A 57,671-nucleotide genomic window follows, 5' to 3' on the forward strand; every position below is an offset into this window, starting at 1 on the left:
GAAATGGGCATTCTCCCTGATGACAAATCAAAGAATCTGTATTTTCCGGAACCATTGGCCATCATCTGATCTCCAACCTCAACGGTAAAAAAGCCCTGCTCAGGAATTCTGAGAAAAACTTCTGCATATCCGTAGTTTCTGTTCCACTGATAATTTGGATTATTATTTCTGTTTCTCTGAGGAATAGTATTATTTCCAGGTCTCATCCCATCAGGGCTTTTGTTTCTTTCATTTAAGATTTTGGGAGATCTCATTTCTGTAGCTGAAGCTTCATTTTTTAATAATTCTCCTGCCTTCCCCGCTTGCTGAGCAAATGAACTCATTCCTGCCAAAAGCATCCCACTGATAAAAATCTTTTTCATACATGAAATTTTCAAAAACCATCTCCATTTTTATGCCAAACCCATATAAAAAAGGCTGTATCAAAAAGAAACAGCCTTTAATTTTTAAATATTTAAATGATTAAATCTTTTAATCAAATATTACATATGAATTGGCCTTTTTGCCGTAGCATCCAACGCAGCTTCTTTAATCGCTTCTGCATAAGTTGGGTGAGCATGAGAACTTCTTGCGATATCTTCAGCGCTTGCACGGAATTCCATAGCAATTACTCCTTCTGCAATAAGGTCAGCAGCTCTTGCTCCTATGATGTGCATTCCTAAAACCTCGTCTGTTTTTTCGTCTGCAATAATCTTAACAAGACCATCGATATCACCGCTTGCACGGCTTCTACCTAATGCTCTCATTGGGAAAGATCCAACTTTGTAAGCTACTCCTTCCTCTTTCAGCTGCTCTTCAGTTTTACCAACTCCTGCAACTTCCGGCCATGTATAAACAACACCAGGAATAAGGTTATAGTTGATGTGAGGTTTTTGTCCAGCTAATGTTTCAGCTACAAAAACACCTTCTTCTTCAGCTTTGTGAGCAAGCATTGCCCCTTTGATAACGTCACCAATAGCATAGATATTCGCAACATTCGTTTGTAGGTGGTCGTTTACTTTTACTCTTCCTCTTTCGTCAAGTTCTACTCCTGCTTTCTCAAGGCCAAGACCATCTGTGTAAGGTTTTCTTCCCACAGAAACTAAACAGTAATCTCCTTCTACTACTACTTCTTCTCCTTTTTTATCTTTAGCCGTGATCTTTACTGTATCTCCGTTTCTTTCAACCGCAGAAACCGCAGTAGAAAGCATAAACTTCATTCCTTGTTTTTTAAGAACTTTAGTCAATTCTTTGCTTAAAGCTCCATCCATTCCAGGGATGATTTTATCCATAAATTCAACAACCGTTACCTGAGCTCCCAATCTTAGGTATACAGAACCTAGTTCAAGACCGATAACTCCACCTCCGATTACTACCAGATGCTTAGGAATTTCTTTAAGGTTTAAAGCTTCCGTAGAAGTAATCACTCTTTCTTTGTCTAAAGAGATGAAAGGCAGTGCAGATGGCTTAGAACCCGTTGCAATGATTGTATATTTAGATTCGATGGTTTCAGAAGAACCGTCGTTTTTCGTCACTTTAATCTGAGTAGCAGATTCGAAGCTTCCTACTCCTTCAAAAACAGTAATCTGGTTTTTGTTCATCAGGTAGCTGATTCCGTCAGTGTTTTGTTTGATCACTTCGTTCTTACGCTCGATCATTCTTGCGATATCTGCCTGAGGCTCGTTGATGATAATTCCGTGACCTGCAAAATTGTGTTTTGCATTTTCGAAATGTTCAGAGCTGTCAAGAAGCGCTTTTGACGGAATACATCCAACGTTAAGACAAGTTCCGCCTAAAGTTGAATATTTTTCAATAATTGCTGTTTTGAAACCTAATTGTGCTGCACGAATAGCAGCCACATAACCACCGGGACCAGAACCTATTACGGTAACATCGAATTGACTCATGTTATTGTATGAATTTGTTTATTATTATCTATCTTAATTCTCACAAATTTACATATAAATTACCAAGCACCAAAGTGAGTTTTATCAATTTTAAAAATGATAATTATATGCTTTAGTTTTATGAAAAATATTATTTTATGAACTTTATATTTTCTTCATTCCCTTCCTTCAGGTAAATTGCGGTGAAGACCAGGGGTTTTTCAGCTGATGCATTATCAAAATGAAGAATTTTCACGTTTTTAGGTTCGTAAAAAGCATCTCCTGCATGAAGCACCACTTTTTGTTGTCCTTCAATCTGAAAAAAGGCTTCGCCAGAATTTATAATTCCTAAAACGGGACAGGGATGCAAATGTTCGGGAGCTCCTTGTCCTGCAGCCATTGTTATTTCCTGAATTTCTGTAGATTTAACATTCTGATCAAGAGCCGTTTTTAATAATTCTTTTCTGGAGATGGTCTTCTGCTGAGCTGCTAAAACAACAGAGTTCAGCATCAAAATAACAATTATAAATGGCTTCATTGATTAGATATTTAATGTATTGAATCAGTATATAATATTAGATATTCAGTTTTCCTTGTCCAAATGTACCTGTGCTTTCAAAAAAAGAACCACCATATACATACCAGTCAAGGCTTTCCAGATATTCCACTGCATTTTCCGGAGTAATCTGTGAACGCTCTTTTTTCGAAACAATTCCTTTGTACCATCTTGCTGATTTGGAAAAACTTTCATATTCAACAAAATAATGAATCCATATTCTTTGGCACAGCTTGCACTGTTGAATCGTTACTTCTCCATATCTTCCGTCTGTATGATCTATACCTAATTCCGAACTTCTGAATTCAGTATAATTGAAGTCAGGTTTTTCACAGGCACATCCTAATTTTTGGATTTTATTCATTGATATTGATTTAATAAAGCCCCAAATCTAAGAAAATAAACCTCCATAAGGCAAATAATATGATGAGACTACTTCATTAAATCCAGCAAAACTTTCTCATATTTATCCAAAATAATATTCTTAGAAAAACGTGATTTAATCGAGTTTTTTATAGCATCTCTGTTGTAATTGTTCTGCAATACGGTTACAATCTGCTGGGCAAAACCATCATAATTTTCAATATTGGCAATTTCACCATTTATATTGTGCTGGATAATTTCATTAATTCCCCCGGGACAGTTATTGGCTAAAGAATAAGTTCCGCAGGCTCCTGCTTCCAGAAGAACATTCGGAAAACCTTCATATCTTGAAGAAAGAATGAATAGATCAGCATATTTCAAGTACTGATAAGGATTCTCCTGTCTGCCATGGAAGATCACTTTTTTCAGTCCTAAAAGTTCTTTTGTCTGAACCAGAATGTCTTTATCTTTTCCATCTCCCAAAATATGAAGCATAATATTCTGATTTTTCAGTCTCGAAAAAACTTTCAGTAAGTTGTCAAATCCTTTTCTGGAAGATAAATTACCAATGGCAACCACATTTTTATAATTGTATTTGAAGCATTCTGGTTTTAAAGATATTGCCATTTTATCTTCAATGAAATCAAAGTCTACAGGATTATTGATCTTGACAATTTTTTTCTTTTTAATATTAAAATTATCCACCAGATCTTTCATCATATCATCACTCTGAGCAATGATTCTCTGATAATTATTGTAAAAATTATAGAAGAATTTAATCTCTTTGCGGGTTACATGCTGGGTAACCACATTGGTTTCCCTGGCAATGAATTTCGTTCTTGGAAAGAGTTTTATAAATAGAGATAAATAGGCATTTACCTCTCCGAAACCTGAGAAAACAATATCCGGTTTTCTTCTGTAGATTTCTCCTAAAATAGGCCTTAATGAGTGTCTTATTCTTTCGGTATTGATATCGATGATTTCGACATCTTTTTTCAGAAAATTCAAATATCCGCCTTGTTTACGTAACAGCAAAATCTTGGGTTCAAACCGATCTCTGGAAAGATGATTCGCTATAGTAGTAACAATCCTTTCTGCTCCCCCGGTTTCTAAGTCCGGCAGAATAAATATGACAGATATCTTTTTCATCAGTGTAAAGTTAGTAAAAAGTTTGATTAAAAGTCAAATATAGGAAGGGTGAAGATTGTTGTTTTGATGGTAATTAACAGAAATTAACTAAGCTTTAAAATCTGATTTGATTTTACTATTTACTGTAGACGTAACACGCTATAAAAATAAAGTAAGCCTTTCTGAGGAAAAGCTTACTTTATTTAATTAATATTCTAAAAAATATTGATTTTTTTAATTCGCTACGTCACTGATAAATTTAATCCTCAGCATCCTTACTTCTTCATCAGACAATTCATCCCCGAATTCATCCAGTAGTACCTTCATACTGTCACTTTCAGATTCGTTCATAAATTCCATAAAACCGTCTACAATATCTTCATCAAAATTATCTTCAATATAATAGTCGATATTCAGCTTTGTTCCCTGATATACAATCCTTTCCATTTCTTTCAGAAGTTCATCCATAGAAAGGTTCTTGGCTCTTGCTATATCTTCAAGATCAATCTTTTTATCCGTACTCTGGATAATGAAAACTTTGTGGCTGGATTTATTGGCTACCTGTTTCAATACCATATCCTGGGTACGTTCTATATTATTCTCTTCAACGTACGTTTTAATATAGTCTGCGAATTCTTTACCATACTTTTTGGCTTTTCCTTCACCTACTCCATAGATTTTGGTAATTTCATCAACTGTGATGGGATACTGAACCGTCATATCCTCCAAACTCGGATCCATAAATACGGTATAAGGTGGAATTCCGTGTTTTTTGGCCACTTTCTTTCTCAGTTCTTTCAACAGGTTGAAAAGGTTCTGATCCAGGCCTCCACCCGCCTGCTGCTGTACCTGGTCGCTTTCTGCTTTTGCCTGATTAAGATCAAATTCCCTGTCTTCAGCAATCAAAAAGATATTTTTAGATTTACCATTCAGGACATTTTTCCCTTTTTCTGTAATTTTTAAAACCCCATAGGTTTCAATATCCTTCTGTAAAAAATTCTGAACAGTAGCCTGTCTTAGAATCGTTTTCCAGTAGTTATCTTTTTCTTCTTTTCCAAAACCAAAATGAGAACTTTGTTCCAGTTTATAAGATTTCGTCACGGCATTTTCTTTTCCTACGATGACAGAAATCAAATCTTTAGACTTGAATTTTTCTCCAGTGTTACTGATCAGTTCCAGCGATTTTTCCAAGTCTGCAGTGGCATCCTTTAATTTTGGCGGATCGGATGAATTATCACACATGATTGCTCCGTCTCCGTCTACCGGATCAAAACTTTCTCCAAAATAGTATAAGATATATTGTCTTCTGCTCATTGAAGTTTCAGCGTAGCCTACCACTTCATTTAAGAGCTGCAGCCCGATTTCTCTTTCAGAAACAGGTTTCTGTGCCAGGAATTTCTCCAGTTTTTCAATATCTTTTGGATCATAGAATGCCAGACAGTGACCTTCACCTCCGTCTCTTCCTGCCCTGCCGGTTTCCTGATAATAGCTTTCCAGTGATTTCGGAAAGTCGTAATGGATGACAAAACGGACATCCGGTTTATCAATTCCCATCCCGAAAGCGATTGTTGCTACGATCACATCCACTTCTTCCATCAGGAATTTATCCTGATTCGCTACTCTAACCTTCTGATCAAGACCTGCGTGGTAAGGAAGTGCATTGATTCCGTTGACCTGCAGAAGCTGGGCAAATTCTTCAACTTTTCTTCGGCTCAGGCAATATACAATTCCTGATTTCCCTTTACGCTGATTGATAAATTTAACGATTTCCTTATCTACATTAATTTTAGGACATACTTCATAGTATAGATTAGGACGGTTGAAACTTTCTTTGAACACCAATGCATTCGTCATTCCTAAAGTTTTCTGGATATCATCCTGAACCTTAGGAGTAGCAGTAGCCGTCAAAGCAATCACCGGTACATTGGCGATTTTGTCTATAATCTGTTTCAGATTCCTGTATTCCGGTCTGAAATCATGTCCCCACTCTGAAATACAGTGAGCCTCGTCGATAGCAAAGAAAGAAATTTTCACTTCTTTCAAAAAATCCAGGTAATCATCTTTAATCAATGATTCAGGAGCTACATACAGAAGTTTGGTTTTGCCGCTTTTGATATCGTCAAAAACCTGCTTGGTCTGCGTTTTGTTTAATGATGAATTCAGTACGTGGGCTACCCCATCTTCCGAAGAAAGGCCGTTCACGGCATCTACCTGATTTTTCATCAACGCTATTAAGGGCGAAACTACTATTGCTGTTCCTTCCGAAATAAGAGCCGGAAGCTGATAACATAATGATTTTCCGCCACCTGTAGGCATTAAAACAAATATATCCTTCCCATTCAATAGGTTATCTATAATTTGTTCCTGCTGGCCCTTAAATGTAGAAAACCCAAAATACTTTTTCAATTCGCCTGATAAATTGGCTTTTTTTGCGCTCATCTAATTTTCTATTGCTAAATTTGCATCTCACCCAAAGTTATAAAAATTCTGCTTAAAATAAAAGCGAACGAATTTATAAAAAATAAAATTTATATTAAATATTCTTTTTAAAATATAACGTTTTTTAGGAACTTTTTTGTATACCTTATCATCATAAAATGGATAGAACCAACATTATATCAATTGCAAAAAGCACTTTAGAAATAGAAATTTCTGAACTCGAAAAATTAAAAAACAGAATTGATGACCAATTTGCCCATGCCGTAGAGATCATTCACTCAGCAAAAGGGAAGCTCATTGTGGTAGGAATAGGGAAATCTGCCCATGTTGGTAATAAAATTGTGGCTACATTAAATTCTACTGGTACTCCTTCTCAGTTTTTACATGCTTCGGAAGCTATTCATGGCGACCTTGGAGTTATTCAGAAGCAGGATGTTGTTTTATGCATCTCGAATTCCGGAAATTCTCCAGAAATTGCCAATCTGGTTCCTTATTTAAAGGATTATTCTTCTGCTCTGATCGGAATGACAGGAAATAAGAAGAGTAAACTCGCTGAGTTTTCTGAGGTTATTTTAGATACTCATGTGGACGTTGAAGCTTGTCCTAATAAATTGGCACCTACCAGTTCTACCACCATTCAGATGGCATTGGGAGATGCTTTGGCTGTGGCATTAATGGAATTGAATGATTTCAAGGCTAATGATTTTGCGAAATTCCATCCGGGAGGAAGCTTAGGAAAAAACCTGACTTCTAAAGTAGAGCAGTTCCTTTCTTCACAAAAGCCTCAGGTCTCTGAAGATGCATCCATAAGAGATGTAATTATCTCAATCAGTGGTTCAAGCCACGGAATCACAGTGGTAACGAATGAAGACCAGATTATTGGTGTTATCACAGATGGAGATCTGAGAAGAATGCTGATGAAAGGAGAAGATATCAGTAAGGTATCCGCTAAAGATATTATGTCTGCCCATCCAAGAACCATTGAAAAAGATGCTTTGGCCAAAGAAGCTATGAAAATTCTGAAAGGAAATAATATCGGCCAGCTTGTTGTAACGGAAAACGGAAAATATTTCGGGATTATAGACCTGCATAAACTGCTGGACGAGGGAATTAATTAGAAGGTAAAAATTCAGAAGTTGGAGGTTAATAAATAAAAGATAATAGGCAGATTAAAAGTAAAATTTAACTAATAACCTGCAGACTCTTACTTCTGTCATTTTTTTCATAAATTTGCGCTTTAAAAATTGTATTCTGTGAGTGATGGTAAAGACATGTCCTTCCTTGGACATATAGGAGAATTAAGAGGGCATCTGATCCGTTCGATTATTGCTATCATAATTGCTGCTTTTGTGGTTGGTTTTAATATCAACTGGATTATGGACCATATCTTTTTTGGGCCCACCAGGAATGATTTCCCAACCTTCAGAGTTGTTAATCATTTTTCCAGAATGATTTTGGGAGAAGACAGTATTCATCTCCCAAAGGACTTCCCTGTTCGTGTACAGAGATTGTATCAGCAGTTCAATGTGATGATGGCTGTTTCTGTTTTTGGAGGAATGGTAGCTGCATTTCCTTATATTGTATGGGAATTATGGCGTTTTATCGGTCCTGCTTTGCATCCAAGAGAGAGAAAGAATTCTATCTATATTATTAATGCGGTATGGATACTTTTCATGACCGGAGTATTATGCGGGTACTTCTTAATCCTTCCGTTTGCGGTTAATTTCGGGGTTATCTTTAAGATTTCAGACATTATTGTTCCGCTTTATGACTTAAGTGATTATACCACTTTATTTTTACAGGTAGTTTTGGGTATGGGTGTTATTTTCTTATTCCCTATTCTTATCTATTTCCTTACGAGCATCGGAATTCTTACGCCTATGTTTATGAAAACGTACCGTCGTCACGCTATTGTTTTGATTATGGTTGTCGCTGCAATTATTACTCCTGCAGACGTTTTAAGTATGCTGATGGCTGCATTCCCGCTGCTTATTTTATACGAGTTCAGTATTATGATGTGTACATTCACTTATAAAAAAGTACAGAAGAGCAACGGAAATCTTCCGGCAGTACAGAAATAAACAGTATTTTTTACTAATAAAAGCTTAAGCGCTACTATTCAATTGAATCGTAGCGCTTTTTTTATTTGAAAAAATTAACATTAATTATATTTATTCTTAATATAATTAAAAATAACGATGAAATTCAACTAAAATTATAAAGTTGTGAGCAATTAACAATGTATCACTAACAAAAGATTTAAAAAAATAAACTATCTTTAAAACTTTAATAACAATCAATAAAAAAATATGAAAAAGAAAATTATTTTCGTCTGTGCATTGGCATTAAGTCTGAGCGGTTTACAGGCACAACGCTGGGAACCGGTCTCGGAGAAGATCACGCCAGTAAGAAAAGAAGTAAAAGTAGAATACGCCTACAAATTTGATCTTTCTGCATTGAGAAATCAACTCAAGAATGCTCCTGAAGCAGGAAAAGGAGGAAACCCGGTAATTGTTTCTCTTCCTACAGCAGACGGAAGAGTTGAAAGATTCTCCGTGTACAGCTCTCCGGTAGTAGAAAAAGCGATGGCGGAAAGGTATGAATTAGGTGCCTATTCAGGTATAGGACTGGATAATCCTCATAAACAAATCAGATTCAGTACTGCTCCGAACGACTTCCAATCTATGGTATTCAATGCCGATACCGGAAAATACGAATTTATAGAACCCATCAACAAAGAAAAGGATGTATATGGAGTCTTTTTCAAATCTAACAAATCTCACGAAGATCCTTTCGAATGCCGAACTTCTGAACCTGAGAAGGTAAAAAAGGAGATGAATAAGCTGCTTAAAACAAAAAATGTTTTGAAAGGGCTAGGCAACTCTAATAAAAGTAATGAGCAAAAATACAGAACCTATAGAATTGCCATCTCCGTAAACGGTGAATATACCCAACTTGCCGGAGGTGTTCCTCAGGCTGCAGCCCGTATTAATGCCACAATGAACCGTGTAAATGGTGTTTTTGAAAAGGATTTTGGAATCCATATGATTGTACAGGATCTTCCACAGCTTATATTTGCAGATCCCACGACGGATCCTTATTCGAATGTAGTAGTAAATCCAAACGGTACATATAGCGCTCCCGGTGCATGGAACCTCCAGCTTCAGCAAACCCTTACCAACACTGCCGGTGTAGGTAACGCTGCCTATGATATTGGACATTTCTTTGGCCACAGAGGCGGCGGCGGAAGTGCAGGAGATGTAGGAAATGTCTGCAGAAATCCTGCAAGTAACAATGATGCTACTTCTAAAGGAGCAGGAATTACTTCACCTTCTACTCCGGACCAGCCTTTTGGAGACAATTATGACATCGATTTCGTAGCTCATGAAATTGGCCACCAGTTCGGTGCAGCACATACCATGTCTATTGCTTTGCATGGCGCTCATATGGAGCCGGGATCCGGATCTACGATTATGGGATATGCCGGAATTACCAACTATAATGTTCAGATGCACTCTGATGCCTATTTTCATACCAAAAATATTGAAGAAGTAGGAGCTTATGTCAATTCTCAAGACTGTGGAACGATTACAGCGGTAGCCAATACCCCTCCTTCAATACAGCCAATGGCTAATAAAATGATCCCTAAAGGAACAGCTTTTGTGTTAACAGCTTCAGCAGCAGATACACAAAATGACCCGATGACTTATACCTGGGAGCAATATGACCTGACTACTTCTGCTTTTGGCCCGGTAAGTGCAACCAGAAATAATGGGGCAAATTTCAGATCTATAATGCCTACAAATTCTCCTACACGTTATTTCCCTAAATTGTCAAATGTTCTTAATGGAACCCTTACCAGTGCTGTAGACTGGGAAACGGTATCCAATATTCCAAGAACAATGAATTTCAAGGTAATGGTAAGAGACAATAATCCGGATGCTGCACAACAGCAGACACAGAGCGGCCTGATGAAAGTAGATATAGGAAATGAAGGCCCTTTCAAAGTAACTTCAACTACAGTTTACAATAATACACCAGGAGCTGTTACCTGGGATGTGGTAAACACGAATAATGCTCCATATAATGTACAAAACGTTAAAATAGATTATACTACAGACAATGGAAGCACATGGACGGTTATTACTCCATCTACAGCAAATGACGGATCCGAACCATTTTCATTCTCTTCTCTGGCAACAGGGGCCAGTGTAAAAATAAGAGTAAGTGCCATTGATAATGTATTCTACGCCGTTGGAAATGCTACTGTTTCTGCATCTGCAAGTGCCTGTACAACATCTGCTCCGGCAGGTATTACGGTAACAGGTATTACAAGAACTTCAGCATCCGTAAACTGGACAGCGTTAGTAGGAGCAACGTATTCTGTGATGTATAGAAAAGTAGGAACAGCTACATGGACTACTGTTCCTGTTTCAACAAATTCTTATAATATTTCAGGACTTACTGAAGCTACTCAATATGAAGTACAGATAGCGAATGTTTGCGGTGCATCCGTTGGAACATATTCAGCATCCACAAACTTTACAACATCTTCATTTGCTAAATGTTCAGTAACAGGAACAAATGCTGCTGATGAGTATATTTCCAATGTTACAGTAACTGGTGCCGGAATGAGCCCTGTTTCAAACAGCAGTAGTAATACTCCTTACACAGACTATACTACAGATCCTTCCAAACTAATTACGCTTATGTCCGGATCTACAGGAAATAATGTAAGTATAACCAAAGGATGGACAGGTGCTCAGTATAATGATGGAGTAACAGCCTGGATAGACTTCAACAGAGACGGAGTATTCTCCTCTTCTGAAGTCATCTACACCAGCGCAGCTAGTACCATATCACCTGTTTCCGGAACATTCTCCGTACCGGCAGATGCTTATACCGGAGGAAACGTAATTATGAGAGTTGTATTAGGATATGAAAGCCAGCCCAACAGTGGCTGCAGCAACCAGCAGTATGGCGAAGTTGAGGATTATCCGGTATTGATTCAGCAACAGCTTTCTACCAGTGAGACCTTGAAAGACAAGAGCGCCATCCAGATCTACCCTAACCCGGCAAGTGATGTATTGAATGTAACTCAGATTTCATCAAAAGCTCAGTTTATCATTACCAATATGGCAGGTCAGAAAGTAATGAATGGCCAGATTAATGATAATAAAATCTCTGTTTCAAAATTAAATACAGGAGCTTATATTATTTCAATTGAAGATAAAGGAACGACTACAAATCTGAAATTTATCAAAAAATAAAACCTCACCCATTTTTTTACAGCCCGGCAATGACCGGGCTTTTTTTATGCCTTTTTAAAATCTTGTATTTAATTTGATTTCCGGCATCGGGCTATTAATTTAATTTTATACTTTTGAAAAGATTTAATAATAAAAGTTTAAATGAAAAAATTGTCATATACACTCTTATTTGCATCAGGACTGGTTTTCGGACAGTTCTTTGAGAAGGGTAAGGTTTTCACCAAACAGGATACATTAAAGGGTTCCAATACCGAATTCAGAAATTTTTGGGATGTCAAAAAATATGATCTTTCCGTAGAGCCTGATTTTGAACAGAAAAGCATTAAAGGAAATAATAAAATCAGTTTTGAGATCATCAAAGATGTTACTAATCCTGTTTTCCAGATTGACCTTCAGCAACCGATGAAAGCTGATAAAATTGAAGGAAGCTTTCCTATTGCCAATTATAAGCAGGATGGAGACTTTATTTTCATTACCACCAATAAAAAATTCAAAAAAGGCGAAAAATACACCATTACTGTCACCTATTCAGGGAATCCTACCATTGCTAAAAAAGCACCTTGGGATGGCGGATGGGTTTTCACTAAAGATGAAAAAGGAAATCCATGGATGACTGCTGCTGACGAAGGAATAGGAGCTTCTATATGGCTTCCTACCAAAGATATCTGGAGCGATGAACCTGATAACGGAATCATTATGAAAATTGTAACGCCTAATGATCTGGTAGGTGTGGGTAACGGCAGGCTAACTGATAAAAAAACAACGGGCAGTAAAACTACTTATACCTGGGAGGTTAAGAATCCCATCAATGCCTACTCCATTATCCCGAGTATAGGAAAATATGTGAATTTTAAAGATGTATTTGAGGGTGAAAAAGGAAAACTGGACCTGGATTATTGGGTAATTGACTATAATCTAGACAAGGCAAAAAAACAATTTCAACAGGTAAAACCTATGCTTTCAGCATTTGAATACTGGTTTGGTCCGTATCCGTTTTATGAAGATTCATACAAACTTGTAGAGTCTCCTCACCTTGGTATGGAACATCAGAGTAATGTAGCCTATGGAAATAAATATCAGAACGGCTATCTTGGAAGAGATCTTTCAGGGACAGGAGTTGGATTAAACTGGGATTTCATTATTATTCATGAAAGCGGCCACGAATGGTTCGCCAATAATATTACCGCAAAAGATCAGGCGGATATGTGGATCCATGAAAGTTTCACCAACTATTCTGAGACTCTTTTCACGGAAAAATATATGGACAAAAAATCTGCTGAAATCTATGTTCAGGGGATCAGGAAAGGGATAGACAACGACGTTCCTATTATTGGCCAGTATGGCGTAAGAAATGAAGGCAGCGGAGATATGTATCCGAAAGGAGCCAACATGATTCATACGATAAGACAGGTAATCAATAATGATGACAAATTCAGACAGATTTTAAGAGGTTTGAATAAAGATTTTTATCATCAGACCGTTACTACCCAGCAGATTGAAAATTATATCTCCTCAAAATCGGGAATTGATTTCTCAACTGTTTTTGATCAGTATCTGAGAACGATAAAAATCCCAACTCTTGAGTATGCTCAAAATGGGGATACTTTAAAGTTCCGTTATACTGATGTGGTAAAAAATCTGAAATTACCTATCATCATCAATGGTGATCAGACCATAAATCCAACAGAAGAATGGCAAACCGTAAAGCTTAAGAAAAGTACTCCGGTGGAGCTAAACCCTAATTATTATATTAATTATTCTAATACTAAATAAATAAAAAAGGCAAATTTGCACACCCGCAGATTTGCCTTTTCGCTTTTTCACAGTAAAAATTTAAGAAAAGTTTAATACTTTCTCCGTAACAAAACGATAAAAAAAGCAACTATTTAACTATTAATGTAAACCTAATGAGAAAAACAGTACTTAGCCTTGGTATTTTTGCTGCTTTTTTAGCAAATGCTCAGTCTATAAAAACAACTATTGACCTTGTCAATGTAAAAGATGATAAAGTAACCGTTACCATGGAATTCCCGAAAATGAAATCCGGGGATATTAAATTTCACTTCCCAAAAACAGTTCCGGGTACTTATTCTGTAGACGACTATGGAAGATTCATCGAAGGAATCAAATTTTACGATAATAAAGGAAAAGAGCTTACTTATACCAAAGTAAATGACAATACGTATTCACTGAAAAACGCTCAGGCACTTTCCAAAATCTCTTATCTTGTGAATGACAGCTTTGATGATGAATTGGATACATCAAAGCATAAAGCCGTATTTTCACCTTCAGGAACAGATATTGAGGCTGGAAAAGTATATATGATCAATACCCACGGATTTATCGGATATATTGAAAATATGCAGGATGTTCCTTATCAGCTTGTCGTTCAGAAACCTACTGATTTCTACGGAACAACAGCTTTGGTAGATCAGGACAAATCTGAATCTACAGATACTTATACTCTTGCCAATTATGCTAAGGTGACAGATTCTCCGCTGATGTATACAAAGCCTGATTATATTACCTTCAATGCCGGAGGAATGGATCTTGTATTAGGCGTATATTCTCCAACAGGAAAATATAAAGCAGCAGATTTTAAAGATAATCTCGAAAAGATGGTTGTTGCCCAGAAGAAATTCCTTGGAGACATGAATACCAATAAGAAATATGCCATCATGCTTTATCTTTCCGGTGGTGATGGACCTAAAGTGAAGGGATTCGGAGCATTGGAACACCACGAATCTACAAGTGTAGTGCTTCCGGAAGCAATGCCGAAAGATGCTATTGACAACACCATTACAGATGTGGTTTCCCACGAATTTTTCCATACTGTAAATCCTCTGAAGACGCATTCTGAAGAAATTCACTATTTCGATTATGCAGATCCGAAAATGTCTCAGCACTTATGGATGTACGAAGGCGGAACGGAATATTTTGCCAATCTTTTCCAGATTCAGGAAGGTCTGATCAATAAAGATCAGTTCCTTGAAAGAATGGGAGAGAAAATTGCCAACTCCAAGAGCTATGATGATACCATGCCATTTACGGTAATGAGTAAAAATGTATTGGTAGAGCCTTACAAAGATCAATATCGAAACGTTTACGAAAAAGGAGCTCTTCTGGCAATGTGTCTGGATATCGAGCTTAGAAAACTTTCCAACGGAGAAATGGGATATCGTGATATGATCAGAAAACTGTCTCAGAGATTTGGTGAAAACAAACCGTTCAAAGATGATAAACTGATTGACGAACTGGTAACGGTAACCGGATATCCACAGGTAAAAGAATTCTACAACAAATATATTGCAGGAAACCAGCCAACCCCTTATGCACAATACCTGAGCATGGTAGGCGTAGATATTAAAAAACAGGAAAGCCAGCCTCTGTTCTGGTTTATCAAAGATCCGAATCAGACAGGTTTTGATGAAAAGACCAATGCTTTTGCTTTTGATGATCATTCTGCATTGTCTCCATTTGCAAAAAGTATCGGATTTAAAATCACCGACCAGGTACTTGCTCTGGATGGAAGAACGGTAGATATCAAAAAAGTACAGGATTTTATCGGCTATACAAGAACCATCAAAGACGGACAGGAAGTTACGGTAACTATTCTAAGAGATAATGCCGGTAAGAAAGAGAAAATGACATTGAAAGGAAAAGCTATTCTGGATAAAATGACTATGGAAACGCTTACATTCAAGGCTAATCCAACTCCGGAAGAACTAAAATTACAAACACAGTGGCTCACTGGTAAAAAATAAAGAGAAAAGCGGGGAAATTTCCCCGCTTTTTATTTTCATAGTTGGCAAGTTCAAACTTGTCATTCTTTTTTAATCGTTATTCTAAAGGTACTCCCTTTTCCTACCTCAGTCTGGGAAATTTTAATATCTCCGTTGTGGTATTCATGAATGACTCTTCTTGCTAATGACAACCCTAGTCCCCAACCCCTTTTTTTGGTAGAATAACCGGGATTAAAGGCATTTCTTGCCTGTTGCTTTGTCATGCCACTTCCATTGTCTTTTACCTCAACCAGAATATTTTTGTTTCTTTCAAAAACTGACATGGTAATAGCACCCTCGCCTTTCATGGCATCCACAGCATTCTTCACCAGATTCTCAATCACCCAGCTCATCAGGATTTTATTATGAGGTACCAAAACCGTGTAAGTAGGAAGATTCAACGTAAAGTTAATTTTTCTGGAAATCCTGGTCTTTAAATAGTCATAATTCTCCTGAATCGTTTCATTGAAATTTCTGTCGTTCAGTTCGGGAATAGAACCTATTTTTGAGAATCGTTCTGAAATTGTTCTGAGTCTTTCAATATCTCTTTCTATCTCATGTACGCCTTCTGATTCAGGATTATCCAGCTTCATAATTTCTATCCACCCAATCATGGAAGATAAAGGTGTCCCGATCTGATGAGCCGTTTCTTTAGCCAGACCTGCCCAAAGGTAACCTTCATCTGTCTTTTTAATTGTCCTGAAAAACCAGAAAGAAAAACCGAAATACAACAGAATAAACAGTCCTAAAATATAAGGAGAATACCGGAGATTATTAAGCAGACGCGAGTTGTCGTAGTATACAAACTGATTGTTTCCATCCGGTACTTTGATCTCAATAGGAGCATAATTCTTCTCCATATTCCGGATCAGATCCTGAAGTTCTTCAGGATTCTTTATGGTAGTTTCAGGGATATTCCTGTAATATCCAAGATCAAGAATAGGGTTTTTGTATTTATCTGTTACAATAAACGGAATAGTATTGTTGATATTAAGGATATCCGGAAGCAGATCCAGAACATCCGTATCAGGCGTTTTTACTTCCTGTTGTATTCTTATGGCTTTGGAAAGAAGGCTGATCCTTTTAATCTCCTCTTTTCTGAGAAAATTAATAAGCGATGTTGAAGCCACTACAATGGCAATCACCAAAGTAGTCATCACCACAAAAATGATCCAGTTATTCAGCCTTGTAAGTATGGATTTTCTCAAAGTTATTTTATTTTAAAACATTCAGAATTTTCTGCAGCTCTGCATTCCCACTTCCCTGATAGTTGTTGATAATAATCGAAAATACATATTTTTTCCCATCTTTTGCCGTGTGATATCCCGCAAAAGATTTGGTATCTCTCATGGTTCCGCTCTTCATCTTCATTCCATTATCCTGAACCGGGAAACCATCGTAATAGGCTTCAAACCAATTTTGTTTTTTCGCATATAAAAGAGCCTGTACCTCTGCTTTGGCCGCCACATAATTCTGTGGTGAGAGCCCGCTTCCGTCAGCAAAATTGATCATATTAGGATTGATTCCTTTTGATTTCCAGAACTCCTTCAGGTAAGAAATTCCACTTTTGAAGCTTGGATTTCCTTTTTTCTCTTTTCCTAAAGTTTTAATCAATGTTTCTCCATACAGATTGATGCTTTTTCTTAGAAACCAGTAAACGATTTTATCAAGAGTCGGCGATTGATAAGTCAGGAGAATATTATTTTTCGGAGCTGTCAAAACTGTTTTTCCCTCTATTTCAAGCTGTGAATTCGTTACTGCTTTTCCTGAAAGTTCAATTCCTGATTCTTTCAGCCACTGTTGTACTTCTACTGCCAGCTGTAAAGGTGGATTAGGTGTAGAACCGGAAACGGTTACTGTTTTTCCTGACGGAAGCATTCCGTTAATCAGAGCTACATCAGAATGAGGTGCTGTAAAGATCAGACTTTGATCTGAGCTTCCTCCTGTTTTCAAGTCATTCAGCCATTTCACGCCTTCCAGCGGATAAGAAAAGCTTTTAAAATCAGTTCCGTTAATATTGATATCAAACTGGTTTTCTTTCCAGTTTATTCCCCACACTCCTGCTCCATAGTAATTGCCAAGATCATCCCACGGCCATCCGCCCGGAATCGTCTGATGATCAAAATAAGAATCATCAATGACAAGATCACCTGATATTTTCGTTATTCCTGAAGTTTTAATGGCATCTATCAGTTTCTTTTTAAAATTTTCAGGTTTATAGGCATCGTATCTCCAGCTTCCTAATGTAGGATCACCGTTGGAACTGATGAAAAGATTTCCGTTCAGTGTTCCTCCGGATATATTTCCGGAATAGCTAGAGGTGGTTGTAAAAGTATAATTTTTCCCTAAAGTTTCCAATGCTGCACCTGCAGTAAAAATCTTTTGTGTAGAAGCAGTAGAAAGTCCCTTGCTGCCCTGGTATTCGTAGATAAAATTACCGTTTTCATCTGAAACATAAAATGATAAACTGGAAGAAACGGCTCCCGAAGAATCCATCAAATCCTTCGTTACTTTATCTAATTTCTGGGCAATATTCTGTGCGGCCACTACCTGTACGGAAAGTGTGAGAACAGCAAGTGTTTTTTTCATTGCATTGTTGTTTGGGTCTAAACAAATAGGGCTCAAAACAGCTCACTCACAGTAATGATGATCGATGTACTGAACCTTTTTAGTATCTCTAAATTCTAATCAAATATAGTTAAAATAAAAACTTTTCATACTCCCTGAGATCATCGGAGGTGAAAAGAATTTGATGGTCAGGAGATTTTTCAAACGACTGGTCATATTTAAAATATTTCTCATAATCATCTTCATCTAAGAAAATATCCATCTGACATTCTTTTATATAGTTTGATTTTTCGCCGTAATCCTGAATAAAATATCCGGAAGGATTCCAGGATTCATGATGACAACGCAGGCAATTTCTTTGGTGTACAGCTTTATATCCACATATTTCACAATTATTTAAGCTTTGGAACAGCAAGGAAATTTCATTTTGTCTGCCTTTCGGAAAAAGTGAGCGTGGAATCATTTTTAAAAGCAGATAATAATTGGGTTCCTGCCATGAGAAATATTTTCTCTCTTCAAAATCATCATATTCTTTTGTGTAAAGCCATAATTTCTGAAGATCATATTCTACTTCAGCTTTCACAATATTTTTAATATTCAGAACGGTCTTATTATTTCTTCTGACATTCTGTTTGTCATCAATTTCAATAACCGGCTGCTGTTCCAGAAAATGATTCAGACATAAGGTGGTCTGCCATGAATCGATTGTTCTGATTTTGCCTTCCCCGCTACAGATCTCACAGGTTTTAACAGATAATTCTGAATATTTATCTTTGATTTTTTTAAGTTTATTATTGAGTGTTTCGTCTTCAGAATACGTATAACATCTCAATTCGCCGAACTTTTCCTTACCAAAGACACGGTGTTCCTTATTCCAGCCTGCCATGGCAAATTCATACAGCAAGCCCCGGATCAGATCATTCCATCCGGTACTGTTCACTGAAAAATTAGTGAGGTTACGTTCTATGAAAAGAGTAATTTCTTCTGTATTCATTAAAGTTTACTGCCAGCCTCAATTTCGTAAGGTTCTTTATCTTTTTCAAAAATCCTTGTCAGTTCACTTCCTTCTACGGTTATTAGGTCAGCCTTTCTTCTGATCCAGTTTCCTTCTCTAAGGCCCACCACTTTGATATCGTTTTGGGTAAGAAACTCTTTAATACGGGTTTCTCTGGTTTCTCCGTTATGTTTTAAATCCGGGTTAGGATCCAGATAATGCGGATTGAGATTGAAAGGAACCAATCCCATACAGTCAAAACTTGGCGGATACACAATCGGCATATCATTGGTCGTTTTCATGTTCTGTCCACCAATATTACTTCCTGCGCTACATCCAAGATAAGCTTTTCCACCTGATACATTTTCTTTCAGGACAGACATCAAACCTTCCTCGTGTAATGTTTTCACCAATAAGAAAGTATTTCCTCCTCCGGTAAAATATCCTTTTGCCTGGTTCAGGGCTTCTGTTTTATTTTCAAACTCATGAAGTCCTTTCACTTTTACATTGATTGTTTCAAAGAAAGAACGTGCTTTTGCGGTATAGTCGTCATGAGAAATTCCGCCTGGTCTTGCGAAAGGAATAAACACAATTTCGTCAATTCCTTTATATAATTGGATTAATTCTTCTCTTAAATATTCCAGATAGTCTCCCCCAAAAAGAGTGGATGTAGAAGCTAATATAATGTTCATCTGATGTAATTATAGATATTAATAAAAAAATGAATGACAAAGATAACGTCAAACATGAACGAATCAAAAATTAAATTAAAAAAAACCTCAATCCCGTTAATATTTTCTAAAAAAACTTAAATCCTCTAAAATTTTAGATTTTGTGGAATTATTATTGAATTTTAGATTTCGAATTTAAAATATAAGATTATGAAAATGAGTAAAATTAATAGTAGAAACCTTTTTTTAGGGTTAATACTGGCAGGAAGTGTAAGTCTTGTAAACGCACAAACGACTCAGCCTGAAACTTCAGCAGCAACGAGTCAAACTACGAATCCAACAATTGAAGGTCTTAAAAAGCAGATCGCAGCCAATCCCAAGGATACAGAATCATTAGCGAAACTGGCTGGTGCTTATCAGGAAGCTTCAGACTGGCCAAACGCCATTGATACCTGGAAAAAAATATCTGTTTTATTACCGGACTGGGCTCCGTCTTATTACAGCCAGGCTTATGCCTATCAGTCTGCAAAAGATGATGCCAATGCAAAAATTGCTTATGAAAAGTATATTGCAACAGTAAAACCTGAAGAAGTAGAGCAAAATAAGAAGAATCTGGCATACGCCTATTTCTATCTTGCCTTTACAGAACAGCAAACTGATCCTAATAAAGCAAAGGAACACATTGCAAAGTCTATACAGTATGACCCAACCAACGAGGATGCTGTAAAGCTTAGCAAAACATTAAATTCTTAGTAAAGAAAATGCCGGAAAGTTTTTCCGGCATTTTTATTATTTACTCTTTAAATGATAAATTCTTTTCTCTTCAAAATTTCTTTATTCATTCCTTAAAATAAAAGTTCATCATTCCACATCTTGATTCCTGACTCTTGATTCTTGATTCTCTTACATCTACTCAATCATCTTTCCATAAAAATCTGTTTCACCGTGCAAGTGCCGGATGATCTTCTCAATATTCCGCTGGATGCTGGCTTCCGTTTTTAAATTGTTGATATAGCGGATCAGCTCATTTCTTCTTGAAGGAATCAGATTATCAAAATTTTCTGTGGCCAGAGCACTTTCTTTGATTGCTTTTTCTAATTGCGGATGAATGGAAATACTTCTATCTGAATCATCATATTCCAGAGCAACTTCAATAACTTCGCCAATTCTTTTCGGGGAATTTTTCAGCATTGTCAGATTGATATACAGCCTCCATTCACCCAGATATTTCATCAGGTTTTGCTTAAATTCCTTCCCATTTACCGTTCCTTTTACAGCAATAGGACTTTTATTTCTTTTCGAAGCAGTAAAAATCTCTTCCAAAATCTCTTCCGGAATAAAAACAAAAGGATTAATGCCTATGATTTCTAATGGAGCTGTGAAACTGTTGTTTTTCATGGATGCAAATTTAAATTAGGCTAGAAACTAGAAACTAGAAACTAGAAACTAGAAACAAAAATAACAGTTTGATGAATAGGTATGGAGTTTCTTTTTTATTATTTCAAAAACAATTACTTTCATACACTCCCGCATCCAAACCCTCAAACCCTCTCACTCTCCTACCCACAAACCCGAACCTCGTAACTCAAAATTCATATCTCAGAACCCAATTAATTCCCTATATTTGTATCAATAAATCTATTTATCAAAATGAAATTTTTTATTGACACAGCTAATTTAGAGCAAATCAAAGAAGCCAGAGATCTTGGAATTTTAGATGGAGTAACCACTAACCCATCATTAATGGCTAAGGAAGGTATTCAGGGAGCGGAAGCGATCAGAAACCACTATAAAACGATCTGCGAACTTGTAGACGGAGATATTTCTGCGGAAGTTCTTTCTACAACGTATGAAGAAATGATTAAGGAAGGAGACGAATTGGCTGCTATTCACCCTAATATCGTTGTAAAAATTCCGATGATCAAAGACGGAATCAAAGCTTTAAAATATTTTTCTGACAAAGGAATCAGAACAAACTGTACTTTGATCTTCTCTCCGGGGCAGGCTCTTTTGGCAGCAAAAGCAGGAGCAACTTATGTATCTCCATTCCTGGGAAGATTAGATGATATTTCTACAGACGGTTTGAACCTTATTCAGGAAATCAGATTAATTTTTGATAACTACATGTTCGAAACTGAAATTTTAGCGGCTTCTATCCGTCACTCAATGCACATTATTGACTGTGCTAAAATCGGAGCTGATGTTATTACCTCTCCACTTCCTCCGATCTTGAGCTTATTGAAGCACCCATTAACAGACAGCGGATTGGCTCAGTTTATTGCAGATTCTCAGAAATTAGCATAATCACTGATCCTTATTCAGATATAATAAAACCCGGAAATATTGTTCCGGGTTTTTATTTTTTAATGTATAAACTTATTTCAATAATCTTTGATTCCGGGCACTGGTTAATGCAGCCAACATAAGGCTGAATAGAATGAACATTTTTTTCATGGTTAGTTTGGTATCGTTTTTAATTTTCTGCAGAAATATTTTTTACAATCCTGCAAGGATTTCCTACTGCGACTAAATGATCCAGAATATCTTTTGTGACAACACTTCCTGCTCCAATCACCGAGTTACTTCCAATAGAAACTCCCGGGAGAACAACAACATTACCTCCCAGCCATACATTATCCCCCACTTTGATGGGATGAGCATACTCCAGTCCTTCATTCCTTTGTTTTGCATCAAGTGGGTGACCTGCTGTATAAAAACTGCAGTTGGGACCAATGAACACGTTATCACCAAACTCTACCTTGGCACAATCTAAAATAACAAGATTATGATTGGCATAGAAATTCTCTCCAACGGTTATATTGTATCCGTAATCACACCAGAAGTTGGGTTCTATGCAGATATTTTCTTTTATACTGCCGATTATTCTTTTGAGGAGTTGGTATCTGTTTTCTGCATCAGAATTTTTCTATCCGTTATATTCCTGACACAAATCTTTACATCTTATCCGCTCCTGAATTAATTCCTGGTCATAGTTGGCATTGTATAAAAGCCCGGCTGCACATTTTCCCTTTTCTGTCATGAGATATAATGTTGATTGTTATTACTTATTGTTCCTTGAAGATAATAAATATATCATAACATAATGAATTGATATTTGTCACTTTTCCCTTGATTTCTTTTCCCAAAATAAAAAACAGGATGACAAAAAATGCCATCCTGCAGATATTAGAAAATATATAATTTTTAATTTACCAGATCCGGTTCTATCGGATTGTTATCTTTTTTAAGAGCCTCTTTGGTATTTTTCTCTATCTCTCTGAATACCTGATTAGGGTCTGAAATTTCTTTTCCATCTCCTGTTCTGACCTTAAAGCTTACCTTCGTACCATCTCCGCTTTTCATCATCATTTCTCTCATATTCTTGGCAGGATCATTTACATAAGCTTTCCATACTTTTCTGAACTGATCTTTTGTTACTTCAAGTTCTTTTCCGCCTATTCCCAAAACTCTTACATTATCCGGAAGCTGCATTTCCGTTTCATCAGCCGGAGCACCAATTGTTTTGTTTCCTATCATCGTCATGATATGAGAACCTGTAGCGTCTTCAAGCTTTACGATTAATCCCGGAAGTCCATAGAATACGTAAGGGCCATCCTGAAAAGGAAGATCTGTTGTAAACCATGCAGTCCATTCTCTACCTCCAAAACTGGCAACAGCTTTTTGAGTCTGGTAAGTTCCAATTTTTTGTTTTTCAGGTAATATTTTCCATTCCGGTTTTTGATCTTCTTTTATTTTATACTTATCGGTAGAAACGTTTTTGAAAAGATAGGTTTTAAAATCCGGGTATTGTTTGGTTACCTTATAAGAAACCAGACCGGGTCTTTCTCTTCTGTTCACACTGATATTTCCGCCTCCGGCTTTTAATTGTTTTTCAAGCTCTGCTTTTCCGATAGAATCTGCAACAAATTTATCGCGGCTGTAATAGCTTGATCCATTTTTATCAATATCCAGAAGCATCATTTCCGTCTTTACTTCCTGCTTGTTATTGGAATCCGGAATAAACTTGTATTCATAGAAGAACCTGTTGACCTGAGCACTGGCAAGTACGCCCAAAAGCATAAAAAATAGGATTTTACTTTTCATAGTGTATGATTAAAAAGGCTTTGCCTATCCTGAAATTGACAAAGCCTGATGGAACTTTTATTTCTTTGTTTCGATTCTAACTTCTCCCTCCTTAAAGTCTCCTTTTTTCTGGGTATTGACATTCACTCTCGATATATTACTTGTATCTAATGAATTTACATCATCCTTGGAGACTTCTCTCCCGTCAATATAATATTTGTATTTTACGTCGTCATTGCTGTTTATTTTAAACTTTTTGACTCCGTTCATCGCAATATTTCCATTGCCGTCTTTTTTAATGAAGTCTGCATTCATTACAAGAACATCCGGTGAACCATTCGTAACTTTGATAAAAGCACCATCTCTGAAACTGAATGATCTTTTCTCGGCTTCCGCGCGGGCTTTTTCAACATCTTTTCTGATCCGGTCTGCATCAATCCTGATTCTTTCAGTCTGTACTCTTATTCTATCTCCTTCAGCTCTTGCTCTGTCACTTTCTACACGTGCTTTTTCTCCTTCTACTCTGGCCTTAGTTGCTTCTTTCATTGCATTTCTGGCTTCTGCCATTGCTTTGCGTACTTCTTCTTTTTCTTTAGAGCTCAGATCCTTATAGTAAACGGTATTGTTATTTTTAAAATAAACTACTTTGGGTTCTTTGGGCTCTGTAGGCGGTGTAGGAGGAACTACTATTTTTCCTATTTTTGCAGCCTCTCTTCCCGCTTTTTTTGCCGCTCTTTTTATTTTTCGAAGCTCTTTTTTATCAAGAGGATCCATATTTTCAAGCGCCTTCATTTGATTCTTCCACTCAACAGAGTTGAAATATTTATCAACTTCAACATTGGCTGTGATCTCTCCTATCTCTGATGCCAGAGTACTTATTTCTTCAATTTTATCACTGAAAGCATCACTTTCAGGCTCCAGACCTTCCAGCTCTTTCTCTTTTTCTTTCAGCTTTTTTTCCAGCCCGGATAATTTTGTATGATCTTCCGGTGATATAGGTTTCAATTCTGCAATTTTTTCCTGACCAGATTTTTCAGGTCTTAGAGTATCTTTCTTGATTTCTGAAACTACTTTTTTCATAGAAAGATTGGTTTCCTCAATTTCTCTGTTCTTTGCATTTACCAGATAAGCAAAAGCTATTGTAAATACAACTGGCAATGCAAGAATTCTTCGCGCATATCCGAACTTGGTTTTAGGTTTTTGTAACATCTTAAGTCTTTTTTTAAGGTTTGAACTTAGAAACGGACTGGCAACAGGCAACTGTGTTCCGGAAAAGTGGCTTGTTAAAAGCATCTGCGCAAATGCTTTGGTGTCCGATTGTTTTACGGCTTTTTTATCAGCCAGGTATTCGTGGATTAGATTAATTTCTTTTTTGATGATATGAAAAAACGGATTGAACCAGAAAACAGAGGTAATAATCTCGATAAAGATCTTATCAAAGGAATGCTTCTGTTCAATATGTACCATCTCGTGCTTTAAAATCTGCTTTCCGATATCAGAATTCAAGGTGATTGTATTCTTCCAGAACAGGTTTTTAAAGTAGGAAAATGGAGCTTCGGTAAGGTCTGTACGGTAAAAGTTGATCCCGTCAAAACTTTCTTTCTGAAATTGGTTTTTAAACTGCTGGATTTTGAAAATCCCATACAACAGCTTTCCTAAAAAATAGAGAGAAACCAGTCCCAGAGTTGAAAAAATAATGTTAAAATAAAGGTTACCATTGTCTATGTTTTTTTCTGTGTTAAAATTCTGAATCTTATTAAGAAGCATGTAAACATCATTATTAACCTCTATCGTAAAATCGTCTACTCTGATGAGTGGCAGTAAGAGTGACATCACAATTGCTGCCAACAGATAAAACCTGTTATAATGATGGAATGTCTTGTCCTTTAAAGACAACTGATAGTACAAAAACGTTACACCTGAACATAAAATAATTTTCCCAAAGTATAAAAGTATTGCTTCCATAGGTATTAATCTTTCTTTTTCAGTTCATCTAATAACATTTCCAAATCTTCTACTGTCATTTCATTTTTTTCTACCAGAAACGAAACGGCACTTTTGTAAGAACCTTTAAAATAATTCTTTACAAGACTTTTCATCGTTTTCCCGGAATACTGTTCTTTTGAAACAAGCGGAAAATACTCATGCTGTCTTCCATGTACACGATAATCTACAAATTCTTTGTCCTTCAATACTTTTAAAATGGTAGAAACGGTATTGGTATGCGGTTTCGGTTCCGGAAAAAGATCAAGAACATCCTTTAGGAAGCCTTTTTCTATTTTCCATAAATACTGCATTACCTGTTCTTCTGCTTTTGTTAGAGTCTGAATTTTCATATCCTGTTCATTTATTAATTATAATGATATAAAACCTGTCAATTCTATATCACTAATAAATTAGTTATACAAATGTAGAAATAAAATTGACTCAAACAACTATTTTTTTAGTGATAAACTTATTAAAAACGTAATGTATTGAAAATCAAATAAATAAAATTAGTTAAAATTTATTAAATTTTAAATGAATAGGACTATCCACTGTCTACTCTGCAGAAAATCATTTAATAAAATTGCAATTTTACACTGAAAAAACTCAATTAATATCGAAAAGTTAATTGACTTAAAGAATACGTAAATGAAGCTATCCGATTTTAGAGCAGTCATCCTTGTCAAGGTTTAGAACATTGACAAGGATAAAAAGCCTAGTAAACCCAAATGACTTTATGATCTAAAATAAGATTACAAAGCCTCAAAAAAATTCATAATCACAATTGTCAGATTCAAAGTAAAATTTGTCCGATTGATCAGATTTTCAGAAAAACATATCCCAAAAAGTCCTGAAATTTGAACAAAAAACAAAGAGATATGAACCGTTTTTGGGAAAAAGTAAAAACAAAAAATATTCTGGTTATTGTACTGGTTATTTTTATTGGAATTCAGTTTTACAGACCTGAAATTAAGCAAAAGCCAATAACAGGTGAGATTCATGTTCCCAGTGATGTAAGAGCGATACTGCAGCGTTCATGTTTCGACTGCCATTCCAATCAGACAGAGTTGAAATGGTTTGACCAGGTTGCTCCGGCATACTGGCTCGTAGCAGATCATATCAAAAAAGGAAAAGAAGGTCTGAACTTTTCTGAATGGGATCAACTGGCACCTCCGGCACAAAATGCAAAACTTTGGGAAGCTTTTAATCAGATTAACCTGAAAGCGATGCCTCTTAAAAGCTACAAATTGCTTCATCCGGAAGCCAAGCTTTCTGAAAATGATATCCGTATCCTGAAAAACTATGTGACTTCTCTTGCTCCAAAGCAAAAACCTGATACCGCAAAGGTTTCCGCTTACAACAAACAGCTGCAGCAAATTAATACAATCCATACTGCCGCACCCAAACCATCAGTACCCACTGCATTGAATGGGATCAGCTATATTCCTGATTATAAAAACTGGAAACCCATAAGTTCTACAGAAAGGCTGGATAACGGGACAATGCGTATCATATTCGGAAATGATATCGCTGTAAAGGCAACCAAAGAACATAAGACCAATCCATGGCCAGACGGAACCATATTCGCGAAAGTAGCATGGGAACAGATCATAGACAGTGATGGCAATGTCACTACCGGAGCTTTTAAACAGGTGGAATATATGATTAAGGATTCTAAAAAATTTGCATCAACAAAAGGATGGGGATGGGCAAGATTTTTATCTCCCAAACTTGAACCTTATGGAAAAACAGCCGATTTTGCCAACGAGTGTATCAGCTGCCACCGTCCCATGAAAGACAATGATTTTGTATTCACCTCTCCTATTAACCATTAAGCTATGAAAAATCTGATCGTTTATTTACTACTATGCCTATTTATTGTGAGCTGTGGTTCCAAAAAAGAATACGAACCCGTGAATGAAAATGCGTCCCTTCCTGAAAGTTTTGATTTTAATGCGATGAACTTAAAGGTGGTAACCTCATCAATCAATCATAAAAAACAGACCATGATGACTCTGTATGGTAATGATTCCGCTATTGATGAGTTGAAAGATCATCCGGAAAATGATAACCATAAAGAAAGAATACTGGCTCTTATTACCTGGTCGCAGAAAGAAGATCCCTATTGGTATGGAGCAAAAATCCCCAATCATTTGCTGTCTGTAGAAATTGTTAAAAGTAAGGAGCCTTTTTCAGAAAACTCAGAAATTTTATATCAAAAATACGAAGGAAAAGAACTTAGGAAAGCCAACGCAGACGGAAAAGACAGAATCCGTACAATATTGAATATGAAACCTTCCATAATGCCTTAACACAGGTTTTTTAAATCACATATAAAAAAAAATAATATTCATTAAAACTATTAAAAATGGAAAAATTCACATTCAGTTCAAGCCTGATAACAGGATGTATTTCAGCAGCATTACTGCTCTTCACCTCTGTTGCCTGTTCGAAGGATAATCAGGATGAGCCGTCCGATCCTGCCGTTAAAGAAGTTCAATTGAGGAATGATGCAAGTCTTGGTAGTGTTCTTACCGATAAAGAAGGACATACCCTTTATTATTTTGCAAATGATGCTACTGCCACCAACAATTGCACCGGAGGATGTGAACCGGTATGGCCCATCTTCAATATAGATAACCTTTCTTCCGAAAAACTGGGAGCCGGATTAGAGCTTTCTGATTTTACTACGATAACAACAGGTTCAGGGAAAAAACAGGTAACCTACAAAGGAAGACCTCTTTACTATTATGCTCCTTTGGTGAACGGAACCAATGTAAAAGAAGAGGCAGGGAAAACCGGAGGCGAAAATATAGGAGGCGTTTGGTTCGTTGCCAAACCTGATTATACCATTATGCTTACTAACGTCCAACTTGTAGGACATGACGGGAAAAACTACACTTCCACTTATACGGAAGGCACAGGAAAAACATTATATTTTACAGATGCTAAAGGAGTAACATTGTACACCTTTAAAAATGACAAACAAAATAAGAACAATTTTACAGCTTCTGATTTCTCAAATAACGGAGTCTGGCCAATTTATGAAACAGATAAAATTGTTGTTCCTTCCGGACTTGATAAAACACTTTTCGGATCTATTACCATATTCGGAAGAAAACAGCTTACGTATAAAGGATGGCCTCTTTACCGTTTTGGTCAGGATAATATGATTATGGGATCTAATAAAGGGGTTTCATTTCCTGTTCCCGGCGGTGTCTGGCCAGTGCCTGTAAAGAATATGGCAGCAGCTATGCCTTAATCTTGTGTTTTTATAAAAATCTCTGTGCTAAATAACGGATGTGCTGCCGTGCCGTTATTTAGCTTTTGTATCTTTGTGACAGCTTAACTGCCTGATTTTTATTTATGATCTATGCAAAATATATAAACACAAACGGAAGAAAGGTATTCAGGATTGATCCAAGAATCATTCTCTTTAGTGCTCTTTTTATGGGGATTCTGGCTTCGGTACCCAAAATACTCCGTATGCATATTACATTGGGAGAGCTGATGATAGATTTCTCCATATCCTTTTTATTCTCGCTGTTTGTATGGTATTTTAATATCTATAGTCTGCCTAAGTTTTCTATTCAGAATATATCAACACGATTTTTCAATAAAAAACTGGTGATCAGCTTATTCATCGGAGTGCTGGTGATGGCCGCAATAGTACTTATTCATCATGTTATATTTCCGAAATATGGATTTAACACCATGGTATTGATGTATGAATTCCGGGGAGTACTGATCAATCTGACCATTTATATGTTTCTGTATCTTTTGTATCAGACTTATAATTCTCAGCAGATTAAATTTGAGCTTGAACAGATCCGGACAGATAATCTGAATGCTCAATATGAACTGCTGAAACAGCAGATTAATCCTCATTTTTTATTCAACAGTCTCAATACCTTGAAATCTATGATTGATATAAAAGATGAAAGTTCCGGTGATTTTGTGGTCAGACTGGCAGATTTCTACCGTTTTACTTTAGATAACAGAAAAATGGATCTCATTCCCTTAAAAAAGGAACTTGCCATATTGGATGCCTATGTTTTTCTTCTGACCTCAAGATTTGAAGATGGTATAGAATTTAAAATAGATATTCAGGAAGAGATATTAAACTCCTATATTCCTCCTTTTACGCTGCAGCTGCTGTGTGAAAACTGTATCAAGCATAATATTGTATCACTGGCTTATCCGTTAATCATAAAATTATACAGTGACTCTGAATATATTGTCATTGAAAACAATTTTCAGCCTAAGAATATTCCACAGGAATCTGCAGGAATAGGAATTGAAAATATCAGAGAACGTTATAAGCACTTTGCAGAAAAGGAGGTGACTATACTTCAGAATGATTCTAATTTCACCGTCAAATTACCCATAGTAGATGAAAGTTTTAGTAATAGAAGATGAGATAAAAACCGCGAAGGCACTGGGGCGAATGATCGTTTCTGTACAGCCGGAGGCTACCATAGTACAGTATATTGAAAGCGTTGCTATGGCTGTTGAATATCTTTCTGGCTCTGAACTTCCGGATGTTATATTTATGGATATTCAGCTGGCAGACGGTAATTGTTTTGAAATATTCAGTCAGATCAGGATAAAAGTTCCTGTCATTTTCTGTACCGCTTTTGATGAATATGCTATAGAAGCATTCAAAAGTAACGGAGTCGATTATATTTTAAAACCTTTTGAGAAAAAAGATATCCAGTCGGCTTTTGAAAAGATCAACAATCTTAAAAATTTCTTTCAGCATTCTCCTTCTCCCGACCGGAAACTGGAAGATATTCTGAATAACCTGACAACAGGAAGAGGAAAAACCAATTTCCTGGTCTTCTCCAACAATAAATACAGTAATATCCATGTCGACAGAATTGCCTGCTTTTACAGCCAATTTGGAAATACAGTACTGGTGACCCTTGATCAGAAAGAATATTCAATTTCTCAGTCGTTGGATGAGATAGGACAACTGGTTTCAGGAACTCAGTTCTTTAGGATTAACAGGCAATATCTGATTAACTTTGCAGCCATTGTTGAAGTGGAACATTATTTCTCACGAAAACTTCTGGTTAGTTTAAAAATTACCACTCCCGAAAAACCTCTTGTCACCAAAGACAAAGCTTCCCGTTTTCTTCAATGGCTTGAAGAACGGTAAAATGATCAAGTAAAAAACAGGAAATATGACATTAAATAAATCTAAGTTTTATAAATTAATATTAAAATCTTTTTAAATGAAAAAAATACTTTTTATCGGAATGGTGCTTATAGGAATCATAAGCCTTTCATCATTTATTACATCAGATGATACTACAGGTCCAAAACCTGCAAAGTCCATTTATGATTTTAAAATTGAGTCCATAGACGGCGGAAAAATTGATTTTTCCGAGTACAAAGGGAAATACATTCTTATTGTAAATACAGCATCCAAATGTGGCTACACTCCTCAATACAAAGGATTGGAACAGCTGTATAAAGATTATGGTGACAAACTGGTTGTGGTAGGCTTTCCTTCTGATAATTTTGCAGATCAGGAATTCCACGACAATGTTGAAATCAAATCTTTCTGTGAAAAGAACTATGGAGTAACTTTTCCGCTTACCACTTCTGTGGATGTAAAAGGTGCTAAAATCACTCCTGTATTTGATTATCTTACCCACAAATCTCAAAACGGAGTAATGGATGCGAAAATAAGCTGGAATTTCAATAAGTTTCTGATCAGCCCGGAAGGAAAATTATTGGAGTACTTTGATTCTAAAGTAGTTCCTGAAAGTGATAAAATCACCCATTATTTCAAGTAAATAACTCTAAAAAAAACACTACTATCATGACTATAGTAGTGTTTTTTTATTCTTTTGCTTCATTGTTTTTCTTATTATACTTAGATCATCATCATATAACTCCCCAATAATATATCCAAACGAAAGCAACTGAAATACTATACATTAACAATTTAAATTACAAAAATCACTTCGATAAAGACCCCAAACGCATCATTTTTACAACAATGGATCCTATACATTAGAGATTTGTTAAATTTTATTAAATAAATATTAAAATGTATTTGTTTTAACCGGGAAATTATATTTATTTTAGTGCTTTAAAAATTTCTCATGAAAAGATATAATTTATTGATTGTACTATTACTGCTTATTTTCAATGTTACTACAGCACAAAAGAAGGGTTCTCCGGCTGCTGATCTCAGCATTCTAAAAGATACGAAATCAAAAATCGAAGCTACCGTTCCATTGGTAATTCAACATCTTCAAACTATTGCAACTAAAGAAGGAGATAATAATATTGTCAACAACGGAAAAATAGCTTTAGGTAAAGAATATGGTATTTTAGAATCTGAATGGTTTTTATATAGAAACAATATGAAAAACTGTATCCTGAACAATTCTTCCAAGAAAGCTAAAAAATGTATGGAATATCATAACAATATGATGAGAGGTACCATGATCAATTACAACAATTATATCACTAACCTTACAAGAAAGAACGGATATCTGGGGGTTGAAGGTGATACAAAGTTTGAATTTAAGCCTGCCGATATTGCTACAAAATTAAATGAAGCTTATTTCAATGCAAATGATGCAGCAGGAAGAATGAAAGCTGATCAGAAAAGAGACTTTTTAGGACAGACGATGTCTGATGACAACAAGCTTACTCCTTACGCTCAACTGGCACAATAATATCTAAAATCATATTTAAAAATAAAAAAAGAGAACTGCAGTTTGCAGTTCTCTTTTTTTATTCAAAAGCAAAAAATCTCCGCCGGAAAAAGCAGTTTTGTGGTACTAATCATAAAACCCTTGGGGAAAAAGTAGAAAATTTGGCAGAGATTTTTTTGCATACACTCTACAGATCAACTGTCCTACCCATGATCTGTAAGAGCTTTACAAAAATAGGATTATAGCCATCTGCTGGCTGAAAATACCTGTAGAATTAAATATTCAGAATTGTAGAACTAATACTACTTTTATCTTTGCTTCCACCAGTGGTAGTAGTTATGCAGTCCATCATACTCAAATCCACAACGCGGGTACAAAGTGTTTCCTATATCATTCGTTTTTTCTGTTTCAAGCATCAGCCCGCATGCACCTGTTTCCTCGCACCACTGCTTACTACGATCAATTAATGCTACAGAAATTCCTTTCCCTCTGTAATCAGGATGAACAAACAGATCACTTAACAGCCATTGCTTCTGTAATTGAGTATAATGGAATAATTTGTAAAGCTGTACAAAACCTACTGCTTTTCCATCGGCTACTGCAAGAAAAATATCAGACTCACTGTTTAAAAACCGTTCTTTGAGAAAAGCCTTTCCTTTTTCAACATCTGATTCCTGTCTGTAAAAAACACGATAGAGATTGAACAATTCAGCCGTTTCATCAAGATCCTCAAGACTTGCCTTTTTAATAATGTAATTCATCGTTATATATATTTTTATTAACACGACAAAAGTAGCCTTAAACAGGACCAGTGATATCATCCAGAATATTATTAAAAGTGTAGTCCAGATAAATTTAATATGGGTTTCCCATATTCATATTCCATAAATACCGCACGTTTCGGATTGTATCACGCTGAACAAGTCCAGATTTTTACAGAATAAAATCAAACCAATGAAAGAGATCATTCATAAAATCGAAAACGCAGACTGGCAGCACCTTACGGAAAAAATGCATCAAAACGGGTATGCCATTATTCCTCATCTACTGTCTGAAGATGAATGCGAAATATTAAAGTCCAGCTACGATCACTCTCCGTTTTATCGTAAAACAGTTATTATGGCCAGACATCGTTTCGGCCTGGGAGAATATAAATATTTTAACTATCCATTACCTGAAGTTATTCAAACCATACGCTCAACGATCTATCCCCATCTGGCATCTATTGCCAATTCATGGTTTAATGCGTTGCATATCGATACTCAGTTTCCCTTAAATCATCAGGAATTTTTACATCAATGTCATACTAATGGCCAACAGAAAGCTACCATCTTAATTTTAAAATATGGAAATGGTGGATTTAATACGCTGCATCAGGATTTATATGGAGACCTGTATTTTCCTATTCAAATCGTATTAATGCTCAGTGAACCGGATAAAGATTTTACAGGAGGTGAGTTTGTGCTTACCCAACAGATTCCGAGAGCACAGTCAAAAGCTATTGTTTTAAAGCCTAAAAAAGGAGATGTCCTTATGTTCACAACGCAATTTAAACCAGAAAAAGGAACCAAAGGATATTACAGGGTTAATATGAAACATGGAGTAAGTGAAATCAGAGAAGGAAGCCGCTATGCTTTGGGAATTATCTTCCATGATGCAATCAGTTAATTATTAAATAGTCAATACATGAGCTATGATTCAACATTCTCAAATATCTCCTGAAAGCCTGAGAAGCAAAATACACTGCAGAGAAATTCGTTTTGGGGGAAATATGAAACTGAAAATCTACGGATTACTCAGTTGCCGGTCAGGAAAAAGAATGAAGAAAGCAAACAGGGTTTTCTTCACAGAGGAAAAAGAAGCTTTACAAAATAACTATCGTCCCTGCGGACATTGTATGAGAGAAACATATAAGCTGTGGAAAAACCAGTAGTACTGACCATATAATCCTTCTTCCTATTTATTTTACCCAAAATAAAATCTTTGAGTCTTACCCAAAATGTAAATTCAGTTATAAAAGTTTGTCTCTTCAAATTATTCCGACCTGAGATTGCTTCACTTTGTTCGTAATGACTGGATAATAAATGAAAAGAGAAGCAATATAATATTGCTTCTCTCGTTTAGTAGCGGGAACCGGACTCGAACCGATGACCTTCGGGTTATGAGCCCGACGAGCTACCTACTGCTCCATCCCGCGATATTGTAGTACAAAGATAGGGCTTTTTCCATAAATTAAAAACATTTGTTCCATATTCATCCTGCATAAAACATAGTGTTCAGACAATCAGTAAGAAAAATTTCTCTTTGTTTGAATATTAACGTTTGCTAAGAGTGAACAAATGTAAAATCGTACTCAGCTACATATTTTATATGATAATATTTTTAACATAATAAAAAATATTTTAAAATTACGGATTCACTTACTAATTGATCAATATAATTTAGTATCATTACAATACAAATGAAATCTATGAAAAATAAATTATTAGCATCATTATTTATTGTTAATCTTTCTTTTTTATCTGCTCAAAATAATAAAGCAATAATGGAAATAAACTATGAAACTAAATTAGTTTCGGATAGTTTAAATAAAGATAAAATGACAATTTTCGCATCAACACTACTATGTAACAATGTAGAATCAATTTACTTTAGTAGAGAAGCAAAGGCATTTTATAATGGTACTTCTAAAGAAACAATCAGTACAACTGCAGGTGCCATTCCAAAATATCCCAAATCTGTTGGAAGTGTATATAAATCTAAAGAAAATCTTCTTGTATCGCTTCCTGTTGGGAAATATATTTTCACCTATGAAGAACCAAAGTTAAAATGGGAAATCTTAAACGATACTAAGGACATTAAAGGCTTTAAATCAAGACTTGCTAAGACCACAACAGATACGGGAAATACATTCTTTGCTTGGTTTACTAATGACGTGACAATTCAAGACGGACCATTCAGGTTTAAAGGATTATCTGGTTTGATTTTGGAAGTTTATAACAAAAATAAAACTATTGAAATCTATGCAACAGATATAAAAAAATCTGATGAAATAATTGAACCTTTGAATTATGGAAATGATGTAAAAACAAAATCTAAGGATCAGTTTTTAGAAGCAAGAAAGAATTATACAGAAAATCCGTCTATGTACAATGGAAACTTAAGGGTTGTGGATGCCAATGGTAATGATAAAACTAAAACAATGTCTGATCGTCTTAAAAAGATGAATACTTTTCTTGATTAACAATTTTTCGACAATAAAAAAACATTAAATTTAAAAATTTCTACTATGAAAAAATTAATTTTCGTGGGCTTACTAGCTCTATCAACATTTACATTTGCGAATACTAAAAAAGAAGAAGTAAAGCAAGAAATTAAACATGAAAAAACAATTGAAGTTAAGGAATTAACTATTGAACAAAAACAAGCACTAGCTATAATGTTTCAAACATGGTCTGTTGCTTACACTAATTCTTGTGGAACAACTAATACCGTTTTTTTCCAATCAGATAACGCAGATGGAAGCCCTGCCTTTATCAGAGAATTGGCATATGCTGTAAATTCAACTTATGATATTTGTTAATTAATACCATATCAACGTAAGAAGCATCTTATTAAAGGTGCTTTTTTCAAAAATATAATGCAATCTTGCAGATTATTAATTGCTAATATAAAAAAATCGGTATAACTGTTGTTATACCGATTTTAGTTTAGTAGCGGGAACCGGACTCGAACCGATGACCTTCGGGTTATGAGCCCGACGAGCTACCTACTGCTCCATCCCGCGGTGTATTTTTAGAGTGCTTACCGAAAGCACTTGCTTAGTAGCGGGAACCGGACTCGAACCGATGACCTTCGGGTTATGAGCCCGACGAGCTACCTACTGCTCCATCCCGCGGTATATTTTTAGAGTGTTTACCGAAAACACTTACTTAGTAGCGGGAACCGGACTCGAACCGATGACCTTCGGGTTATGAGCCCGACGAGCTACCTACTGCTCCATCCCGCGGTGTATTTTTAGAGTGCTTACCGAAAGTACTTGCTTAGTAGCGGGAACCGGACTCGAACCGATGACCTTCGGGTTATGAGCCCGACGAGCTACCTACTGCTCCATCCCGCGATATTGGATTGCAAAGGTACGAATATTTTTCACAAATCCTAATTTTTCTTTTAAATAAAGGACTTTTATGAAAACTATTTTATTATTTGTATCTTTGTTTTATGGCAAAAATATTAAAAATTTATCCGGACAACCCACAGGAAAATCTTGTGAATGAGGTTATTAAAACTTTAAAAAATGGCGGGCTGATTATCTATCCTTCTGATACGATTTATGCTTTAGGCTGTAATATTTTTGATATAAAAGCCATGGAAAAACTGGCTCAGCTCAAAAAAATGAAGCTTGAGAAGTCAAAATTCTCAATTATCTGTAATGATCTAAGCCATCTTTCCGACTTTACAAGACCTATTGATACTTCGGTTTTCAGATTTCTGAAAAGTCACCTTCCGGGACCGTTCACTTTCATTCTTGAAGCGAATAAAAGTTTACCTTTAGCTTATAAAGGTCATAAGACCATCGGTATTCGTGTTCCTGACCATCCCATTCCTCAGCTTATTGTTGAAAAACTGGGACACCCTATTGCTTCTACTTCCATTAAAGATGATGATGAAATCCTTGAATATTCTACCGATCCTGAACTCATTGCAGAAAAATATGATCATTTGGTAGACATTGTCATTGATTCAGGGTATGGGGATAATGTGGCTTCCACTATTGTAGACCTTACTTCGGGAGAGCCGGAGATTATCCGTCAGGGAAAAGGGATTATTTTGTAGAGTTTCAGTTTCAAAGTTGACAGTTGGCCGGTTGGATTATGGGTTTTAATGGGAAATATTCTATAGGAATTTTACTCACTTTTATTCTTTTAACTGCAGCAATGCTTTATTCCAATCCGCTGATCACTTTGATAACAGGAATGGGTAAAATTACTGCAGATCATTTTATTCTCAGCAGAATTCTGTTATGGGGCATTCTCATTATAGTGTTTCTGTACAACATTTTTGTAGAGAAGGGTACTTTTTTACTTAAAGAAGAAAAAAAATATTCGGCAGCATTTTATAGTAAAGCAGCGCTGATCTTATATTTCATCTGCATTCTTGGGGGAGCCATTCTGAATACCTTCATGATGTTCGTTATAGAAGAAAAAGTAAGTACCAAGCTTCTTAATCTCATACCCATTTTTAGAAACAATTATTTTTTAATTATTTTTACCTGTCTTACAGCTGCTATTGTAGAAGAATTCCTGATGCGGGGTTACCTACAGCCCAGGATTGAAAAAATATATAACAATCCAGCAATAAGAATTATTATTTCAGCTGTTTTATTTGGAATATTGCACAGCACTTACGGTACCATAAGCCAGGTTCTCGGGCCTTTCTTTATTGGAATTGTGTTTGCTATATTTTATAAACGCTATTCAAATATTAAAATTCTGATGATCATGAATTTTATGGATATTAAACACTTATCTGTATTTTAACATTATGAAAATTATAACATCTCCTGCAAAACTCATGAATGTAGAAAATTCAACAGACCTGTTGAGAACCACTACTCCGAAATTCATTGAAGATGCAGCATTCATTCAATCTTATTTAAAAGAAAAATCACCAAAATATCTTTCCGAACTGATGGAAATATCATCCAAGCTGGCTGATGAAAACTGGGAAAGAAACCAAAAATGGAAATCTAAACCTACTGCAAAAGAATCTGCTCCTGCCATGTTTGCTTTTACAGGAGAGGTTTATAGAGGCCTGGATGCCAAAACGCTGGATAAAAATGCTGTAGATTACCTGCAGAAAAACTACAGAATGCTTTCCGGACTTTACGGTTTACTGAAACCCTCTGATAAAGTAATGCTTTACAGACTGGAAATGGGACGTCCATTTGAATTTGAGCAATACAAAAATCTGTATGAATTCTGGAGAGAAAAAATTACAGAACAATTAAATTCTGAGATGAAAAAAGGAGAAATACTCCTTCACCTTGCCAGCAATGAGTATGGAAAAGTAATCGACAGAAAGAAGCTGAACCATACTGTAATAGATTTTGATTTTTACGAATTAAAAGAAGGAAAACTGAAAACCATTGTGGTGTATACCAAGCATGCAAGAGGTCTTGTGGTGAGGTTCTGTGCTGAAACCAATGCAAAGACATTGGAGGATGTAAAAGCCTTTAATTATGAAGGATACAGAATTGATGAAGAGAAGTCAACGGATACAAAACTAGTTTTTACAAGATAAATGACAATTTCAGCATTTAAAAAATATTTCAAAACAGAACTTTCCGGCCTTTATACTGAGTCGGAAAGTGTGTTTTTATCGTCTTTGTTCATTCATCAGATTGTAGGTTTTGATAATTTCCAGCAAAGAAGATCCTCCGAACAGGAACTTTTGATGGATGATGAAAAAAAGCTTTGTGATCTCGTTACAGAACTTAAAACAGGAAGACCTTATCAGCAGATATTGGGTGAAACAGAATTCTATGGGATGAAAATCCTTGTGGATGAAAATGTACTGATTCCCCGTCCTGAAACAGAAGAATTGATGGAGATTGCGATCAGAGAAATTCAAGATTTAAAGTTTGACGTTCAAAGTTTAAAGATTTTAGACATAGGAACCGGAAGTGGAATCATTCCGTTGGTGTTAAAGAAGTATTTTCCTGAGGCTCATGTTTCATCCATTGATTTTTCTGAAAAAGCACTGAAAACAGCTCAAAGGAATGCCGAATACCACCAATTGGATATCAATTTCATTCACGCCGATTATCTCAATTTTGAGCTGGCTGAAAGTTATGATATTATTATTTCGAATCCTCCCTATATCGGGATTGAAGAGGAGATTGAAATTGCCGATTCCGTGAAAGAATTTGAACCTAAAATGGCCCTTTTCTCCCCTACTGCTGATGCTTTGATCTTTTACAGGAAGATTGCGGAAGATGCTAAAAAATATCTGAAAGACGAAGGATTGTTGTTTTTAGAAATCAATCAGAAACTGGGGCCTGAAACCCTGGAACTGTATCAATATTTCTCTAACGCTCAATTATTGAAGGATTTATCCGAAAATGACAGGTTTATTTATGGAAGGAAATAAGTAATTTTGCTGCCATACACCTAACCTATGAAAACTTTGATATGGAACTTCTTCATCGCTATTTCACTGATTATACAACTAATATCCTGCAAACAGCATCCTCAGGATATTGTGAGTGAATATTACCGCAAAGGAGAATTCAACGGTTCTGTTCTGATTATAAAAAATGGCCAGATTGTTTGTGATACGGCTCTGGGATTCCGTAATATTGAAAAAAGGCTGAAAGCAGATAAAAATACTTCGTTCTATATTGCATCTCTCAGTAAACCTTTCACGGCTGCTGCTATTCTCATGCTAGAGCAAAAAGGGGCATTGAAACTGGATGACAAAGCTTCCCGGTTCATTACACTTCCTGAATATGCTAAAAACATTACTATCAGACAACTTTTGCATCATACTTCAGGAATTAGGAATTATGAAAATCTGTTTTCTAAAAAGGAATTAACCAATCAGGAGGTGATTAACTGGCTGTTCAGTGGTAAAAATCTTGATTTTGCTCCCGACAGCAAGTTTAAGTACAGCAATACTGGGTATATAATTCTCTCATGTATTATTGAAAAGGTTTCCGGAAAGTCTTACAGTACTTTTATCAATGAGCATATTATTACTCCTTTAAAAATGCATCATACCTATGTATATGAAGCTGGTACGGTTATTCAGAATAGAGCCTCAGGTTATAATAAAGAGAAGAAACCTGATGACTACTCGATTTTAACAACGGGTGACGGCGGAATCTACTCTACCCCTGAAGATCTTTATCAATTTGATCAGGCTTTACGAAATTATACTTTGATTAATAAAGAAAATACCCAGGCGATGTATTCTACTTTCCCATTATCTGACGGCAAAATATCTGATTATGGATTCGCATGGTTCATAGAGAATAACAATGGGGAAATTTCAGCGATGCATACCGGTGGTTTAAATGGCTTTAAAGCTTTATTCTGGAGAGATTTACAGCATAACACCTGTATTATTGCTCTTACCAATCAGGGAGATGCATTTCCACTAGGTAACTTTTTACATGATATAAAAAAAGCAATACGGTAAACATGACTATTCAATCACACGAAATCAACAATATAAAAATCGCAGAAATAATTTCTGATGATATGATTATCCAATCCGCACAGGATGGGCTGGATCTTATGGGAAATATCTATTACCAGGGTTTTGATAAAGTTATTCTTTATGAAAAAAACATTACCCCTGAATTCTTCGATTTAAAGACCAGAATAGCGGGAGAAATTCTCCAAAAATTCTCAAACTATCGTATAGGTTTGGCTATTGTAGGTGACTTTAGCAAATATGAAAGTAAAAGCATGAGAGATTTCATTTTTGAAAGCAATAAGACCAAACACATCAATTTCGTTGATCAATTAGAAAACGCACTGGAAAATTTTTCAAAATAAGCTCTTTTTCAAATCTTTATCTAAGAAGTTTGATGTTTGTAATGTTTTCAAAAATAATAATACTTTTATAAATTTAATTTTTAGAATTCCTTAATAAAACATAAAAATTTACACAATAAAAACAATATTGTTAGTTTATCAATTGTGTAAAAATTTAAATTAAAACTTATTAATTATTAATAGAAAACTAGAATTAATTCTATAAACATAATCTTATCAATATTTCTTTGTACATTTGCATAAAACACGAGGGAATATGAATCTTACTTATTTAATGGCTATTACAGCTACATAATTCAATTTATTTTTCCGACTATTTCAGATTAGACATAGAATGCTCATGGATGGGCATACTTGTAACATCTGCTATTGGCTTTTGGAGCAAAAGTCTCCTCATGCCATGCTACGACATTCTACATTTCATGAGCCAAATGAATTGTTAGAGACACTTATTTTCCTTACGGAATTAAGCCATCAGAAAGGACTTTTCTAAAAACATAACCATCAAAAAAAAACATAAAATACACAGATAAAAATTATTAAGAACATCATGATTAAAAAATTATTTCTACCATTCGTTTTAGTAAGTTCGTTATCATTCGCCCAAGTAGGGATTAACACAGCCATGCCTGACGAAAGTGCAATCCTGGATGTTTACAGTCAAAATAAAGGAATGCTGATCCCAAGACTTACTACAGCAAAAAGAGACGCCATTACCAATCCAGCCAACTCACTTCTTATCTATGATACGGATAAAAAATGCTTAAGCCAGAATATTGGTACTCCTACAAAACCTGATTGGCTTTGCATTAGTAATAATGCTGTAAAAATGTTTTACATGCCTAGTGTTTCTTTTGATACATCAAGTAATGCCACTGGCCGAACAAAAGATTTGTATACTCTTTATAAAACCCAGTTCGGATATCCAAAAGCAAAAAGCACCAGTGCTCCAGCTTCAATCCCGTTTTTCCCATCTAGTAAAGATCTTTACTATTATGTAACTGATGCTGATCCTAATGTGTTCAGTAATATCTCAATTTCTGATGACGGTGTGATGACTTATGATGTAAAAGCTGCAGCCACAGACTGTTCATTTATCAATATTGTTTTTGTTGTTAAATAATTGAGCTATGATAAAAAGTACTTCAATTGTACAGCACAAAAAGTTTTTGTTTATTCTTTCCTTATTTGTTTTCTCTCAAAATATTCAGGCACAGAATGAGCAAGGGACAGGCTATCCGTATTTTGTCAATTTTACCCAGGGATTACAACCTCAGGAAGCTTATAAAGTGGCAACCAGCGGTGTTCAGAATGATGCAACCTTTACTACGGACGGGCTAAGGCTTACCCGAAGTGTGAATAATATTTCAGGAGGTGTAATACTTGCCGATAAAATATTCAAAAGTGATCAGGGAATTAAATTCGAATTTGAATTTGCTATTTATGGAGGAAATACCAACGGAGGAGACGGTATTTCTATATTCTTAGTGGATGGATCTATTCCTAAGAGCCAACTTAATCTGGGATATTTTGGAGGAGGATTAGGATATAGTTTTGTACGTGGAGGCGAGTCTACGGAAGGACTGAGAGGAGCATATCTGGGAATTGGTCTGGATGAATTCGGAAATTTCAAAACAAGCTTTAACCAAGGGGAAAGAATTAGAAATGGAATATTTGGAGTAGGGTTAGCTGATGGACGCAGTAATGTTTCTTTAAGAGGTAAACGTGGAAATCAATATCTGTCTTCAACTGAGCCTGCGGGATACAATGGTTATCCACTGCTTTACAGCATAGCAACCAATGCATCACCTTCCAGCACTAACAGATCAGCTTATCTGGATACCACAACTGGGAAATATATTGGTGTTAAAAATACAGCTCTTCAACAATTCAGTATAGAAAGCGGAGGAACTACAATTCCTCTAAATGAAAATGATGTAAGATTCCGTAAAGCCTATATTACATTAGTTCCCAATCCTGCCGGAGGTTACAATATATCCCTGGAAATACAGCACGGAACAGTGAAAGAAAAAGTGATTGATAATTATTACTACCCCACTTCTCTGAAATATACCGAGACTACGATATCCAACAGTACGGTACGAACGCTGGATACTTCAGCGCCCTCTACTTTCAGAATTGGATTTGCAGCTTCTACCGGAGCCGCAAAAAATATACATTTACTGAAAAACTTAGGGGTTACAAGACCTTATGCTGCCGAAGTAACAGATGATCTGTTTGCTGGCTGCCCGGGGATAAAATCAATCTATTATCCTTTGCTTAATGATGCAGCTTATTCTTCAGCAGCCGGACAAAATCCGCCAACACTTTCCTATAACAACCTTGATTTTAATTCATTCCGCTTTTTGGATAACAACGGAGCTGTAATCCCGAATATAACAGGAGGTGTCTATACCAGCAGCCAGGGAACATGGACCTATTTTCCAACTACCGGAGCGCTTTCTTTCAAACCTGCGGCTGGATTCACAGGAGTTGCCCAGGTACAATATGACATTAAAGGAGGTGGAAGCAACGGTACTGAAGCTCCTTACAATAAGGAAGAATACAGATCATTGCCGGCATTGGTACAGGTAAATATTTCAAGTACCAATAACTGCAGTAAAGCCTGTGTTATTTCCAACAAAAATGTAACTCAGAAAATAACAAGATAATTTGACAAAAACCAGCTTTTAAGAGCTGGTTTTTTTATTTTCAATAAAATACTGAACAGCATCTTCTATTGCTTTATCAGTAGACTGGTATTGAAGATTCAGATCTTGTACTGATTTCCGATTAGAATAATAATTACAGATCTGCAGGGCTTTCATATTGGAAGTACTGAGGTTTGTTTTTATGTTTAATTTTCTCAAGCCGTCACCTATCAATCCAAGGAAACTTAAAATTCTGTTGGGAATGGCTATCATAACCGGATTTTGATTTGTAATCCGGTTTATTTTCTTAAAAAATTCTTTGTAGCTTAAATTTTCATTGGCTAAAAGGTATTTTTCACCATTCCTTCCTTTTTCAATAGCAGTTACTATTCCGTTGGCGGCATCTTCCGCGTGTACAAAGTTTTTGCCTCCTTTCGGATACAATATTACTTTCTTTTTCCATGCCCAGAAAATAATTTTTCCGGAACTGGGTTTGCTGTCATAGGCTCCGATCATAAAGGTTGGGTTAACAATCACAACCTCTGTATTTTTCCGGTTGTTTAAAAGATAATCTTCTGCTTCCCGCTTACTCTGAGCATAGAATGATTGGGTAAAAGGATATAGCTGCGGTGCATTTTCATTTCCCGGGAAAGCAATATTTCCAAATCCTAAAGTATTCGCTGTACTTACAAACAAAAATGTTTTTACTCTCATCAGTTCTGCATGCGTAAAGAGATTCACAACGGTTTCATAGTTCACTTTCCTGTATTCATCATAATTGAAGAGATTTTGACGTGTTTCTGCCGCTATATGAATGATACAGTCGACATCAGTGAAAAGTGCTGATATATCAGACGAAAGATCAGCTTCCACCAGTTTCAGATTTTCATTTTCTTCGCCCAGCCAGCTGCTTTTCTTGCGCACCAGAGCAATAACAGAATAACCATTTTGTAATAATTTTAAGATAACATTAGTTCCCAGAAGACCTGTTGCTCCGGTTACACAAATTTTTTTCATGCTTCAATCTCTCTTTTTATAGCCTGGGTCATCAAGGGAAGTTTAATCCATATGGGTAATATTTTCATTACCAGCCAGCTGATTGGATTCACCATAATTACGGAATCTTTTTTAAACAGTTGACGAATACAGTATGAGGCTACTTTATCAGGATTTAAAAGCGTTAATCTCCCAATAAAACCTTGCTTTTCTATTCTTTCACATACATCCTGATTCGTTTTCATCGCGCCCGGATTTACAACACTTACAAAAACGTTGGTATCTTTCAGTTCTTCATGAAGTCCTCTTGAAAATGAATGGATAAAGCTTTTGGATGCGGGATATACAGTCTTAAAACCTATGGGTGAAAATGCAGCCATGCTTGAAACATTCAGAATATAGGCTTTGGGCTGTTTTAAAAGATTTGGAAGCAGCTGATGGGTAATTAATGATGTTGCTGCTACATTCACCTGCAATATCGTGTTAATATAATCCGAAGAAGCTTCTGTGAACTTTTTTGTTCCGCCCAGCCCTGCATTATTAATCAGGATATGAATATCAAAAGAGCGATTAAGCCATTCCGTAAGTTTCATCACATTTTCATTGACAGAAAGATCCGTTTCATAATAATGGACTTTTATTTCATAGTGTTCTTCCAGCTCTCTTGAAAATTCTTTGAGGTTCTGATCCGGAAGACTTATAAGAATAACATTGATCTTTTTTTTGGCCAACTGCTCTGCGAATGATTTGCCTAATCCCTGGCTGGCTCCTGTGACTACAGCATATGATTCTTTGGTATCCATACGTTTAAATTTATGGTACAAAGCTATCATGAAAGACAGGCTTGAATGTTCAGAATTATCTGAGCGAACTCATTTTAAAATTTTAAAAACAAATAATTAATTAGTTGAAAATCATAAAATTAAACACAGAACAAAGTAAAACTTTATAAACCGGAACTTATTTTTTGAATTCAGAAGGGGTTTGTCCGGTTACTTTTTTAAAAGTTGTATTGAAAGAGGTTTTGGAGTTGAATCCGGATTCGTAAGCAATTCCTAGAATGGATAATTTACCGTTCGGTTCTTTCAGAAGCTTTTTAGCATAGTCTACCCTATACTCATTTACATATTGGAAGAAATTTTTTCCAAAACCTGTATTGATCACATACGACAGATGATGGGTAGAAACGGTTAACATTTCAGCCAGCCTGATCAGATTAAGCTCACTGTCAAGGTAAGGTTTTTGTGTTTCCATAATACCTTCTAATGAGGCTTTAATCTTTATTAATTCTTCATCGGAAATAAGTTTTCTTCTGGTCTCTTCCGGATCAGGATCTTCATCAATAGAGATCAGTTCCTGTCTCTGTTTTTCTTCCAAAGGATAAATTTCCTTCTGCTTCAGAGAGTAGTAACCCACACAGTAAATAACGGATAAGAAGACTGCATTGATAAAGAAATTCAATGATTTTGGATCGTAGAAAAGATTGTAAATTACATAGATAATATTCACAATGAGAAGCACCACAATAATATATTCAAGCCAGTTCAGGTTGATTCCTTCTGTATTGGATGAAAACTGCTGGATCTTCTTTTGATGTTTTCGGATGGTAATATAAGAAAGTGCCGTATAAAACAAAGCCTGAATCAGGATCAAAATAACACTCAGGTATTCAAAAGGCTTTTCATAACCGAGGTTTACTAAGATAAGACACAACAGAAAAGCTGCAGGAAGTAACAGGAATCTAACATCCCTGATTTTGAAGGTAAAAGAGGGATTGGTAAAGAACAGTACACTAAAGTAAAAAACAATGGGTATGAAAAACTGAATACATCTCACGAAAAACAGGGAGTGAAACTCTATAGTTACGCCTGTAATAAGAAACAAAACTTCATCCAGCCAGAAGGTAGACCACAGAAACAGAAATATCCCAAACCAGAAATTGGCTTTACGGTTTACTTTCAAAGGATTGGCCAGCTTCAGCAGAGAAAGCAAAACCAATGAACCATAGATAAGTATCACGATGAAACTGTTTAACTCTGATGTGTTCATTGGTTTTGATATTTTAATTAAAAATAGTCTTTTATCCTATTCGTTTCCTTACAAAAATTTCATATCCTAAATAAATTAACGGAAGCGACATGATTCCTAAGAAAAGGATATTGCTCATGGCCAGCTGTGGATGCATTACAATAGAGTAAACCAATCCAAAAAAAGCACCTCCCAGGTGAGCAGCATGGCCCAGGTTATCCCACTGCTTCGGGTTCAGCATCATATACACTGAATATCCGAAATATAATGTTCCAAATAACCATCCAGGCAGGAAATTCACGCTGATCTCATTGGGAGCCATGGCGATGGAAGCAAAAATAATTCCCGAAACCGCACCTGATGCTCCAATTGCAGAATACCAAGGCTGATTTTTATAAATCTGTAAACTGAATAAATTCCCAAGAATCATTGATCCGAAATAAAGAATCAAAAATCCTATTTCCCCAAAGAAACTAATGACTACTCCCTGGAAAAAATACAGGGAAAGCATATTAAAAAATAAGTGCATAAAGTCTGCATGTAAAAACGCAGAACTGATAAGCCTTACATATTCTTTACGGTTTGCAATAGCTCCAACATTGAATTTATATTTTTCAAATAATGCTGTATTATTGAACCCCATGTAACTAAAAATACACGTGGCTGCAATGATAATGATAACAACTATATCCATTGTATTCTTTTTATGTTATACCTGAACAGATGTGTTCAGTCTATTCATTTTCATTATTTCCATCACCTTGAAACAAATCACCAATAACTCCTCCGTCTTCATCCCCATCTCCTGTAGGTTCCGGATCTTCATATACTTCAGGCTCTTCTTCTATAGGTTCAGGAATAGTGATATTGATGGCTTTTACTTTGAACTTTGTAAACTGGTTACCAATGGCTTTTATTCCTTTTACCGCGATGAATTCATCGATATTAATTGTTTCCGGATCACGTTCTTTTCCTTTATCTTTTGCAAAAATAATTTCTGCAGTAACATCGTTGGCAACAATTACATTTTCAATGAATGATTTCGGATGTTCAGAAGGCATAAAAGTCTGTACATTTACGGTATTTTCCAGTAAGAATCTTTTAATGAAATAAATATCTTTTTCTCCATCGTAATAGATACAGGTAATTGGCTGTGCAGGTCTCCATTTTTCCAACACCAGATATTCATCATCAAAACGGTTACCCAGATCAAAAGACACCAGTTTCACCTCGCCGTTTGTATTGATCGTCAGGATTTTGTCATCTCCTTTAAAGCTTCCCAGTAGTGTTCCTCTTACATCGGCATTCAGTCTTCTTACCGTATCATCAAACCAGATCTTTCTAGGTGCCAGAGTAGAAACTCCTTCTTCCTTCATATCTACTTTCTTCACGGCATACTTAGTCACAAGATTCCCTTTGGAATCACGTCCTTTAATCGCAAGATCGGAGAAGTTGATCTCCATTTTATTCTTTCTGATTCTGGGATTAGGTTTTAAAAGCACGGTTACCGTTTCTGCTTCCCCATTAGGATTTGCTGAGAAATATAGGGTTTCCGATCCTTTTTTATCTGAAGCTAGCGGATAATCTGTATTTCGGGTAACTCCGGTTACAGAGAATCGTTTCATATAATATGGTCCTTCTCTTCCTTCGCGATAGATCATATTATATACCGTTCTCTTATCATTTTTCTTCCAAATAGCGACATGCAGAATATCTTTACCAACAAATGTTTTGGCCTCTACTTTTACCACTTTCATACTTCCGTCTTTTCTGAAAATGATGATATCATCAATGTCTGAACAATCGAAAAGATACTGGTCTTTTTTCAGAGATGTTCCGATGAAACCTTCTTCGAAATTAGCATAGAACTTCTCATTGGCAACGGCTACTTTTGTAGCATCAATGGTATCAAAGATTCTAAGTTCTGTTTTTCTCTGCTTGTCTTTACCGTATTTTTTCTGAATGTTTAAATAATAATCAATAGCATAAGCAATCAGGTTGGCAAGATGGTATTTTACCTGTTCAATTTTACCTTCAAGTGAGGCTATATTTTCTTTAAATTTATCTAAATCGAATCTTGAAATTCTCTTGATTCTGATTTCTGTCAGTTTTAAAATATCCTCTTCTGTAACCGCTCTTAAAAGATGTTTGGTATGAGGTTTTAATCCTGCATCAATGGTTTTTATTACCTCTTCCCAGGTTTTCACCTCTTCAATATCATGGTAAATCCTGTTCTCGATGAAAATTCTTTCCAATGAAGAGAAATGCCAGCTTTCCTGAAGTTCGTGAAGCTCAATTTCAAGTTCTTTCTTCAGTAAGGATACGGTATGATCTGTATTTGTTTTCAGAATATCGGATACCGTCAAAAACATAGGTTTATCTCCTACAATCACACAGGCATTTGGAGAAATGGTTACCTGACAGTCTGTAAATGCATACAAGGCATCAATAGTTTTGTCTGGCGACACATCATTATGAATATGAATCAGAATTTCTACCTTATCTGAAGTATTGTCTTCAATCTTTTTGATTTTGATCTTTCCTTTCTCATTGGCTTTTAAAATAGAGTCAATAAGATCAGTTGTCGTTTTAGAATAAGGAAGTTCCGAAATCACCAATGTATGCTTATCCGTCTGGGTAATTTTGGCTCTTGCTCTTACCTTTCCTCCTCTGTGACCGTCATTGTATTCGGAGACATCAAGATAACCGGCTGTTAAAAAGTCCGGATACAGTTCAAATTTCTTACCTTTTAAATAGGCTACTGAGGCATTGATAAGCTCATTAAAGTTATGAGGAAGTATTTTTGTGGAAAGCCCTACCCCAATACCTTCTACTCCCTGTGCAAGAAGCAGGGGGAATTTCACCGGTAAATCAATGGGTTCATTGTTTCTTCCGTCGTAAGACTTTGTCCAGTCTGTAGTTTTAGGATTAAATACTACTTCCAGGGCAAAAGGAGTCAGTCTTGCTTCAATATATCTTGCCGCCGCCGCAGAATCTCCTGTATAAATATTCCCCCAGTTTCCCTGAGTATCAATTAACAGCTCTTTCTGCCCAATCTGCACCATGGCATCTGTAATGGAAGCATCACCGTGTGGGTGATATTTCATGGTATTTCCCACGATATTGGCCACTTTATTGTAACGGCCATCTTCCAGTTCACGCATGGAGTGCATAATTCTTCGTTGAACGGGTTTTAAACCGTCATATATTGAAGGGATAGCTCTATCCAGAATTACATAGGAAGCATAATCAAGAAACCAGTCTTTGTACAGCCCGGAAACTTTTTTCAAGCTTTCACCCTCATGCGAATATTCTTCTGTCGTCATCTGTTTTATCTTTTTTCTCTTTATTAGCTTTCACTACTTTGTTTAGAGAGAGTTTTAAATCGTTTACTTGTTTTCTGTTCAAATAAGAAATCTGGTACTTAAGTATTGTAGAACCATTATTCTTACTGGAAACCGTAATGTATAATCTTTTGAAAAAGAGAATACTGACTACATCATATTTTATCAGTTTATATTTTGGAAATTCATCGTGAAGAGGTTTGTTTAAAAAGGGAATAATATTCCTGTTTTTAAAATTCAACGCTTCTCCATCGCTGTCATATTCAAAAATCTGTCTGCCGCTGATGTAAAAGATAATCAGCAGTAGAAGGGGAACAATAATCAATAAATAACTTTCTTTGCCCATTGCATTAAACCTGTATTCATTAGCGACAAATGCGATTATACAAAACACAGTTGTCATCAAAAGCAATGTACTCAAAGAGTTATAAATTGATGCTTTATTACGGTTACTTAGTCTCATTTTAATTTTTTGGCTGGGTAAGTATTATAATTCTTACTTCATCCAAAATTGTGTTTTTTTCAGTATTTGCAATGGTTTTGCAACCAGTTTTTTTAAGTCCTATTAATTTTCTACTTCATCCAGAATTTGTTTTTTATCAATATCCGTATCATCTTCCACCACAAGGTTTTCAAGGATGAAGGTCTGTCTGTCCGGAGTATTTTTCCCCATGTAGAATTCCAGAAGCTGATCAATCGTTTGGTCTTTTCCCACTACTACGGGTTCTAAGCGGATATCTTTACCAATGAAATGCTTAAATTCATCTGGAGAAATTTCTCCTAATCCTTTAAATCGGGTGATTTCCGGATTTTTTCCCAGTTCATTTAATGCTTTCACTCTTTCGGCTTCTGAATAGCAATATCTTGTTTCCTTTTTATTTCTCACTCTGAATAAAGGAGTCTGAAGGATATAAAGGTGTCCGTTTTTAATCAGATCCGGAAAGAACTGCAGAAAGAAAGTAATCATCAGCAGACGGATGTGCATCCCATCCACATCGGCATCGGTAGCAATGATCACCTGATTGTATCTCAGGTCTTCCAGACTTTCCTCAATATTTAAAGCTGCCTGAAGAAGGTTAAACTCTTCATTTTCATATACAACTTTCTTCGTAAGGCCGTAGCAATTCAGGGGTTTACCCTTCAGTGAAAATACAGCCTGCGTTTCTACATCTCTGGATTTTGTGATTGATCCTGATGCAGAATCTCCTTCGGTAATGAAGATCTGAGTATCACCTTTTCTCTCAGCTTTCTGATCGTTATAGTGCTGCCTGCAGTCACGAAGTTTTTTATTATGAAGAGATACTTTTTTTGCTCTTTCTCTGGCCAGTTTCTGGATTCCGGAAAGTTCTTTTCTTTCTCTTTCGGAAATGAGTATTTTTCTCTGGATTGCTTCTGCTATTTCCGGATTTTTGTGTAGGAAATTGTCCAGTTTACTCTTAAGGAAATCAATGATGAATGTTCTTACAGTAGGTCCGTTCGGTCCCATATCATTAGACCCTAATTTTGTTTTGGTCTGGGATTCAAAAACCGGTTCTTCTACATTGATTGAGATTGCCGCGATGATAGACTTTCTGATATCAGAAGCATCAAAACTTTTATTGAAAAACTCACGAATCGTTTTTACATACGCTTCACGGAATGCATTAAGGTGAGTTCCCCCCTGCGTTGTGTTCTGTCCGTTAACAAATGAGAAATAGGTTTCTGTCTGTGATTTGTCAGAATGGGTAATGGCTAACTCAATATCATTATCCTTCAAATGAACAATCGGGTAAAGGATATCGCTTTCCAATTCTTCTTCCAACAAATCTTTAAGACCATTTTCAGAATAAAACGTTTCTCCGTTGAAAAGTATTTTAAGTCCCGGATTCAGATAGGCATAATTGCGGAGCATTCTTTCGATATACTCTTTTCTGTATTTGAAATGCAGGAAGATTTCTCCATCAGGAATAAAAGAAATCTCAGTACCGTTTCTATCCGAAGTTTCCTTTTCATCAAAGTTTTCCTGGATCATACCACGGGAGAATTCCGCTACTTTCATTTTTCCGTCACGGAAAGAGCGAACTCTGAAGTAATCGGAAAGGGCATTTACCGCTTTGGTACCGACCCCGTTCAATCCTACAGATTTTTTAAACGCTTTACTGTCGTATTTACCACCGGTATTCATTTTTGAAACAGCGTCTACCACTTTCCCAAGCGGAATTCCACGGCCAAAGTCACGGATAGTAACTTTGCCGTCATCCAGCTTTATTTCAATTCTTTTCCCTGAACGCATTCTGAACTCATCAATAGAGTTGTCCAGGATTTCTTTTAACAGGATATAAATACCGTCATCAGCAGAAGAACCATCACCGAGCTTCCCGATGTACATACCGGGGCGCAGACGGATGTGTTCCTGCCAATCAAGGGTTCTGATATTATCTTCGGAGTAGGTTGGATTTATTTCTTGTGACATATATGATTTCAGCAAACATACAAAAGTACAAAATTGTCTAAAATTATCCGAATTTTTTCAACTTGTTTTTTTCAATATTCCGCTGTAATCATTGTATTATTATTAATCAAATTATATATTTACGAAATTATCAATATCATGTGAAAAATATATTTACTTTCCTCACATTATCTGTAGTTTTATTCTTTTCCACATTATTTTCTTCACAGATCCCCGGGATGGTGAACTATAGTGATGAGGAAGGATTAAACTGCTCCTATACGTATCATCTGAGACAAGATAAAAATGGCTTTATCTGGATAGGCAGTGATAATGGCTTATTCAGATTTGATGGAAAAGAGTTTAAACAATATGGTAAGCAGGAAGGTTTAAAGAATATTGATATTATATCCTGTGAACCTTTGCCCAACGGTGAAGTATTCATTCTTCCCTTTCTGAATGATTTTGCTTACTTAAAAAACGGCCGCGTTATCAATCTGAACATTAATGACTATGTAAAAAATCAGTTTTCAAGCTCAATTCCGAAAGTTACCCGTAACGGAAACCGACTTTATTTTTATGGAAATTTCAATCCTCAGAATATTTTCATCTATGAAAATGGAAAAGTTAAAAAGATCCCCGTCCCGTTAGATTATGAGAAAAAATCTTTTGAAACACTCAGGTTTGAACCCCACACTTCCAATCTCTACTTACATGATCCCCATCAGGGAGAAATACTTGTCTACAATATCATTACCGGAAAAAAACAATATTTGAGAGGGAGTATTGGAAATATGATCTGTGAAAAGGATGATCTATTTGTGTTCTTACATAAAAATACGATTGAAATTTATCAACTCTCTGCTTTCTCAGCCATAAAAAAGATACTGTCTTATAAATGTGGTACACAAGAAAATGTTTTCTACGGACTTATTGACAGAAACAACAAACTGTGGCTGAATTTAAGCAATGGAGGAGTTTTATATTTCAATCAATCCCTGACTGAAAAGAAGAAAACCCTTGCTACTCCTATCAAAATACTGAATCGGTATGTGATCAATAATGTTCTGGTAGACAAGGATGAAAATGTATGGTTCAATTCGCGGAACAATGGTGTATTTTTCATTTCAAAGTCTCTTTTCGCCAATCATATCAATTTGCCTTTAAAAAGTAATTCTGAATATATAAAAGCCATTGCAAAAGATAACGGAAATATTCTTGTCGGCTATAATCATTCTGCAGGCGCACTTATCAGTAAAAACAATAAAATACAAAATATAATTCTTGATAAAGGAGATAAAGATGAAAATATTGCTGTTTATTTAAAAGGTACTATTAGTATTTTCGGTTTATCAGGTAAGGTTATTGTTCATGATATGGCTAATAACACTTCTGAAAAAATATACTGTTCCCTCAAAAACATTGTCTCTTACACACCGGATTCCCTGTTTTTCTGTACTTCAGGCGGTTTATTGAGCTACAGTTTAAAAAGTAAAAAAATAAACACTCTTTTTCAGGAACGCGTATACACGGTTTTCCCTTATGACAGGGAGAATCTCTTTATTGGCAGTTTCAGTGATCTTTACAAATATAATATCAGAACCCGGCAGAAGACTTTATTTTTAAAGGGATACTATTTTACGGATATTAAAAAATTAGACGATCATACGTATTTGGGATCTACTAACCTCTATGGGATCATTATTTTTAATACTAAAGGAATTATCAGGAAGATCGGAAAGAATGATGGATTAATCAATGATCAGGTAAAAAAAATAGAGGTAGAAAATAAAAATACGTTCTGGGCAAGCACCAATTCAGGGATATCGAGAATCGAACTGGCAGCAAAAGATCAACACATCAATAACTTCACCCAGACAGACGGACTTCCCTCTGATGCAGTAGCCGGTTGTGTGATAAAAAATGACACCATCTTCATTGGAACCTCTAAAGGACTTGGAATATTTTCCATCAAAAAACTACTGACTCAGGAAAAATTCATTCATAAAAAGGTAGTCATTAACTCAGTATCCATTGAAAATAATGAACATTATGACCTACAGAAAAGCCTGGCTGCCTACACCCATAATACGGTTATTTTCAATCTGAGCTTTCTTGATTATCCCTCATTGGGAAAAATAAGCTATAAATATAAGCTGGAAGGTCTTAATAACTCTTGGCAGATCAATAATTCTTCTAAAATCATCTTCAGCTCTATTCCCCCAGGTAAATATACTTTCCGGGTTTACGGTTTAGGATATAACGGAAAACAATCCTACACCTCTTCCGACATCACCTTTGATATAAAACCTCTGTTCTGGCAGACCTGGTGGTTCAGGCTGATATTAGCTATCGTCATCATCGGAGCGCTGTTGATGATTACCTTTTCTTATCTTCATAAAAAACGGAATAAGAAGCTAGAAAAAATGGAGTATGAAAAGAAAATTGCTGAACTTGAACTCCAGGCTATTAAAGCTCAGATCAATCCTCATTTTATTTATAACTGCCTGAATTCCATTCAATTTCTCCTGTATAAAAAAGATTACCGCGAAACAGAAAACTACCTCGATATTTTCGCCAAAATGATACGAAAAACACTTTATTATTCAGAAAAGACCTTTATGTCTATTAAAGATGAAGTGGAATATCTCACATTGTATCTTGATATGGAAAAACTTCGTGTAAAAGATCTTTTTGATTACAAAATTATCATTTCTGAACAGGTAGATCAAAACTGGACGATTCCTTCTTTACTCATACAGCCTTTTGTAGAAAATGCGATAAAGCATGGTATTTCAGGATTAAAAGACAGAAAAGGACAAATTATCATCAGCTTTGATTATACGAATGTCTCTTTATGTATTATCATTGAAGATAATGGTGTAGGAATCTCCAATAAGGAATCTTTGAAAAAAGACAACTCTTTTGGAGTAAAACTTTCACATAAGAGGATTGAGACTTTTAAACAGCTTTTTGATACCAATATATTTTTAGAAATCAATACACTTACTGAAAATAGTGGGCAGGGAACACAAATCAAACTTTATATACAACCTTATGAGAAATAAAATACAGGCATGCATTGTTGATGATGAAAAAGATGGAAGAGATTATATTGCATTACTTATGGAAAATGAATTTCCTGAGATCAACATAGAATTCCAGGCTTCCTCCGTTGAAGAAGCGTATATTTACCTTATCAAAAGTTCTCCTGACATTCTGTTTCTGGATGTTCAGTTAGGTGATGGGACTACTTTCGATTTACTATCAAAGTTGAATGACGTTCATTCTCAGATTATTTTCATCACGGCTTACGAAAATTTTGCTATTCAAGCGATTAAAAATGGGGCTACAGATTATCTTTTAAAGCCTATAAAAAAAATGGATTTCATTATTGCCGTCAATAAAGCGTTGGATCATATCAAAAAAATGCAGCCTTCACAACCTACTCTTTTAAAAGATAACAGAATCATTCTTTCTACTCTTCAGGGATTCAAAATCGTAGATATAGCCTCTATTATCCGATGCGAAGCAGATTCGAGCTACACCACTTTTTATCTTACCAATAAAACTAAAATCATGGTATCCAAAACCCTTCATGAATTTGAACCTATGCTTCTTGAACAGAACTTTTTCAGGATACATCATAAGCATCTTATTAATATTGATCATCTGCAGGAATACATTAAAGGGAGAGGCGGACAGGTAGTAATGAGTGATGAATCTGTTCTGGATGTATCTTACCGGAAAAAAAATGATTTTCTCTCTACAATAGGAAAAACGGAATAAAAGCATTTTCCTGCGCACTTGCTTGCCCATCCTCCACACTTATTAATTGTTCCTGTTGTGTATTAAGCCTCTTTTCTATTTTCGTCATGTTAAACAAAAAAAATCATCATGAAAATCACTAGAAAAGTACTCAAGAGAAATCAAATGAACTCTATTATTGGAGGAACAGCGTTTATTACACCAAGCGGTCCCGGAGCGATTCCTCAGCCCCAGCCTCCCGTTGCTCCGAATCCACAACCCATTGGAGGAATTCCTTTTATCTACACAATGCCATGGAATGGATTGCCATGGATTGAACCTAAATAACAGGTTAAAGATACATTCCAGTATGCAGATTGGAATGTTATTTTTTAAACAAAAACATCCGGTAGTTCAATTACCGGATCAGAAAACAATGCAAAAAACTGAAAAATCAAAAACATGAGAAAAATAACCCTCTATATTGCCTTGGCTTGCCTTTTAACGGCATCCTGCTCCGATACGATGGAACAATACAACACTGAAGCTTCCAATTCTGAACTCATGAACAGGAATCTCACTTCAGAAGATGAAACAAAATATGCTGAAGAAGGAGAACCTACAGTATTAGGAGAACAGCTTCCTGTTCCTTACACGATTGAAAGCATGATGGCTGCTTACAAATCATTACTGGCTGAACAAAAAGCAGAAGGCAACAGATCACTGACTGCTGTGAACATTCGTCCTACACACAAGTACATTAAATTTAATCCCATAACAGAAGATGAACTGGAAGCACTTCAGCAATCCGATCTTATTCTTTATGATTATCCGCTTGACAGAGAAGTATTGGTAGTCGGTAAATTCTATCATGATCCCGATGTTCCCGCTGATCAGCCTACACCTCAATATGCAACTGTAAGAAACGAAACCCCCTTACCTGCAGGAGTTAGCTATGAAGTTCTTCAGGAAGTGTATCTACCCGAGGAGGATATCGAACTTTTAGGCACAGGTAATATGAATTATAAATTCGTCTATAGCCTGGTCCACAGAGCAGAAAATCTATCCGGGTTCACACCTTGGGAACCAAGCGACTATAAGCCCTGGGATAATATAGGAGAACCAGGGCAATGGTATCCCAATCCAAACCCGAATCCCGGAGGAGGCGGAGGTGGTGCCCCTATATATGGTACTATCCGAATCTTCGATACAAGATTAAACACACTCATCCCTTTTGAAGGCGCCAAAGTTACTGCCAAAAGGAGCTTGAGAACAAGAGAAGGCATCACCAATGCAAACGGCCAGTACGGATTGAGCGGCACCCCTTTTCCAAACAATAAAAAAGTAGATTTCAAGCTGCATATGGATAGAAAGCATTTTGTAATAAAGGATAATATGGTGAGTCCTTCCAATGTTGTACGAAATAATATTAAAAGCAACCATTGGAGTCATGACATCATGCCTGGATATGAAAATATGCAGGGTCATATGTTCAGAGCAGCCTACCGCTATTTTTATAAAGACATTG

At 36.0% G+C, this 57,671-nt stretch carries 54 protein-coding genes and 5 tRNA genes (2 of these 59 running past the window's edge); 30 read left to right on the forward strand and 29 right to left on the reverse strand.

Going from position 1 to position 57,671, the window contains the following annotated elements; all coding sequences use genetic code 11:
- The 6 genes from ODR02_RS19695 to recQ all read right to left on the reverse strand — a co-directional run.
- Nucleotides 1-362, reverse strand: the start of a protein-coding gene (locus ODR02_RS19695) for a DUF4476 domain-containing protein (RefSeq protein ID WP_209784204.1). It extends 493 nt beyond the left edge of the window; the window shows 362 of its 855 coding nt (coding positions 1-362); the start codon lies at nucleotides 360-362; its stop codon lies beyond the left edge, outside the window.
- 120 nt (nucleotides 363-482) lie between these two features.
- Nucleotides 483-1,886 (reverse strand): dihydrolipoyl dehydrogenase, encoded by a 1,404-nt coding sequence (lpdA, locus tag ODR02_RS19700; protein ID WP_105701327.1) that lies wholly within the window; start codon nucleotides 1,884-1,886, stop codon nucleotides 483-485.
- A gap of 130 nt (nucleotides 1,887-2,016) precedes the next feature.
- On the reverse strand, nucleotides 2,017-2,403 hold the full coding sequence (locus ODR02_RS19705) for a cupin domain-containing protein (RefSeq protein ID WP_209784203.1): 387 nt from the start codon (nucleotides 2,401-2,403) through the stop codon (nucleotides 2,017-2,019).
- A gap of 37 nt (nucleotides 2,404-2,440) precedes the next feature.
- The gene (locus tag ODR02_RS19710) at nucleotides 2,441-2,785 is read right to left on the reverse strand and encodes a hypothetical protein (protein ID WP_209784202.1); all 345 of its coding nucleotides are present in this window, start codon (nucleotides 2,783-2,785) and stop codon (nucleotides 2,441-2,443) included.
- A 68-nt stretch (nucleotides 2,786-2,853) separates the two neighbouring features.
- A complete protein-coding gene (locus ODR02_RS19715) occupies nucleotides 2,854-3,933 on the reverse strand; it encodes a glycosyltransferase (protein ID WP_209784201.1) in 1,080 nt (359 codons plus the stop codon).
- A 213-nt stretch (nucleotides 3,934-4,146) separates the two neighbouring features.
- Complete coding sequence (gene recQ / locus ODR02_RS19720) at nucleotides 4,147-6,351, reverse strand: DNA helicase RecQ (RefSeq protein ID WP_309513228.1); 2,205 nt, start codon at nucleotides 6,349-6,351, stop codon at nucleotides 4,147-4,149.
- A 158-nt stretch (nucleotides 6,352-6,509) separates the two neighbouring features.
- On the opposite strand from recQ, the gene ODR02_RS19725 reads away from it, so the two are divergent.
- The 5 genes from ODR02_RS19725 (at nucleotide 6,510) to ODR02_RS19745 (ending at nucleotide 15,385) form a co-directional block, all read left to right on the forward strand.
- Nucleotides 6,510-7,469: a KpsF/GutQ family sugar-phosphate isomerase gene (locus ODR02_RS19725; protein WP_209784199.1), complete on the forward strand. Its 960-nt coding sequence runs from the start codon at nucleotides 6,510-6,512 to the stop codon at nucleotides 7,467-7,469.
- A gap of 135 nt (nucleotides 7,470-7,604) precedes the next feature.
- Nucleotides 7,605-8,432 (forward strand): twin-arginine translocase subunit TatC, encoded by an 828-nt coding sequence (tatC, locus tag ODR02_RS19730; protein ID WP_185126812.1) that lies wholly within the window; start codon nucleotides 7,605-7,607, stop codon nucleotides 8,430-8,432.
- A gap of 228 nt (nucleotides 8,433-8,660) precedes the next feature.
- The gene (locus tag ODR02_RS19735; RefSeq protein WP_309513229.1) at nucleotides 8,661-11,621 is read left to right on the forward strand and encodes a reprolysin-like metallopeptidase; all 2,961 of its coding nucleotides are present in this window, start codon (nucleotides 8,661-8,663) and stop codon (nucleotides 11,619-11,621) included.
- A gap of 141 nt (nucleotides 11,622-11,762) precedes the next feature.
- Nucleotides 11,763-13,394 (forward strand): M1 family metallopeptidase, encoded by a 1,632-nt coding sequence (locus ODR02_RS19740; RefSeq protein WP_209784197.1) that lies wholly within the window; start codon nucleotides 11,763-11,765, stop codon nucleotides 13,392-13,394.
- A 134-nt stretch (nucleotides 13,395-13,528) separates the two neighbouring features.
- Nucleotides 13,529-15,385, forward strand: a complete 1,857-nt coding sequence (locus ODR02_RS19745; RefSeq protein WP_309513230.1) for a M61 family metallopeptidase — start codon at nucleotides 13,529-13,531, stop codon at nucleotides 15,383-15,385.
- Nucleotides 15,386-15,444: 59 nt separating this feature from the next.
- Here ODR02_RS19745 and ODR02_RS19750 read toward each other — a convergent pair whose 3' ends face one another.
- The 4 genes from ODR02_RS19750 to pepE all read right to left on the reverse strand — a co-directional run bounded on the left by ODR02_RS19750 (nucleotide 15,445) and on the right by pepE (nucleotide 19,657).
- Nucleotides 15,445-16,611, reverse strand: a complete 1,167-nt coding sequence (locus tag ODR02_RS19750; RefSeq protein WP_245169685.1) for a sensor histidine kinase — start codon at nucleotides 16,609-16,611, stop codon at nucleotides 15,445-15,447.
- 7 nt (nucleotides 16,612-16,618) lie between these two features.
- Nucleotides 16,619-17,992 carry a D-alanyl-D-alanine carboxypeptidase/D-alanyl-D-alanine endopeptidase gene (gene dacB, locus ODR02_RS19755; protein ID WP_309513231.1) on the reverse strand — a complete coding sequence of 458 codons (1,374 nt, stop codon included), beginning with the start codon at nucleotides 17,990-17,992 and terminating at the stop codon, nucleotides 16,619-16,621.
- A 109-nt stretch (nucleotides 17,993-18,101) separates the two neighbouring features.
- Nucleotides 18,102-18,965: a hypothetical protein gene (locus ODR02_RS19760; RefSeq protein ID WP_309513232.1), complete on the reverse strand. Its 864-nt coding sequence runs from the start codon at nucleotides 18,963-18,965 to the stop codon at nucleotides 18,102-18,104.
- Entirely contained in the window at nucleotides 18,965-19,657 is a 693-nt protein-coding gene (pepE, locus tag ODR02_RS19765) for a dipeptidase PepE (protein ID WP_309513233.1), read from the reverse strand. Before pepE ends, ODR02_RS19760 begins: the two co-directional genes overlap by 1 nt.
- A 189-nt stretch (nucleotides 19,658-19,846) precedes the next feature.
- Between pepE and ODR02_RS19770 the strand changes: the two genes are divergently transcribed.
- Nucleotides 19,847-20,389, forward strand: a complete 543-nt coding sequence (locus tag ODR02_RS19770; protein ID WP_209784192.1) for a tetratricopeptide repeat protein — start codon at nucleotides 19,847-19,849, stop codon at nucleotides 20,387-20,389.
- Nucleotides 20,390-20,545: 156 nt separating this feature from the next.
- On the opposite strand, the gene ODR02_RS19775 is transcribed toward ODR02_RS19770, so the two are convergent.
- Complete coding sequence (locus ODR02_RS19775; protein WP_309513235.1) at nucleotides 20,546-21,034, reverse strand: YdeI/OmpD-associated family protein; 489 nt, start codon at nucleotides 21,032-21,034, stop codon at nucleotides 20,546-20,548.
- Nucleotides 21,035-21,286: 252 nt separating this feature from the next.
- Between ODR02_RS19775 and fsa the strand changes: the two genes are divergently transcribed.
- The gene (gene fsa / locus ODR02_RS19780; RefSeq protein WP_076597548.1) at nucleotides 21,287-21,940 is read left to right on the forward strand and encodes a fructose-6-phosphate aldolase; all 654 of its coding nucleotides are present in this window, start codon (nucleotides 21,287-21,289) and stop codon (nucleotides 21,938-21,940) included.
- 169 nt (nucleotides 21,941-22,109) lie between these two features.
- On the opposite strand, the gene ODR02_RS19785 is transcribed toward fsa, so the two are convergent.
- From ODR02_RS19785 to ODR02_RS19805, 5 genes are all read right to left on the reverse strand, one after another.
- Nucleotides 22,110-22,376 carry a DapH/DapD/GlmU-related protein gene (locus tag ODR02_RS19785; protein WP_309513236.1) on the reverse strand — a complete coding sequence of 89 codons (267 nt, stop codon included), beginning with the start codon at nucleotides 22,374-22,376 and terminating at the stop codon, nucleotides 22,110-22,112.
- A 186-nt stretch (nucleotides 22,377-22,562) separates the two neighbouring features.
- A complete protein-coding gene (locus tag ODR02_RS19790; RefSeq protein ID WP_309513237.1) occupies nucleotides 22,563-22,676 on the reverse strand; it encodes a maltose acetyltransferase domain-containing protein in 114 nt (37 codons plus the stop codon).
- Nucleotides 22,677-22,840: 164 nt separating this feature from the next.
- Nucleotides 22,841-23,740 carry a GLPGLI family protein gene (locus ODR02_RS19795; RefSeq protein ID WP_209784189.1) on the reverse strand — a complete coding sequence of 300 codons (900 nt, stop codon included), beginning with the start codon at nucleotides 23,738-23,740 and terminating at the stop codon, nucleotides 22,841-22,843.
- 57 nt (nucleotides 23,741-23,797) lie between these two features.
- Nucleotides 23,798-25,684 carry a M56 family metallopeptidase gene (locus ODR02_RS19800; RefSeq protein ID WP_309513238.1) on the reverse strand — a complete coding sequence of 629 codons (1,887 nt, stop codon included), beginning with the start codon at nucleotides 25,682-25,684 and terminating at the stop codon, nucleotides 23,798-23,800.
- Between the two features lie 5 nt (nucleotides 25,685-25,689).
- Nucleotides 25,690-26,055 carry a BlaI/MecI/CopY family transcriptional regulator gene (locus ODR02_RS19805; protein ID WP_041461463.1) on the reverse strand — a complete coding sequence of 122 codons (366 nt, stop codon included), beginning with the start codon at nucleotides 26,053-26,055 and terminating at the stop codon, nucleotides 25,690-25,692.
- A gap of 528 nt (nucleotides 26,056-26,583) precedes the next feature.
- Between ODR02_RS19805 and ODR02_RS19810 the strand changes: the two genes are divergently transcribed.
- The 7 genes from ODR02_RS19810 (at nucleotide 26,584) to ODR02_RS19840 (ending at nucleotide 32,403) form a co-directional block, all read left to right on the forward strand.
- On the forward strand, nucleotides 26,584-27,540 hold the full coding sequence (locus ODR02_RS19810; RefSeq protein WP_209784187.1) for a heme-binding domain-containing protein: 957 nt from the start codon (nucleotides 26,584-26,586) through the stop codon (nucleotides 27,538-27,540).
- Nucleotides 27,541-27,543: 3 nt separating this feature from the next.
- Nucleotides 27,544-28,017: a hypothetical protein gene (locus ODR02_RS19815; protein WP_309513240.1), complete on the forward strand. Its 474-nt coding sequence runs from the start codon at nucleotides 27,544-27,546 to the stop codon at nucleotides 28,015-28,017.
- Nucleotides 28,018-28,073: 56 nt separating this feature from the next.
- Nucleotides 28,074-28,967, forward strand: coding sequence for a hypothetical protein (locus tag ODR02_RS19820; protein ID WP_309513241.1), 894 nt, complete (start codon nucleotides 28,074-28,076; stop codon nucleotides 28,965-28,967).
- Nucleotides 28,968-29,191: 224 nt separating this feature from the next.
- The gene (locus tag ODR02_RS19825) at nucleotides 29,192-30,124 is read left to right on the forward strand and encodes a sensor histidine kinase (protein WP_309513242.1); all 933 of its coding nucleotides are present in this window, start codon (nucleotides 29,192-29,194) and stop codon (nucleotides 30,122-30,124) included.
- Entirely contained in the window at nucleotides 30,099-30,866 is a 768-nt protein-coding gene (locus tag ODR02_RS19830) for a LytR/AlgR family response regulator transcription factor (RefSeq protein ID WP_105682042.1), read from the forward strand. Before ODR02_RS19825 ends, ODR02_RS19830 begins: the two co-directional genes overlap by 26 nt.
- Nucleotides 30,867-30,942: 76 nt before the next feature.
- On the forward strand, nucleotides 30,943-31,509 hold the full coding sequence (locus tag ODR02_RS19835; protein ID WP_105682041.1) for a glutathione peroxidase: 567 nt from the start codon (nucleotides 30,943-30,945) through the stop codon (nucleotides 31,507-31,509).
- Nucleotides 31,510-31,821: 312 nt separating this feature from the next.
- Nucleotides 31,822-32,403 carry a hypothetical protein gene (locus tag ODR02_RS19840; RefSeq protein WP_105682040.1) on the forward strand — a complete coding sequence of 194 codons (582 nt, stop codon included), beginning with the start codon at nucleotides 31,822-31,824 and terminating at the stop codon, nucleotides 32,401-32,403.
- A 287-nt stretch (nucleotides 32,404-32,690) separates the two neighbouring features.
- On the opposite strand, the gene ODR02_RS19845 is transcribed toward ODR02_RS19840, so the two are convergent.
- Nucleotides 32,691-33,143, reverse strand: a complete 453-nt coding sequence (locus ODR02_RS19845) for a GNAT family N-acetyltransferase (RefSeq protein WP_209784183.1) — start codon at nucleotides 33,141-33,143, stop codon at nucleotides 32,691-32,693.
- A gap of 193 nt (nucleotides 33,144-33,336) precedes the next feature.
- Here ODR02_RS19845 and ODR02_RS19850 point away from each other — a divergent pair, with 193 nt between their 5' ends.
- Together ODR02_RS19850 and ODR02_RS19855 are read left to right on the forward strand one after the other, a co-directional pair.
- Nucleotides 33,337-34,050 carry a 2OG-Fe(II) oxygenase gene (locus ODR02_RS19850; RefSeq protein ID WP_209784182.1) on the forward strand — a complete coding sequence of 238 codons (714 nt, stop codon included), beginning with the start codon at nucleotides 33,337-33,339 and terminating at the stop codon, nucleotides 34,048-34,050.
- A gap of 25 nt (nucleotides 34,051-34,075) precedes the next feature.
- Entirely contained in the window at nucleotides 34,076-34,315 is a 240-nt protein-coding gene (locus ODR02_RS19855) for an Ada metal-binding domain-containing protein (RefSeq protein WP_209784181.1), read from the forward strand.
- A gap of 191 nt (nucleotides 34,316-34,506) precedes the next feature.
- Here the strand turns inward: ODR02_RS19855 and ODR02_RS19860 are convergent.
- Nucleotides 34,507-34,579, reverse strand: a tRNA-Met gene (locus ODR02_RS19860).
- A gap of 273 nt (nucleotides 34,580-34,852) precedes the next feature.
- On the opposite strand from ODR02_RS19860, the gene ODR02_RS19865 reads away from it, so the two are divergent.
- Nucleotides 34,853-35,626, forward strand: a complete 774-nt coding sequence (locus tag ODR02_RS19865) for a GLPGLI family protein (RefSeq protein WP_309513243.1) — start codon at nucleotides 34,853-34,855, stop codon at nucleotides 35,624-35,626.
- Nucleotides 35,627-35,671: 45 nt separating this feature from the next.
- Nucleotides 35,672-35,965 (forward strand): hypothetical protein, encoded by a 294-nt coding sequence (locus ODR02_RS19870; protein WP_309513244.1) that lies wholly within the window; start codon nucleotides 35,672-35,674, stop codon nucleotides 35,963-35,965.
- A gap of 131 nt (nucleotides 35,966-36,096) precedes the next feature.
- Here ODR02_RS19870 and ODR02_RS19875 read toward each other — a convergent pair.
- The 4 genes from ODR02_RS19875 to ODR02_RS19890 form a co-directional block, all read right to left on the reverse strand.
- Nucleotides 36,097-36,169 (reverse strand) — tRNA-Met (locus ODR02_RS19875).
- Between the two features lie 38 nt (nucleotides 36,170-36,207).
- Nucleotides 36,208-36,280, reverse strand: a tRNA-Met gene (locus ODR02_RS19880).
- Nucleotides 36,281-36,318: 38 nt separating this feature from the next.
- Nucleotides 36,319-36,391, reverse strand: a tRNA-Met gene (locus ODR02_RS19885).
- Between the two features lie 38 nt (nucleotides 36,392-36,429).
- A tRNA-Met gene (locus tag ODR02_RS19890) sits at nucleotides 36,430-36,502 on the reverse strand.
- A 101-nt stretch (nucleotides 36,503-36,603) separates the two neighbouring features.
- On the opposite strand from ODR02_RS19890, the gene ODR02_RS19895 reads away from it, so the two are divergent.
- The 8 genes from ODR02_RS19895 to ODR02_RS19930 all read left to right on the forward strand — a co-directional run bounded on the left by ODR02_RS19895 (nucleotide 36,604) and on the right by ODR02_RS19930 (nucleotide 43,618).
- Nucleotides 36,604-37,218, forward strand: a complete 615-nt coding sequence (locus ODR02_RS19895) for an L-threonylcarbamoyladenylate synthase (protein ID WP_309513706.1) — start codon at nucleotides 36,604-36,606, stop codon at nucleotides 37,216-37,218.
- Between the two features lie 23 nt (nucleotides 37,219-37,241).
- The gene (locus ODR02_RS19900; protein WP_309513707.1) at nucleotides 37,242-37,922 is read left to right on the forward strand and encodes a CPBP family intramembrane glutamic endopeptidase; all 681 of its coding nucleotides are present in this window, start codon (nucleotides 37,242-37,244) and stop codon (nucleotides 37,920-37,922) included.
- Nucleotides 37,923-37,926: 4 nt separating this feature from the next.
- Nucleotides 37,927-38,685: a peroxide stress protein YaaA gene (gene yaaA, locus ODR02_RS19905; RefSeq protein ID WP_209784176.1), complete on the forward strand. Its 759-nt coding sequence runs from the start codon at nucleotides 37,927-37,929 to the stop codon at nucleotides 38,683-38,685.
- A complete protein-coding gene (gene prmC / locus ODR02_RS19910; RefSeq protein WP_309513708.1) occupies nucleotides 38,686-39,534 on the forward strand; it encodes a peptide chain release factor N(5)-glutamine methyltransferase in 849 nt (282 codons plus the stop codon).
- A gap of 27 nt (nucleotides 39,535-39,561) precedes the next feature.
- Nucleotides 39,562-40,584 carry a serine hydrolase domain-containing protein gene (locus ODR02_RS19915; RefSeq protein WP_309513709.1) on the forward strand — a complete coding sequence of 341 codons (1,023 nt, stop codon included), beginning with the start codon at nucleotides 39,562-39,564 and terminating at the stop codon, nucleotides 40,582-40,584.
- 2 nt (nucleotides 40,585-40,586) lie between these two features.
- Complete coding sequence (locus ODR02_RS19920) at nucleotides 40,587-40,946, forward strand: DUF4180 domain-containing protein (protein WP_209784173.1); 360 nt, start codon at nucleotides 40,587-40,589, stop codon at nucleotides 40,944-40,946.
- Between the two features lie 550 nt (nucleotides 40,947-41,496).
- Complete coding sequence (locus ODR02_RS19925) at nucleotides 41,497-42,069, forward strand: hypothetical protein (RefSeq protein WP_309513710.1); 573 nt, start codon at nucleotides 41,497-41,499, stop codon at nucleotides 42,067-42,069.
- 7 nt (nucleotides 42,070-42,076) lie between these two features.
- On the forward strand, nucleotides 42,077-43,618 hold the full coding sequence (locus ODR02_RS19930) for a lectin-like domain-containing protein (protein ID WP_309513711.1): 1,542 nt from the start codon (nucleotides 42,077-42,079) through the stop codon (nucleotides 43,616-43,618).
- 18 nt (nucleotides 43,619-43,636) lie between these two features.
- Here the strand turns inward: ODR02_RS19930 and ODR02_RS19935 are convergent, their stop codons facing one another.
- From ODR02_RS19935 to ODR02_RS19965, 7 genes are all read right to left on the reverse strand, one after another.
- Nucleotides 43,637-44,614 (reverse strand): NAD-dependent epimerase/dehydratase family protein, encoded by a 978-nt coding sequence (locus tag ODR02_RS19935; protein ID WP_309513712.1) that lies wholly within the window; start codon nucleotides 44,612-44,614, stop codon nucleotides 43,637-43,639.
- Nucleotides 44,611-45,396, reverse strand: a complete 786-nt coding sequence (locus tag ODR02_RS19940) for an SDR family NAD(P)-dependent oxidoreductase (RefSeq protein ID WP_309513713.1) — start codon at nucleotides 45,394-45,396, stop codon at nucleotides 44,611-44,613. The genes ODR02_RS19935 and ODR02_RS19940 overlap by 4 nt, the downstream gene beginning before the upstream one ends.
- Nucleotides 45,397-45,553: 157 nt before the next feature.
- Nucleotides 45,554-46,642: a helix-turn-helix domain-containing protein gene (locus tag ODR02_RS19945; protein WP_309513714.1), complete on the reverse strand. Its 1,089-nt coding sequence runs from the start codon at nucleotides 46,640-46,642 to the stop codon at nucleotides 45,554-45,556.
- Nucleotides 46,643-46,673: 31 nt separating this feature from the next.
- Nucleotides 46,674-47,315: a rhomboid family intramembrane serine protease gene (locus ODR02_RS19950; RefSeq protein WP_034696498.1), complete on the reverse strand. Its 642-nt coding sequence runs from the start codon at nucleotides 47,313-47,315 to the stop codon at nucleotides 46,674-46,676.
- Between the two features lie 40 nt (nucleotides 47,316-47,355).
- Entirely contained in the window at nucleotides 47,356-49,947 is a 2,592-nt protein-coding gene (locus ODR02_RS19955; RefSeq protein WP_209784168.1) for a DNA gyrase/topoisomerase IV subunit A, read from the reverse strand.
- Nucleotides 49,922-50,428, reverse strand: coding sequence for a hypothetical protein (locus ODR02_RS19960; protein ID WP_245169682.1), 507 nt, complete (start codon nucleotides 50,426-50,428; stop codon nucleotides 49,922-49,924). Before ODR02_RS19960 ends, ODR02_RS19955 begins: the two co-directional genes overlap by 26 nt.
- Nucleotides 50,429-50,530: 102 nt before the next feature.
- Nucleotides 50,531-52,417, reverse strand: a complete 1,887-nt coding sequence (locus ODR02_RS19965) for a DNA topoisomerase IV subunit B (RefSeq protein ID WP_105682024.1) — start codon at nucleotides 52,415-52,417, stop codon at nucleotides 50,531-50,533.
- A 140-nt stretch (nucleotides 52,418-52,557) separates the two neighbouring features.
- Here ODR02_RS19965 and ODR02_RS19970 point away from each other — a divergent pair, with 140 nt between their 5' ends.
- The 4 genes from ODR02_RS19970 to ODR02_RS19985 form a co-directional block, all read left to right on the forward strand.
- A complete protein-coding gene (locus ODR02_RS19970; protein WP_309513715.1) occupies nucleotides 52,558-55,464 on the forward strand; it encodes a sensor histidine kinase in 2,907 nt (968 codons plus the stop codon).
- Nucleotides 55,454-56,185 (forward strand): LytR/AlgR family response regulator transcription factor, encoded by a 732-nt coding sequence (locus ODR02_RS19975; protein WP_309513716.1) that lies wholly within the window; start codon nucleotides 55,454-55,456, stop codon nucleotides 56,183-56,185. The genes ODR02_RS19970 and ODR02_RS19975 overlap by 11 nt, the downstream gene beginning before the upstream one ends.
- 108 nt (nucleotides 56,186-56,293) lie before the next feature.
- Nucleotides 56,294-56,491, forward strand: coding sequence for a hypothetical protein (locus ODR02_RS19980; RefSeq protein ID WP_105682021.1), 198 nt, complete (start codon nucleotides 56,294-56,296; stop codon nucleotides 56,489-56,491).
- Between the two features lie 114 nt (nucleotides 56,492-56,605).
- On the forward strand, nucleotides 56,606-57,671 hold the 5' portion of the coding sequence (locus ODR02_RS19985) for a hypothetical protein (protein WP_309513717.1). The gene runs 650 nt beyond the window's last position; 1,066 of the gene's 1,716 nt are visible here — the first part of the coding sequence; the start codon lies at nucleotides 56,606-56,608; its stop codon lies beyond the right edge, outside the window.

Source organism: Chryseobacterium sp. CFS2 (genome assembly GCF_036543225.1).
Taxonomy (GTDB): domain Bacteria; phylum Bacteroidota; class Bacteroidia; order Flavobacteriales; family Weeksellaceae; genus Chryseobacterium; species Chryseobacterium culicis_A.

What these genes read in the sequence shown, in the direction of transcription:
- ODR02_RS19770 (WP_209784192.1), top strand. Translation starts at nt 19,847, where the DNA reads ATGAAAATGAGTAAAATTAATAGTAGAAACCTTTTTTTAGGGTTAATA.
- dacB (WP_309513231.1), bottom strand. Translation starts at nt 17,992, where the DNA reads ATGAAAAAAACACTTGCTGTTCTCACACTTTCCGTACAGGTAGTGGCC.
- ODR02_RS19850 (WP_209784182.1), top strand. Translation starts at nt 33,337, where the DNA reads ATGAAAGAGATCATTCATAAAATCGAAAACGCAGACTGGCAGCACCTT.
- ODR02_RS19835 (WP_105682041.1), top strand. Translation starts at nt 30,943, where the DNA reads ATGAAAAAAATACTTTTTATCGGAATGGTGCTTATAGGAATCATAAGC.
- ODR02_RS19735 (WP_309513229.1), top strand. Translation starts at nt 8,661, where the DNA reads ATGAAAAAGAAAATTATTTTCGTCTGTGCATTGGCATTAAGTCTGAGC.
- ODR02_RS19760 (WP_309513232.1), bottom strand. Translation starts at nt 18,965, where the DNA reads ATGAATACAGAAGAAATTACTCTTTTCATAGAACGTAACCTCACTAAT.
- fsa (WP_076597548.1), top strand. Translation starts at nt 21,287, where the DNA reads ATGAAATTTTTTATTGACACAGCTAATTTAGAGCAAATCAAAGAAGCC.
- ODR02_RS19840 (WP_105682040.1), top strand. Translation starts at nt 31,822, where the DNA reads ATGAAAAGATATAATTTATTGATTGTACTATTACTGCTTATTTTCAAT.
- ODR02_RS19940 (WP_309513713.1), bottom strand. Translation starts at nt 45,396, where the DNA reads ATGGATACCAAAGAATCATATGCTGTAGTCACAGGAGCCAGCCAGGGA.
- ODR02_RS19865 (WP_309513243.1), top strand. Translation starts at nt 34,853, where the DNA reads ATGAAAAATAAATTATTAGCATCATTATTTATTGTTAATCTTTCTTTT.
- ODR02_RS19810 (WP_209784187.1), top strand. Translation starts at nt 26,584, where the DNA reads ATGAACCGTTTTTGGGAAAAAGTAAAAACAAAAAATATTCTGGTTATT.
- ODR02_RS19845 (WP_209784183.1), bottom strand. Translation starts at nt 33,143, where the DNA reads ATGAATTACATTATTAAAAAGGCAAGTCTTGAGGATCTTGATGAAACG.
- prmC (WP_309513708.1), top strand. Translation starts at nt 38,686, where the DNA reads ATGACAATTTCAGCATTTAAAAAATATTTCAAAACAGAACTTTCCGGC.
- ODR02_RS19950 (WP_034696498.1), bottom strand. Translation starts at nt 47,315, where the DNA reads ATGGATATAGTTGTTATCATTATCATTGCAGCCACGTGTATTTTTAGT.
- ODR02_RS19715 (WP_209784201.1), bottom strand. Translation starts at nt 3,933, where the DNA reads ATGAAAAAGATATCTGTCATATTTATTCTGCCGGACTTAGAAACCGGG.
- lpdA (WP_105701327.1), bottom strand. Translation starts at nt 1,886, where the DNA reads ATGAGTCAATTCGATGTTACCGTAATAGGTTCTGGTCCCGGTGGTTAT.
- ODR02_RS19965 (WP_105682024.1), bottom strand. Translation starts at nt 52,417, where the DNA reads ATGTCACAAGAAATAAATCCAACCTACTCCGAAGATAATATCAGAACC.
- ODR02_RS19795 (WP_209784189.1), bottom strand. Translation starts at nt 23,740, where the DNA reads ATGAAAAGTAAAATCCTATTTTTTATGCTTTTGGGCGTACTTGCCAGT.
- yaaA (WP_209784176.1), top strand. Translation starts at nt 37,927, where the DNA reads ATGAAAATTATAACATCTCCTGCAAAACTCATGAATGTAGAAAATTCA.
- ODR02_RS19870 (WP_309513244.1), top strand. Translation starts at nt 35,672, where the DNA reads ATGAAAAAATTAATTTTCGTGGGCTTACTAGCTCTATCAACATTTACA.
- ODR02_RS19930 (WP_309513711.1), top strand. Translation starts at nt 42,077, where the DNA reads ATGATAAAAAGTACTTCAATTGTACAGCACAAAAAGTTTTTGTTTATT.
- recQ (WP_309513228.1), bottom strand. Translation starts at nt 6,351, where the DNA reads ATGAGCGCAAAAAAAGCCAATTTATCAGGCGAATTGAAAAAGTATTTT.
- ODR02_RS19920 (WP_209784173.1), top strand. Translation starts at nt 40,587, where the DNA reads ATGACTATTCAATCACACGAAATCAACAATATAAAAATCGCAGAAATA.
- ODR02_RS19745 (WP_309513230.1), top strand. Translation starts at nt 13,529, where the DNA reads ATGAGAAAAACAGTACTTAGCCTTGGTATTTTTGCTGCTTTTTTAGCA.
- ODR02_RS19960 (WP_245169682.1), bottom strand. Translation starts at nt 50,428, where the DNA reads ATGAGACTAAGTAACCGTAATAAAGCATCAATTTATAACTCTTTGAGT.
- ODR02_RS19790 (WP_309513237.1), bottom strand. Translation starts at nt 22,676, where the DNA reads ATGACAGAAAAGGGAAAATGTGCAGCCGGGCTTTTATACAATGCCAAC.
- ODR02_RS19820 (WP_309513241.1), top strand. Translation starts at nt 28,074, where the DNA reads ATGGAAAAATTCACATTCAGTTCAAGCCTGATAACAGGATGTATTTCA.
- ODR02_RS19725 (WP_209784199.1), top strand. Translation starts at nt 6,510, where the DNA reads ATGGATAGAACCAACATTATATCAATTGCAAAAAGCACTTTAGAAATA.
- pepE (WP_309513233.1), bottom strand. Translation starts at nt 19,657, where the DNA reads ATGAACATTATATTAGCTTCTACATCCACTCTTTTTGGGGGAGACTAT.
- ODR02_RS19710 (WP_209784202.1), bottom strand. Translation starts at nt 2,785, where the DNA reads ATGAATAAAATCCAAAAATTAGGATGTGCCTGTGAAAAACCTGACTTC.
- ODR02_RS19805 (WP_041461463.1), bottom strand. Translation starts at nt 26,055, where the DNA reads ATGAAAATTCAGACTCTAACAAAAGCAGAAGAACAGGTAATGCAGTAT.
- ODR02_RS19705 (WP_209784203.1), bottom strand. Translation starts at nt 2,403, where the DNA reads ATGAAGCCATTTATAATTGTTATTTTGATGCTGAACTCTGTTGTTTTA.
- ODR02_RS19895 (WP_309513706.1), top strand. Translation starts at nt 36,604, where the DNA reads ATGGCAAAAATATTAAAAATTTATCCGGACAACCCACAGGAAAATCTT.
- ODR02_RS19955 (WP_209784168.1), bottom strand. Translation starts at nt 49,947, where the DNA reads ATGACGACAGAAGAATATTCGCATGAGGGTGAAAGCTTGAAAAAAGTT.
- ODR02_RS19830 (WP_105682042.1), top strand. Translation starts at nt 30,099, where the DNA reads ATGAAAGTTTTAGTAATAGAAGATGAGATAAAAACCGCGAAGGCACTG.
- ODR02_RS19800 (WP_309513238.1), bottom strand. Translation starts at nt 25,684, where the DNA reads ATGGAAGCAATACTTTTATACTTTGGGAAAATTATTTTATGTTCAGGT.
- ODR02_RS19975 (WP_309513716.1), top strand. Translation starts at nt 55,454, where the DNA reads ATGAGAAATAAAATACAGGCATGCATTGTTGATGATGAAAAAGATGGA.
- ODR02_RS19815 (WP_309513240.1), top strand. Translation starts at nt 27,544, where the DNA reads ATGAAAAATCTGATCGTTTATTTACTACTATGCCTATTTATTGTGAGC.
- ODR02_RS19935 (WP_309513712.1), bottom strand. Translation starts at nt 44,614, where the DNA reads ATGAAAAAAATTTGTGTAACCGGAGCAACAGGTCTTCTGGGAACTAAT.
- ODR02_RS19740 (WP_209784197.1), top strand. Translation starts at nt 11,763, where the DNA reads ATGAAAAAATTGTCATATACACTCTTATTTGCATCAGGACTGGTTTTC.
- ODR02_RS19775 (WP_309513235.1), bottom strand. Translation starts at nt 21,034, where the DNA reads ATGAAAAACAACAGTTTCACAGCTCCATTAGAAATCATAGGCATTAAT.
- ODR02_RS19945 (WP_309513714.1), bottom strand. Translation starts at nt 46,642, where the DNA reads ATGAACACATCAGAGTTAAACAGTTTCATCGTGATACTTATCTATGGT.
- ODR02_RS19915 (WP_309513709.1), top strand. Translation starts at nt 39,562, where the DNA reads ATGAAAACTTTGATATGGAACTTCTTCATCGCTATTTCACTGATTATA.
- ODR02_RS19980 (WP_105682021.1), top strand. Translation starts at nt 56,294, where the DNA reads ATGAAAATCACTAGAAAAGTACTCAAGAGAAATCAAATGAACTCTATT.
- ODR02_RS19925 (WP_309513710.1), top strand. Translation starts at nt 41,497, where the DNA reads ATGATTAAAAAATTATTTCTACCATTCGTTTTAGTAAGTTCGTTATCA.
- ODR02_RS19855 (WP_209784181.1), top strand. Translation starts at nt 34,076, where the DNA reads ATGATTCAACATTCTCAAATATCTCCTGAAAGCCTGAGAAGCAAAATA.
- ODR02_RS19825 (WP_309513242.1), top strand. Translation starts at nt 29,192, where the DNA reads ATGCATATTACATTGGGAGAGCTGATGATAGATTTCTCCATATCCTTT.